At 40.0% G+C, this 57,671-nt stretch carries 59 protein-coding genes (1 of these 59 only partly in view); 16 read left to right on the forward strand and 43 right to left on the reverse strand.

Annotated features, from left to right (window positions below; translation table 11 throughout):
• Nucleotides 1-60: 60 nt before the first annotated feature.
• From J2S05_RS06105 to J2S05_RS06175, 15 genes are all read right to left on the reverse strand, one after another.
• Nucleotides 61-867 (reverse strand): cell division protein FtsQ/DivIB, encoded by an 807-nt coding sequence (locus J2S05_RS06105; protein WP_306980855.1) that lies wholly within the window; start codon nt 865-867, stop codon nt 61-63.
• Nucleotides 868-923: 56 nt separating this feature from the next.
• The gene (gene murB / locus J2S05_RS06110) at nt 924-1,829 is read right to left on the reverse strand and encodes a UDP-N-acetylmuramate dehydrogenase (RefSeq protein ID WP_306980857.1); all 906 of its coding nucleotides are present in this window, start codon (nt 1,827-1,829) and stop codon (nt 924-926) included.
• Between the two features lie 297 nt (nt 1,830-2,126).
• On the reverse strand, nt 2,127-3,227 hold the full coding sequence (spoVE, locus tag J2S05_RS06115; RefSeq protein WP_306980859.1) for a stage V sporulation protein E: 1,101 nt from the start codon (nt 3,225-3,227) through the stop codon (nt 2,127-2,129).
• Between the two features lie 384 nt (nt 3,228-3,611).
• The gene (gene murD / locus J2S05_RS06120) at nt 3,612-4,961 is read right to left on the reverse strand and encodes a UDP-N-acetylmuramoyl-L-alanine--D-glutamate ligase (RefSeq protein ID WP_306980861.1); all 1,350 of its coding nucleotides are present in this window, start codon (nt 4,959-4,961) and stop codon (nt 3,612-3,614) included.
• 1 nt (nt 4,962) lies between these two features.
• Nucleotides 4,963-5,937 carry a phospho-N-acetylmuramoyl-pentapeptide-transferase gene (mraY, locus tag J2S05_RS06125; protein ID WP_306980863.1) on the reverse strand — a complete coding sequence of 325 codons (975 nt, stop codon included), beginning with the start codon at nt 5,935-5,937 and terminating at the stop codon, nt 4,963-4,965.
• The gene (locus tag J2S05_RS06130) at nt 5,934-7,322 is read right to left on the reverse strand and encodes a UDP-N-acetylmuramoyl-tripeptide--D-alanyl-D-alanine ligase (RefSeq protein ID WP_306980864.1); all 1,389 of its coding nucleotides are present in this window, start codon (nt 7,320-7,322) and stop codon (nt 5,934-5,936) included. The genes mraY and J2S05_RS06130 overlap by 4 nt, the downstream gene beginning before the upstream one ends.
• Nucleotides 7,319-8,782 (reverse strand): UDP-N-acetylmuramoyl-L-alanyl-D-glutamate--2,6-diaminopimelate ligase, encoded by a 1,464-nt coding sequence (locus tag J2S05_RS06135; RefSeq protein ID WP_306981117.1) that lies wholly within the window; start codon nt 8,780-8,782, stop codon nt 7,319-7,321. The genes J2S05_RS06130 and J2S05_RS06135 overlap by 4 nt, the downstream gene beginning before the upstream one ends.
• A 94-nt stretch (nt 8,783-8,876) precedes the next feature.
• Nucleotides 8,877-10,814 carry a stage V sporulation protein D gene (locus J2S05_RS06140; RefSeq protein ID WP_306980866.1) on the reverse strand — a complete coding sequence of 646 codons (1,938 nt, stop codon included), beginning with the start codon at nt 10,812-10,814 and terminating at the stop codon, nt 8,877-8,879.
• Between the two features lie 79 nt (nt 10,815-10,893).
• Nucleotides 10,894-13,101 (reverse strand): penicillin-binding protein, encoded by a 2,208-nt coding sequence (locus J2S05_RS06145; RefSeq protein WP_306980868.1) that lies wholly within the window; start codon nt 13,099-13,101, stop codon nt 10,894-10,896.
• A gap of 70 nt (nt 13,102-13,171) precedes the next feature.
• A complete protein-coding gene (ftsL, locus tag J2S05_RS06150) occupies nt 13,172-13,525 on the reverse strand; it encodes a cell division protein FtsL (protein ID WP_306980870.1) in 354 nt (117 codons plus the stop codon).
• A 12-nt stretch (nt 13,526-13,537) separates the two neighbouring features.
• A complete protein-coding gene (rsmH, locus tag J2S05_RS06155; RefSeq protein ID WP_306980872.1) occupies nt 13,538-14,473 on the reverse strand; it encodes a 16S rRNA (cytosine(1402)-N(4))-methyltransferase RsmH in 936 nt (311 codons plus the stop codon).
• A gap of 30 nt (nt 14,474-14,503) precedes the next feature.
• Complete coding sequence (gene mraZ / locus J2S05_RS06160) at nt 14,504-14,935, reverse strand: division/cell wall cluster transcriptional repressor MraZ (protein ID WP_306980874.1); 432 nt, start codon at nt 14,933-14,935, stop codon at nt 14,504-14,506.
• Between the two features lie 152 nt (nt 14,936-15,087).
• Nucleotides 15,088-16,716: a bacillithiol biosynthesis cysteine-adding enzyme BshC gene (gene bshC / locus J2S05_RS06165; RefSeq protein WP_306980876.1), complete on the reverse strand. Its 1,629-nt coding sequence runs from the start codon at nt 16,714-16,716 to the stop codon at nt 15,088-15,090.
• A 114-nt stretch (nt 16,717-16,830) separates the two neighbouring features.
• Complete coding sequence (locus J2S05_RS06170; RefSeq protein ID WP_306980878.1) at nt 16,831-17,220, reverse strand: DUF3397 domain-containing protein; 390 nt, start codon at nt 17,218-17,220, stop codon at nt 16,831-16,833.
• A gap of 31 nt (nt 17,221-17,251) precedes the next feature.
• Entirely contained in the window at nt 17,252-18,154 is a 903-nt protein-coding gene (locus J2S05_RS06175) for a 2-dehydropantoate 2-reductase (protein WP_306980880.1), read from the reverse strand.
• A 171-nt stretch (nt 18,155-18,325) separates the two neighbouring features.
• On the opposite strand from J2S05_RS06175, the gene J2S05_RS06180 reads away from it, so the two are divergent.
• The gene (locus J2S05_RS06180) at nt 18,326-18,838 is read left to right on the forward strand and encodes an N-acetyltransferase (protein WP_306980882.1); all 513 of its coding nucleotides are present in this window, start codon (nt 18,326-18,328) and stop codon (nt 18,836-18,838) included.
• A 50-nt stretch (nt 18,839-18,888) separates the two neighbouring features.
• Here the strand turns inward: J2S05_RS06180 and J2S05_RS06185 are convergent, their stop codons facing one another.
• The 3 genes from J2S05_RS06185 to J2S05_RS06195 all read right to left on the reverse strand — a co-directional run bounded on the left by J2S05_RS06185 (nt 18,889) and on the right by J2S05_RS06195 (nt 20,374).
• Nucleotides 18,889-19,479: an RsfA family transcriptional regulator gene (locus tag J2S05_RS06185; RefSeq protein WP_306980883.1), complete on the reverse strand. Its 591-nt coding sequence runs from the start codon at nt 19,477-19,479 to the stop codon at nt 18,889-18,891.
• Nucleotides 19,480-19,644: 165 nt separating this feature from the next.
• Nucleotides 19,645-19,815, reverse strand: coding sequence for a 50S ribosomal protein L32 (rpmF, locus tag J2S05_RS06190; protein WP_306980885.1), 171 nt, complete (start codon nt 19,813-19,815; stop codon nt 19,645-19,647).
• Nucleotides 19,816-19,858: 43 nt separating this feature from the next.
• Nucleotides 19,859-20,374 carry a YceD family protein gene (locus J2S05_RS06195; RefSeq protein ID WP_306980889.1) on the reverse strand — a complete coding sequence of 172 codons (516 nt, stop codon included), beginning with the start codon at nt 20,372-20,374 and terminating at the stop codon, nt 19,859-19,861.
• A gap of 157 nt (nt 20,375-20,531) precedes the next feature.
• Here J2S05_RS06195 and J2S05_RS06200 point away from each other — a divergent pair, with 157 nt between their 5' ends.
• Nucleotides 20,532-21,764, forward strand: a complete 1,233-nt coding sequence (locus J2S05_RS06200; RefSeq protein ID WP_306980890.1) for a nucleotidyltransferase — start codon at nt 20,532-20,534, stop codon at nt 21,762-21,764.
• 48 nt (nt 21,765-21,812) lie between these two features.
• Here J2S05_RS06200 and J2S05_RS06205 read toward each other — a convergent pair whose 3' ends face one another.
• Nucleotides 21,813-22,868: a SepM family pheromone-processing serine protease gene (locus J2S05_RS06205; RefSeq protein WP_306980891.1), complete on the reverse strand. Its 1,056-nt coding sequence runs from the start codon at nt 22,866-22,868 to the stop codon at nt 21,813-21,815.
• A gap of 108 nt (nt 22,869-22,976) precedes the next feature.
• Here J2S05_RS06205 and ylbJ point away from each other — a divergent pair, with 108 nt between their 5' ends.
• Nucleotides 22,977-24,200: a sporulation integral membrane protein YlbJ gene (ylbJ, locus tag J2S05_RS06210; protein WP_306980893.1), complete on the forward strand. Its 1,224-nt coding sequence runs from the start codon at nt 22,977-22,979 to the stop codon at nt 24,198-24,200.
• Here the strand turns inward: ylbJ and coaD are convergent.
• Nucleotides 24,197-24,670, reverse strand: coding sequence for a pantetheine-phosphate adenylyltransferase (gene coaD / locus J2S05_RS06215; RefSeq protein ID WP_306980894.1), 474 nt, complete (start codon nt 24,668-24,670; stop codon nt 24,197-24,199). The genes ylbJ and coaD overlap by 4 nt on opposite strands.
• 21 nt (nt 24,671-24,691) lie before the next feature.
• Nucleotides 24,692-25,252: a 16S rRNA (guanine(966)-N(2))-methyltransferase RsmD gene (gene rsmD / locus J2S05_RS06220; protein WP_306981119.1), complete on the reverse strand. Its 561-nt coding sequence runs from the start codon at nt 25,250-25,252 to the stop codon at nt 24,692-24,694.
• Nucleotides 25,253-25,581: 329 nt separating this feature from the next.
• Here rsmD and J2S05_RS06225 point away from each other — a divergent pair, with 329 nt between their 5' ends.
• Entirely contained in the window at nt 25,582-25,974 is a 393-nt protein-coding gene (locus J2S05_RS06225) for a DUF7147 family protein (protein ID WP_306980895.1), read from the forward strand.
• Nucleotides 25,975-26,400: 426 nt separating this feature from the next.
• On the opposite strand, the gene J2S05_RS06230 is transcribed toward J2S05_RS06225, so the two are convergent.
• Together J2S05_RS06230 and J2S05_RS06235 are read right to left on the reverse strand one after the other, a co-directional pair.
• The gene (locus J2S05_RS06230; RefSeq protein WP_306980896.1) at nt 26,401-27,633 is read right to left on the reverse strand and encodes an MFS transporter; all 1,233 of its coding nucleotides are present in this window, start codon (nt 27,631-27,633) and stop codon (nt 26,401-26,403) included.
• 158 nt (nt 27,634-27,791) lie between these two features.
• A complete protein-coding gene (locus J2S05_RS06235; protein WP_306980898.1) occupies nt 27,792-28,070 on the reverse strand; it encodes a YlbG family protein in 279 nt (92 codons plus the stop codon).
• Nucleotides 28,071-28,197: 127 nt separating this feature from the next.
• Between J2S05_RS06235 and J2S05_RS06240 the strand changes: the two genes are divergently transcribed.
• Nucleotides 28,198-28,494 (forward strand): hypothetical protein, encoded by a 297-nt coding sequence (locus J2S05_RS06240; protein ID WP_306980900.1) that lies wholly within the window; start codon nt 28,198-28,200, stop codon nt 28,492-28,494.
• Nucleotides 28,495-28,528: 34 nt separating this feature from the next.
• On the opposite strand, the gene J2S05_RS06245 is transcribed toward J2S05_RS06240, so the two are convergent.
• Entirely contained in the window at nt 28,529-28,969 is a 441-nt protein-coding gene (locus J2S05_RS06245) for a YlbF/YmcA family competence regulator (protein ID WP_306980901.1), read from the reverse strand.
• 158 nt (nt 28,970-29,127) lie between these two features.
• Here J2S05_RS06245 and J2S05_RS06250 point away from each other — a divergent pair, with 158 nt between their 5' ends.
• A complete protein-coding gene (locus J2S05_RS06250; RefSeq protein ID WP_306980902.1) occupies nt 29,128-29,892 on the forward strand; it encodes an ATP-grasp domain-containing protein in 765 nt (254 codons plus the stop codon).
• A gap of 26 nt (nt 29,893-29,918) precedes the next feature.
• On the opposite strand, the gene J2S05_RS06255 is transcribed toward J2S05_RS06250, so the two are convergent.
• Both J2S05_RS06255 and J2S05_RS06260 read right to left on the reverse strand, forming a co-directional pair.
• Nucleotides 29,919-30,182 (reverse strand): YlbE-like family protein, encoded by a 264-nt coding sequence (locus J2S05_RS06255; protein ID WP_306980904.1) that lies wholly within the window; start codon nt 30,180-30,182, stop codon nt 29,919-29,921.
• A 21-nt stretch (nt 30,183-30,203) separates the two neighbouring features.
• A complete protein-coding gene (locus J2S05_RS06260) occupies nt 30,204-30,644 on the reverse strand; it encodes a YlbD family protein (protein ID WP_306980905.1) in 441 nt (146 codons plus the stop codon).
• 132 nt (nt 30,645-30,776) lie between these two features.
• Here J2S05_RS06260 and J2S05_RS06265 point away from each other — a divergent pair, with 132 nt between their 5' ends.
• The gene (locus tag J2S05_RS06265; RefSeq protein WP_306980907.1) at nt 30,777-31,277 is read left to right on the forward strand and encodes a PaaI family thioesterase; all 501 of its coding nucleotides are present in this window, start codon (nt 30,777-30,779) and stop codon (nt 31,275-31,277) included.
• A 3-nt stretch (nt 31,278-31,280) separates the two neighbouring features.
• On the opposite strand, the gene J2S05_RS06270 is transcribed toward J2S05_RS06265, so the two are convergent.
• Nucleotides 31,281-32,336 carry a CAP domain-containing protein gene (locus J2S05_RS06270; protein WP_306980910.1) on the reverse strand — a complete coding sequence of 352 codons (1,056 nt, stop codon included), beginning with the start codon at nt 32,334-32,336 and terminating at the stop codon, nt 31,281-31,283.
• Nucleotides 32,337-32,562: 226 nt separating this feature from the next.
• On the opposite strand from J2S05_RS06270, the gene J2S05_RS06275 reads away from it, so the two are divergent.
• Nucleotides 32,563-32,916 carry a YugN family protein gene (locus J2S05_RS06275; protein WP_306980912.1) on the forward strand — a complete coding sequence of 118 codons (354 nt, stop codon included), beginning with the start codon at nt 32,563-32,565 and terminating at the stop codon, nt 32,914-32,916.
• Nucleotides 32,917-33,409: 493 nt separating this feature from the next.
• Here J2S05_RS06275 and J2S05_RS06280 read toward each other — a convergent pair whose 3' ends face one another.
• The 5 genes from J2S05_RS06280 to coxB form a co-directional block, all read right to left on the reverse strand.
• Complete coding sequence (locus tag J2S05_RS06280; protein WP_370873606.1) at nt 33,410-33,952, reverse strand: DUF420 domain-containing protein; 543 nt, start codon at nt 33,950-33,952, stop codon at nt 33,410-33,412.
• Nucleotides 33,953-34,113: 161 nt separating this feature from the next.
• Entirely contained in the window at nt 34,114-34,458 is a 345-nt protein-coding gene (locus tag J2S05_RS06285) for a cytochrome C oxidase subunit IV family protein (protein ID WP_306980917.1), read from the reverse strand.
• Nucleotides 34,459-34,462: 4 nt separating this feature from the next.
• Complete coding sequence (locus tag J2S05_RS06290; RefSeq protein ID WP_306980918.1) at nt 34,463-35,083, reverse strand: cytochrome (ubi)quinol oxidase subunit III; 621 nt, start codon at nt 35,081-35,083, stop codon at nt 34,463-34,465.
• A 1-nt stretch (nt 35,084) separates the two neighbouring features.
• A complete protein-coding gene (gene ctaD / locus J2S05_RS06295) occupies nt 35,085-36,917 on the reverse strand; it encodes a cytochrome c oxidase subunit I (protein WP_370873614.1) in 1,833 nt (610 codons plus the stop codon).
• A gap of 57 nt (nt 36,918-36,974) precedes the next feature.
• On the reverse strand, nt 36,975-38,021 hold the full coding sequence (gene coxB / locus J2S05_RS06300; RefSeq protein ID WP_306980923.1) for a cytochrome c oxidase subunit II: 1,047 nt from the start codon (nt 38,019-38,021) through the stop codon (nt 36,975-36,977).
• 404 nt (nt 38,022-38,425) lie between these two features.
• Here coxB and J2S05_RS06305 point away from each other — a divergent pair, with 404 nt between their 5' ends.
• Complete coding sequence (locus J2S05_RS06305) at nt 38,426-39,331, forward strand: COX15/CtaA family protein (protein ID WP_306980926.1); 906 nt, start codon at nt 38,426-38,428, stop codon at nt 39,329-39,331.
• 42 nt (nt 39,332-39,373) lie between these two features.
• On the opposite strand, the gene pyc is transcribed toward J2S05_RS06305, so the two are convergent.
• Together pyc and J2S05_RS06315 are read right to left on the reverse strand one after the other, a co-directional pair.
• Nucleotides 39,374-42,820 carry a pyruvate carboxylase gene (gene pyc / locus J2S05_RS06310; RefSeq protein ID WP_306980928.1) on the reverse strand — a complete coding sequence of 1,149 codons (3,447 nt, stop codon included), beginning with the start codon at nt 42,818-42,820 and terminating at the stop codon, nt 39,374-39,376.
• A gap of 195 nt (nt 42,821-43,015) precedes the next feature.
• Nucleotides 43,016-43,297, reverse strand: coding sequence for a YlaN family protein (locus J2S05_RS06315; protein WP_306980930.1), 282 nt, complete (start codon nt 43,295-43,297; stop codon nt 43,016-43,018).
• Nucleotides 43,298-43,497: 200 nt separating this feature from the next.
• Here J2S05_RS06315 and J2S05_RS06320 point away from each other — a divergent pair, with 200 nt between their 5' ends.
• Nucleotides 43,498-44,010 carry a peptidyl-prolyl cis-trans isomerase gene (locus tag J2S05_RS06320; RefSeq protein ID WP_306980932.1) on the forward strand — a complete coding sequence of 171 codons (513 nt, stop codon included), beginning with the start codon at nt 43,498-43,500 and terminating at the stop codon, nt 44,008-44,010.
• Nucleotides 44,011-44,014: 4 nt separating this feature from the next.
• On the opposite strand, the gene J2S05_RS06325 is transcribed toward J2S05_RS06320, so the two are convergent.
• The gene (locus J2S05_RS06325) at nt 44,015-45,349 is read right to left on the reverse strand and encodes a PhoH family protein (RefSeq protein WP_306980933.1); all 1,335 of its coding nucleotides are present in this window, start codon (nt 45,347-45,349) and stop codon (nt 44,015-44,017) included.
• Between the two features lie 319 nt (nt 45,350-45,668).
• On the opposite strand from J2S05_RS06325, the gene J2S05_RS06330 reads away from it, so the two are divergent.
• Nucleotides 45,669-45,839, forward strand: coding sequence for a YlaI family protein (locus J2S05_RS06330; RefSeq protein WP_306980935.1), 171 nt, complete (start codon nt 45,669-45,671; stop codon nt 45,837-45,839).
• A 46-nt stretch (nt 45,840-45,885) separates the two neighbouring features.
• Here J2S05_RS06330 and J2S05_RS06335 read toward each other — a convergent pair whose 3' ends face one another.
• Both J2S05_RS06335 and typA read right to left on the reverse strand, forming a co-directional pair.
• Nucleotides 45,886-46,224, reverse strand: coding sequence for a YlaH-like family protein (locus J2S05_RS06335; protein ID WP_306980937.1), 339 nt, complete (start codon nt 46,222-46,224; stop codon nt 45,886-45,888).
• Between the two features lie 18 nt (nt 46,225-46,242).
• A complete protein-coding gene (typA, locus tag J2S05_RS06340) occupies nt 46,243-48,081 on the reverse strand; it encodes a translational GTPase TypA (RefSeq protein ID WP_306980938.1) in 1,839 nt (612 codons plus the stop codon).
• Nucleotides 48,082-48,354: 273 nt separating this feature from the next.
• On the opposite strand from typA, the gene J2S05_RS06345 reads away from it, so the two are divergent.
• Nucleotides 48,355-48,552, forward strand: coding sequence for a YlaF family protein (locus tag J2S05_RS06345; RefSeq protein ID WP_306980939.1), 198 nt, complete (start codon nt 48,355-48,357; stop codon nt 48,550-48,552).
• A gap of 42 nt (nt 48,553-48,594) precedes the next feature.
• Here J2S05_RS06345 and J2S05_RS06350 read toward each other — a convergent pair whose 3' ends face one another.
• The 3 genes from J2S05_RS06350 to J2S05_RS06360 all read right to left on the reverse strand — a co-directional run bounded on the left by J2S05_RS06350 (nt 48,595) and on the right by J2S05_RS06360 (nt 50,652).
• Nucleotides 48,595-49,494, reverse strand: a complete 900-nt coding sequence (locus tag J2S05_RS06350) for an NAD(P)-dependent oxidoreductase (protein ID WP_306980941.1) — start codon at nt 49,492-49,494, stop codon at nt 48,595-48,597.
• Nucleotides 49,494-50,291, reverse strand: coding sequence for an inositol monophosphatase family protein (locus tag J2S05_RS06355; RefSeq protein WP_306980943.1), 798 nt, complete (start codon nt 50,289-50,291; stop codon nt 49,494-49,496). The genes J2S05_RS06350 and J2S05_RS06355 overlap by 1 nt, the downstream gene beginning before the upstream one ends.
• A 172-nt stretch (nt 50,292-50,463) precedes the next feature.
• Nucleotides 50,464-50,652 (reverse strand): hypothetical protein, encoded by a 189-nt coding sequence (locus J2S05_RS06360; RefSeq protein ID WP_306980945.1) that lies wholly within the window; start codon nt 50,650-50,652, stop codon nt 50,464-50,466.
• Nucleotides 50,653-50,842: 190 nt separating this feature from the next.
• Between J2S05_RS06360 and J2S05_RS06365 the strand changes: the two genes are divergently transcribed.
• A complete protein-coding gene (locus J2S05_RS06365; protein WP_306980947.1) occupies nt 50,843-51,484 on the forward strand; it encodes a YktB family protein in 642 nt (213 codons plus the stop codon).
• A gap of 81 nt (nt 51,485-51,565) precedes the next feature.
• Here the strand turns inward: J2S05_RS06365 and J2S05_RS06370 are convergent, their stop codons facing one another.
• Entirely contained in the window at nt 51,566-51,826 is a 261-nt protein-coding gene (locus tag J2S05_RS06370) for a UPF0223 family protein (protein ID WP_306980948.1), read from the reverse strand.
• Between the two features lie 126 nt (nt 51,827-51,952).
• Between J2S05_RS06370 and J2S05_RS06375 the strand changes: the two genes are divergently transcribed.
• Nucleotides 51,953-53,434 carry an aminotransferase class I/II-fold pyridoxal phosphate-dependent enzyme gene (locus J2S05_RS06375; protein ID WP_306980950.1) on the forward strand — a complete coding sequence of 494 codons (1,482 nt, stop codon included), beginning with the start codon at nt 51,953-51,955 and terminating at the stop codon, nt 53,432-53,434.
• 148 nt (nt 53,435-53,582) lie between these two features.
• Here J2S05_RS06375 and J2S05_RS06380 read toward each other — a convergent pair whose 3' ends face one another.
• The gene (locus tag J2S05_RS06380; protein WP_306980952.1) at nt 53,583-54,425 is read right to left on the reverse strand and encodes a polysaccharide deacetylase family protein; all 843 of its coding nucleotides are present in this window, start codon (nt 54,423-54,425) and stop codon (nt 53,583-53,585) included.
• A 299-nt stretch (nt 54,426-54,724) separates the two neighbouring features.
• Between J2S05_RS06380 and J2S05_RS06385 the strand changes: the two genes are divergently transcribed.
• Entirely contained in the window at nt 54,725-56,347 is a 1,623-nt protein-coding gene (locus tag J2S05_RS06385; protein WP_306980954.1) for a BCCT family transporter, read from the forward strand.
• Nucleotides 56,348-56,505: 158 nt separating this feature from the next.
• The gene (locus tag J2S05_RS06390) at nt 56,506-56,919 is read left to right on the forward strand and encodes a thioredoxin domain-containing protein (RefSeq protein WP_306980956.1); all 414 of its coding nucleotides are present in this window, start codon (nt 56,506-56,508) and stop codon (nt 56,917-56,919) included.
• Between the two features lie 96 nt (nt 56,920-57,015).
• On the opposite strand, the gene lpdA is transcribed toward J2S05_RS06390, so the two are convergent.
• Nucleotides 57,016-57,671, reverse strand: the final stretch of a protein-coding gene (gene lpdA / locus J2S05_RS06395) for a dihydrolipoyl dehydrogenase (protein ID WP_306980958.1). Its footprint extends 751 nt past the window's final position; 656 of the gene's 1,407 nt are visible here — the last part of the coding sequence; its start codon lies beyond the right edge, outside the window; its stop codon occupies nt 57,016-57,018.

A 57,671-nucleotide genomic window follows, 5' to 3' on the forward strand; every position in this document is an offset into this window, starting at 1 on the left:
GTCCCCCTACATACAAGCACTCTTCAATGAGAGACTGTCCTAAGTCATAGGCTATCTCCCCTACTCATTGGGATCTGCTTCTTCCTCTTGATCTTGAAGTTCTTCTTCGACTTCTTCCTGATAATTCAAATCCTCAAAATAAGGACTCATTTTCATATGTAGAATGCCTTGCTTAGATCTATCTACTTCTTTTGCCACTGAAGGGTACGGTGACATCCATTCTGAAAAATTGTTAATGGATGTTTGAACAATGAGGCCATCATTCATATACAGTCGTAAAGCTAATGGGTCTTCCTCAGTCGGAATAAACAAGATTTCTGAAATTCGTTCTTTAATCTGATCAGACGTTTCACCAAGTTCTTCCGCTAACCTTTCAAGTTTAACCATTTCCGTATCCGCCACAATGACTGGCGCATCAGATGGAACATCACCGTCAGGTAGGACATCAAGAAGTGACCCACTCTCCAGCATAGGAAAATAACCATCTTCCTGTTTAACATAACCAACCCTTGGATATTCGGTAATCGAAATTTCAACCGTATTTGGTAACTTGCGAGAGATATCAGCTGACGCCACTTCTTTTAACTCTTCAATCTGCGTAATGCTATCCTCACTATGTAAATTCCAAATGCTATTCCCTTCAGCTAAATCACTTGCCTGAACAATTTCCTCAGTTTCTGCGACCACATTACCTGTTACTTGGATCTCTTTAATGTTACTTAGAGGGGATTGAAAATAGATCATCAAAACCAAAAGTATAAAGAATATACCCAAAAAGAACAGAAGTCTACGATTCGCCCGCTGTTTACGTTGCTCTTTTAAAGAAGGGATACGGTCATTCATTGTAATTACTTTTTTATCACTCATGAGTACTCCCCTCTATAGATAACAGACTGTCTGTTTTTGGGTATTTAAATTGAGAGTTATTGCCTTCCAAGCAATTCGACTTCTGTTTCCATTTTGATCTGTCTTTTTTCATAAATAGTCGTTTGTACATGACTTATTAATTCGAGTACATCTTGTGCTTTGGCGGTGTCCACATTCACAATAAAATTGGCATGAATGTCTGAAATTTGCGCTCCACCGATTTGGTGACCTTTTAAGCCAGCTTCTTCAATTAAATTACCCGCATAGTTAGGGAGCGGATTGCGAAACACACTACCACACGTAGGAAACGAGTATGGCTGAGACCTTTTTCGATAATCTTTATTCTCTTGCATTTTCGAAACAATCTCGGTCCGATCACCTTTTTTCAGTTTGAAGACCGCTTCTACACAAATAGCTCGTTCACTTTGGAGTTTGGTTGTACGATAAGAAAATTCCATCTCCTCGTTAGAAAGCCATTCTAGTCGACCATCTTCAAAAAGAATAAGAGCTTTTACAAAAATAGCAGAAATATCAGATCCATGAGCTCCTGCATTCATAAATACAGCTCCACCCACCGAGCCAGGAATGCCACCCGCAAATTCTAATCCTGATAATCCTTGTCTACTAATGACCGTTGCTAATTTCACTAAAGGATAACCTGCTCCAACCGTCACAAGTTCTTCGTCTACTTCGAGAGAATCCATTCCTCTACCAAGCTTAATCGTAACACCTTCTAAGCCCAAATCTGAGACTAGAATATTTGACCCTCTACCAATGGTTCTCCATGGTAACTGCTGCTCGCGAATGATCTCGAGCGTTTTGATTAGACCTTGCTTACTACTTGGTTCTACCAAAATATCTGCTGGTCCACCGATCTTCCATGTTGTGTGTTTGGATAAACGCTCATCTATTTTCACAGTTCCTACTTGTTCCATTTCAAGACGTTCTTTTAAATCCTTCATAATGTCCCTCACTTTTCATCCGTGTTGTTCAATTACATACCTATGCACATGACTAGATATTTGTGAGTAGCAACCGCAATGTTCAAAATGTGCAGTTCCTCTTTTTATCGGTTATGTACAAGCTAAGTTTTAGCTTGAGCCAGCATAATCTAGCATAAATGGCTTCCTATCTATTTTAGCATGAACCTAGCATGCTTGACACACGAATCCTGTGTGATTTCTTGTGATAAATTGGGCTTTTTTGCTGAATAAGCACATGTTTCAAAAAAAGAGTGGCTAAATAGCCACTCTGCCTTGTTACCATCTTGAATGTCTACTTATGTTTAAGAGTAAACCAATCGAGACGAGCATCAATGTTAAAGAGGACCCTCCGTAACTTAATAACGGCAATGTAATTCCAGTTACCGGCATTAATCCAGATACAACCCCTACATTAATCATGACTTGAATAGCAATCATCGTGACAACACCCGCTGCAAGTAAACTCCCAAACAAATCAGGGGCAGCCAACGCTGCACGAATGCCTCTCCATAAAAGAACACCAAAAAGAGCTAAAACAAGACAGCCACCAATAAATCCAAGCTCTTCACTTAAGATAGCAAAGATAAAATCTGTCTGGGGCTCAGGTAAATAGAAATATTTCTGACGACTTTCTCCAAACCCCATTCCCATTAGTCCACCTGGACCAATTGCATAAAGGGATTGGATAATCTGAAAGCCACTCCCTAGTGGATCACTCCAAGGATCAAGAAAGGAGGTGATCCGTTTGATCCGATAGGGTGCAGAAGCAATCAACCCAACAAAACCAGCTAAACCAACCACACCAAGCCACGCAAAATGACTAATTCTAGCTCCTGCTACAAAAATCATCACAACACATGTTCCAACCATTACCGCACCAGTACCCAAATCAGGTTGAAGCATAATGAGTCCAAAACCTGTCATCACTAAAGCTAAGTTTGGCAATAATCCTTTTTTAAAGGTAACAATTTTCTTTTGATTTTCTGATAAGTATTTTGCTAAAAAAATGACCATTCCCATTTTCATAAATTCTGATGGCTGAATCGAAAAGGCCCCTACTCCCAGCCAACTCCTAGCACCTCCACGAACAAGACCTACGCCTGGAACAAGTACAAGGATTAAGAGTATAAAACAAACCAATAGTATTAGCTTTGCATAAGAACGCCACGTCCAATATTCCACCCTCATAATAAAAAGCATGAGGGCTACACCAACGCCAGCAAAAAACATCTGTCTTTTTAAGAAGAAAAAAGCATCATCAAATCGATAGGCTGCCCACGCAGCACTAGCACTATAAACCATAATGACACCAATACAAAGCAGAGTCAGCGTGGTAAGAAGTAAAATAGCATCTGGAGCTGATTTTGATTTGTGCATAAGGACACCTCAATTACTTACTCAAGTCTCTTCCCTATACACTTATGCTTGACCATCTAAAAACATGTCCATCAAAGCTAAACTGCATTTATGAAAAAAAGAATATGTAGCTTTGACATATCTAAAATTAGAATTTCAAAAGACGAATAGTATAAAACATGCTGAGTTGCACCGCTACAGGAGAATCCTTCGCTTTCCGGGGGCACGGCCTCAGCCTCCTCCGTGGAAAACCACCACTCCAGAGTCTTCAGACACGTGCTGGTCCCCCAGGAGTCTACGGATTCTCCTTCCGCTATTTTTCATAAAAATAAACGACAAGCTTTCCAATTTTAGGAATGCTCGTCGTTATTGTTAGTCTACCTATCTTTGTCCCAGCTCTATTTCTTACAAATTATTTATAGCTTGAATAAATGCCTGTCCTCGCTCTTCAAATGTTTTGAATTGATCCCAGCTTGCGCAAGCTGGTGAGAGCAAGATTACATCGCCTTCTTCTGACTCGTTATACGCTATCCTCACAGCTTCGTCCAGTTGGTTCACAACTTGAACGGATTGGATATTAATGGAACGAGCTGTCTGAGCAATCTTTTCCTTCGTTTCGCCGTAGGTGACTACGGACTTTACACCACTTAACGAAGGAATTAACGAATCAAACGAATTGCCTCGATCCAACCCACCAGCTAGAAGAATAACGGGCTTATCAAAAGCTTCTAGTGCTTTAGAGGTTGCTAGGATGTTTGTTGCTTTGGAATCGTTATAAAACAATCGTTCATCATGCTTTTTAACAAACTGTAAGCGATGCTCTACGCCACCAAATGTTCTTAATACATGTTGGATTTGTGTAAGTGAAGCACCAGCAAGAATTGCTGCACCAGCAGCTGCAAGTATATTTTCAATATTGTGTTTGCCTGGCAGCATGATGTCGCTCACAGCAATGATAGCTGTTTTTTTATAACGAATATATCCTTCCACTACGTCTAGACCATCTTCCACAAGATCAACGGTTGAAAACCCAATCTTTGTTGCTTCGCTAGATTGTGCAATTTGTGTAACTACATCATCAGAGGCGTTGTATACAAGATAATCAGAAGCCTGCTGCTTGGACTGTATTCGTGCTTTTGCAGCAATGTAGTCTTCTTTTGTCCCATGATAATCTAGGTGCGCATCAAAAATATTTAACAGAACAGATATTTTTGGACGGAACGTATCTGTGCCCATTAATTGAAAGCTTGATAATTCCATGACAATCACATCATCATCTGTCGCTTGTTCAGCAACTTCACAAGCCACAATGCCAATATTTCCAGCAACAAGCGGTGTTCTTCCACTATGGTGAAGCATTTCTGTAATCAGAGTAGTTGTTGTTGTTTTCCCATTCGAGCCTGTAATGGCAATAATATCAGCCTCACTTATTTGATAAGCAAGCTCGATTTCTGTTTGTATAGGAATATTCTTTTTATCCGCTTCGATAAGCAGAGTGTTTGAATAGGGAATACCTGGGTTCTTAACAATCAAATCAACCTGTGAGTCAAGCAACGAAAGTGGATGCTCCCCACAGACGACATTCATACCTTGCCCGATTAATTCCTGAGCTGCAGGATTTTCTTCAAGAGGCTTGCCATCATTTACAGTGACTACGGCACCTAGCTTAGATAAAAGTCTAGCTGCTGCATACCCGCTTTTGGCCAATCCAAGTACTAATACATGTTTACCTTGAAAGTTTTCTGCTGCCTTCATCTTATAACCACACTCCTGTATAGATAGCGGCAACAGCAAACACCATGCCTACAAGCCAAAATGTTACAACGACTCGCCACTCAGACCAACCTGATAATTCATAATGGTGATGCAAAGGACTCATCTTAAATACACGTTTACCCGTTGTTTTAAATGAAATGACTTGAATAATTACGGATAAAGTCTCTATTACGAAGACCCCACCTACTAGAATTAGCATTAATTCCATTTTACTTAAGATAGCTATGCCTGTAATGGCTCCGCCTAGCGCTAGTGACCCTGTATCTCCCATAAACACTTTTGCAGGATGTGCATTAAATACAAGAAACCCAAGTACAGACCCGACTACTGCGGCACTAAAAAGTGAAACATCAAAGTATCCAGCATTCCATGCAAGAACAGCAAATGCTCCAAAAGCAATCGCCCCGGTACCTGCAAGAAGACCATCTAATCCATCGGTTAAGTTAACGGCATTTGATGCCCCTACTAGCATGATTATGATTAACGGAAGATATAAATAGCCAATATCAATGGATAAAGAAGTGGCCGGAATGGCAATTTCTGTTGAGAAGCCAATTTGAATTAATCCCAAATAGAAAATAACAGCAATGATTAACTGGCCAATAAGTTTTTGTTTGGAGGTCAGGCCTAGATTATGCTTTTTGACCACCTTTATGTAGTCATCAACAAAGCCTACTAAACCGTAGCCTAAAGTGACAATTAATAGCAGGATAATCTCAGGTGAAAGTGTGTTCGTGCTTATCGTCACACCAAGAATCGTTGCAAGAATCGCCAATACAAAAATAATACCACCCATTGTTGGTGTACCACTTTTTTTCTGATGGGATTGTGGTCCTTCTTCCCTAATGCTCTGCCCAAATTTTAACCTTTTTAAAAATGGGATGAATAGCGGTGAAAACATGACCGCCACTCCAAATGAAATAATCAGCGTTAGAAGCAGAAGTTGTTCATTCATTTGTTCATCTCCCCCTTCTCGCTTACTAATAAGTCGTTTATTATTTTTTCTAGCTTGAGTCCTCTGGATGCTTTTAGAAGCACAACTGTCTCTTCAGATAAAAGAGGTGCTAACAGGTCTGTCGCTTCCTCTACTGTAGCTGCATGCAGCAAACTGATGTTTGAGGTTTTATCTGACTGAGCAACTGATTCTGAGATCCATTTTCCTTTTTGCCCAACAGTGAGCAAGTGTGTAATAGGTGTAGTAATGTGAGGAGCCATTTGTTCATGTAATGCCTTTTCTTGCTCGCCTAACTCGTACATATCACCTAATACGGCTACATACTTCGAAAAACCTGTGATGTCTTTTAGTGCCTCTAATGAAGCCACCATTGACGTTGGACTTGCATTATACGCGTCATTAATCATTAATTCTCCACGAGAACCTTTTGAGCGTTCTAGCCTCATACTGCTAATCTTCACTTGCTTCAATCCAGCCTGAATTTGGTCATACGATAGACCAAGTCCTGCAGCAAGACTTGCTGCAAGTGCTGCATTTTTTACATTGTGTCTTCCAAGAAGTGGGATGACTAGCTGTCCCACACCATGAAGGGTAAAGTGGAATCCTTCTGCATTTGCATGAACTTCACTAATCTGTCTATCACTTGACTGGGAGAATCCAACCGAACAGACAGTATCTTCAGTAAGAGTCGCTAATAATGGTTCATCTCCATCAATATATAAGGTGCCAGCTTCTACCAAGCCATCTCTAATTTCTGCTTTAGCCTTGGCAATACCCTCTCTCGATCCTAACTGCTCCATATGTGATTCGCCGATATTGGTAATCACCGCAGCATTCGGAAGAGATAACATGCTAAGTAAATGGATTTCTCCATAACCACTCATACCCATCTCCAAAATCAAGTATTGACAATCTTTAGGCATGCCAAGAATCGTTAAAGGCAAACCGATATGATTATTAAAATTCCCCTGTGTTTTATATGTTGGACCTGCAAAAGTTAGAATCGAGGATAACATATCTTTCACAGTTGTTTTTCCATTACTACCCGTAACGGCAATAACAGAGGGATTCACTTCGGCTCGATACTGTTTCGCTAACTCTTGTAAAGTCGTTAATGTATCCTGCACAAAATAGAGCTGAAAACTATCTGGCAAATCTTTTGGCACAGGAACATCCCCTTGCCAAATAGCTGCTTTCGCTCCAGCTTCTATCGCTTGTGCAAGAAATTGATGCCCATCAAACCGTTCCCCAACAATCGGGATATAAAGCGCACCCGATTGTAAAGAACGTGTATCAATGGAAACACTCATGTAGTTGATTGATTCAACTTGCTCGACACGTGTTTTTGTTGCAACTCTTTTTACTAATTCATGCGATACACTCATGTCATCCTACCTTTAATCGCCTCAGCTGCCACTTCTTTATCATCAAAGTGATGTTTTACACCGGCGATATCCTGATACGTTTCGTGCCCTTTACCAGCAATAAGAACAACGTCCCCTTCTTCTGCTGCTTCAATGGCTCGATAAATAGCTACTTTTCGATCCAATACCGTTTCATAATTGTCAGCAAGAAGATCTTTTGTCATGTCTTTTAAAATAAGTTCAGGATCCTCAGATCTAGGATTATCCGATGTAAAAATCGCTCGATCCGCTTGTTTGACCGCAATATTTGCCATCACTGGTCGTTTGCTCGCATCTCGATCTCCACCACAACCTACTACAACAGTCACATGTCCATTTGTTAATTCAGTAACCGTATCAAGTACATTCTGCAAGCTGTCAGCTGTGTGTGCATAGTCAACAATAACAGAATACGGCTGACCGCATTGCACAGGTTCAAAACGTCCGGCGATGCCTTTGACATGTTCAAGACTCGCTTTAATTTGCTTCAGTTCTATCCCTGAAGCCAGAGCTGCTGCCACTGCTGCTAAGGCATTGTATACACTAAACAAACCAATGAGGCTAAATGTAACGGTCACTTCCTCACCAAATGCTTCTAATATAAAGGTTGTGCCCTCTGGCGTTGACTTTATATCTCGAGCTCTTATATCAGCAGGCTTACGAATTCCATAAGTGATAATATCTGCGGTCGTTAATTGCGCAAGTCTTGGACCTGAAAGATCATCAATATTTATGACAGCTGTTTTTCCTTCATAGGTATTACCAAGTTGAGAAAATAACAAACTCTTTGCGAATAAATATTTATCCATTGTTTCATGATAATCCAGATGGTCTGGCGTCAGATTTGTGAACACAGCAATATCAAAGTCACAGCCTCGTACACGACCATGATGTAGAGCATGCGAAGAAACTTCCATAACAGCAGTTTGTACATTCGCTTCATTCATGCTCTTAAATGTTTGCTGCAATATTAATGATTCTGGTGTAGTATTTGCCGTATCAAAGGTCTGATCTCCAATTTTTGTATACATCGTACCAATCATACCTGTTTTATGTTTTGCATCTCTTAAGATTTGATCAAGTATATGTGTCGTAGATGTTTTTCCGTTGGTTCCAGTTACACCTATTAAGTTAAGTTTTTTTGTTGGCTCCTCATAGAAATAACTTGCTAACCGTGCCATTGCACGCTTGGCATCATCCACTATTATGAGTGGCACTGATACGTCAAGAGACCGCTCAGCAATAATTGCGGCGGCTCCTGACTCAATAGCTTTCTCGGCAAAATCATGACCGTCTACTGTATATCCTTTAATACAGATAAAGAGCGACCCTTCAGCCACATTTCGAGAATCCATATCAATTTGTTTGATTTTTATTTGGTCCTGCTCTGGTGTTAGCTCGCTTTGCGTGCGCAGCGGCCGGAGCAGTTCATTTAATGTCATCATATTCTTTACCCTCTCATTCACTGCGATAAGCTGTTCTCTTTTATACAAGGCAAGAAATTATACCCTCTAAGAAAAACATGCAAACTTCATTTTAGTCGTTTGAATCCGATTTGTCACCCATGTATATGCGAATTGTTGAACCAGCTGCTACTTTACTACCCGGATCAGGCGATTGTGATTGAACAACTTCCCCTTCTCCCGCAGCATCGAGCCTAAGTTCCATATACCCTTCATGGATTTCGCGACGCGTACGACCAATCAAATCAGGGACCTCCATAATCGGTTCGTCCGACCAAGTTACTTCTTTTTCAATTTGCTCGGATCTTTTTTCGACACCCATAGCTGCAAGACTATCACCAATTATATTCCCTACAATAGGGGCTGCAACAATGCCACCAAATTGAAGCGTATCTTTAGGGTTATCCACCGCCACATACACAACAATTTCAGGATCATCAGCAGGAGCAAAACCGATAAAGGAGACAATATGATTATTCTCAAGGTATTTCCCATCTTTAGCTTTTTGAGCTGTACCTGTTTTGCCTCCAACACGATAACCATCGACAAACGCACCCTTACCTGTTCCTAATGCAACAACCGATTCAAGTGCATCCCGAACTTTTTTGGAGGTATCCTCTGAAATGACTTGTCGTTTCATATAAGGTGATTGCTGTTTGACCACACTTCCAGTTATAGGATCTACCCATTCCTTTGCAATATAAGGCTTATAGAGATAACCTCCATTAACAGCCGCTGACACTGCGGTAACTTGTTGCAAAGGGGTGACAGCTACACCTTGACCAAAAGCTGTTGTTGCTTGTTCTAATGGACCCACTCGATCCCTATTAAATAGAATGCCGGTTCCTTCACCCTGCAAATCAATACCGGTCTTTGATCCGAAGCCAAAGTCGTCAATATAATCGAAAAGTCGATCTTTACCTAGCCGTTCCCCAAGCGTCACAAACCCTGGGTTACAAGAATTCTGAACGACTTCAAGGAATGTTTGTTGTCCATGTCCACCTTTTTTCCAACAGCGAAGTTTATGTCCTGACACTTCAATATAGCCTGGATCATAAAACTGGTCATGCTCCAAATCTACTTCGCCTTCTTCAAGAGCCGCTGCGAGCGTAATAATCTTAAAGGTTGAGCCTGGCTCATATTGCATCCAAACCGGTTTATTTTGATTATAAATATCAGCCGACACATCTTGAAAGTTCTCTGGATTGTAATCAGGACGACTGCTCATTCCAAGGATCTCACCTGTTTTAGGGTTCATCGCTATAGCCCAGGCTCCATCAGGTTGATATGTTGCCTCGGCTATATCAAGTTCCCTTTCTATAATCGTTTGCACACGATTATCAACCGTTAATCTCATATCCAACCCATTTACAGGAGCTTCGTATTCATCCGCAAGATTAGGCATACGACTATTTTTAGCTGTGGAGAAAAACGAAACATGTCCCTGTTCTCCTTTTAGCTCCTCATCGTAAAATAATTCAAGCCCAGTTAGACCTTGATTATCAATACCTGCAAAGCCTAAAACGTGGGATAAATAGCTTCCATGAGGATAGTGACGCTTACTGTCTTCCGCAATAAACACCCCAGGTAGTTTAAGCTTTCTAATTTCACTCGCTTTTTCTTTACTAATCTTTTGACCCTCAGGACGCAGCCACACACGCGATTCTGATTTAGTTAACTGATCTAATGTGGAACTTTTGTCCATTTCTAATATGGCCGCCAGCTTTTCAGCGCTTTCCTCAGGGTTTTCGATTTGTCTAGGAACAATTAATACTGATGGAGCACTTACATTTGTCGCCAGTACGACATCGTTTCGATCACGAATTTCTCCTCTTTTCGGTTCAAAAGGAATTTCACGACTCCACGAATCCATGGCCAACTGTGTTAACTGCTCACCCTCTATGAATTGCACGTATCCAAGTCGTCCTGCAATGATCGTAAACACGGCTAGTCCAATTATTAAGATCGCAATGAGTCGCTTTCTCACTGTTGTTTGAGATACTCTTCTCATGATAACTCCCCCCGCTTCTGACAAGCTTAAGCTTGTAAAAGCTTATGAAACGAAGGGGTGGAAAAGAACCTTCTCTTTCTTAGTTGGATATATCTCTATCCGTTTCGACATCCAAGTTAAGGTCATCCTGATTGGCCTCTTCAGGGTTATCTTCTTCCGGTGATAGATCTTCTTCACTTGAAAATTCAGTTTGAATGGTATCACCTTCCTGAACCACTTCGCCCGCTCCTGGAGATTGATGAATCAAGAATCCATTACCTTCTTGTTCTAAATTCACACCAAACACTGCAGCAACTTTTAGAACATCACGTGCTGACCACCCTGTCATATCTGGTAATTGAGCGGAACCTCCGCCCATATACAGCACTACTTTCTCACCTTCTAAGAGTCCTACACCGGCCTCCGGTTGCTGTGATTCAACTTGGTTTCCTTCTCCTAGCGTCAGTACTTCCATGCCATAATTCTCTAACTCTGTAACAGCTTCATCTCTCGTTTGTCCATTCAAATCTTCCATCTTATATCCTGATTCTGTTTCTTCTTTAACTTCTTCAATGGTAGGAGCGATATTTAAGTAATCAAGGCTTCTTTGCATGATCGTATTAAAAATTAAGGCAACCGGTTCACTACCTACCTCAAGTTCATCCAATTGTGGGCGCTCGACTGCTACATAAACCATAACTTTTGGATCGTCTTCAGGGGCCATCCCCATAAAGGAGAATAGATTGTTTCCATGACCAGTCATGTATCCAGGACCATCTTCATTTAAAACTTGGGCCGTCCCTGTTTTACCAGCAATATCAAATCCTGCAATCTGATAAGCGTTTCCTGTTCCTTCTTCCTCACTCACGACTTGCCCTAGTAACTTTCTCACTTCAGCTGCCGTTTCTTCTGATATGGGTTGCCCTACTTCAGTCGGTTCGTTTTGCTCGATTAATTCTCCAGTATCATGTTCTGTAATGCGATCAATAACATAGGGTTTCATCATAACGCCATCATTTGCAATCGCTGTAGCTGCTTGAATGATTTGAATAGGTGTCACTGCAGACCCTTGTCCAAACGATGTTGTCGCCGCATCAGATCGCCCATTTTGCGCAATTTGACTGTCCGTTTCATTTGGTAGATCAATCCCTGTCTTATCAAAGAACCCGAATTTATCCCAGTAATCATATAACTTATCTGGACCTAGCTTCTCTAGACCAAGTATCATCATGGCAACGTTGGATGAACGAAGAAATCCTTCACGGAACGAGATGGTTCCCCACCCACCCCTTCTGTGGTCACTAATTGTAGACTCAGAGTCTACTTTATAACTTCCAGATTGATACGTATCTTCAGCATTCCAAACCCCTTCTTCGATAGCTGCTGCCACAGTAAACATCTTCATCGTTGAACCTGGTTCGAATCGATCTGATATTGCATAATTCGTATAGTTTTCAACAGACTCATATTCATTTGGATTAAAGCTTGGACGATTACTCATCGCAAGAATTGCCCCTGTTTTTGGATCAGCGACTATAGCTGTCATTTTTTTAGGCGAGTATTCATCTGCTACTTGAGACATGACCTGTTCTAATGCTACCTGAACATTAGAATCTAATGTCAGATAAACATCATCACCGTCTACTGCAGGTGTAATGTTGTTATTTGGATTTGGCAAAGGTACCCCTTCGTGATCACTATCATATTGAACGGACCCATCCTCTGGACTTAACAATTCATCTAAGCTTCGTTCAAGCCCCATTCTTGCCACGGCCATATCTCGTTCGGTGTACCCGATCACATGAGAGGCATACATTTGTTTCGGATAGTATCTTCTTGGTTGCTTCGTAAAATGAATGCCATCCAATTCTTTCTCTTTAATTTCGGTCATTTTTTCATAGGACAAATTTCTGGCTCCAGATCCTAATTCAACCTGGAATTTATCTTGTTCTAACATACTTTGAAGCTCAGAAGGTTCAAGATTAATAAGTGGGGCTAATTCCTCTGCCGTTTCTGCTGGGTCCCTCACATAACTATTCTGATCATTAGAGAGGACGGCATAGACACTATAAGATTGCAATTGTTCGGCAACCGCATCTCCACTTCGGTCATAAATAGTGCCTCGTTTTCCTTCTATTACATGACTTTTCTGCCATCTCTGTTCAGCAATAGCTGATAGATCTTGTCCCTTTACTTCTTTAGCAGCTTGAATGTAAGCTATTCGGCCGCCCAAAACCGCAAAGATCACAAGAAAGCATACTAAGAGCATTAGTGCACGTTTATTTGTTACAGCTCTCTTAATTTCCATACCCACACAACTCCTTACATTCCTAGTTTACTAGAGTGTAATCGATAAAAAAACTAGTTCAACGTCTGAACTAGTTCTTGTTTACAACCTCTACGTTTTCCGCATTAAGTTCAAACCCATTCTCTTTTGCGATACTAAACAGCCGATCGGGATCACTAGCTTCTACTACTTGTAAATTCAATCCTTCATTCACTTGAGTTTGAGTAGTGATACTCGATTGCATTTGATGATTTTCTTTATTCAGACTGTATATTGATACATAATTATGTACAACCAACCCTGATAAAACAAGCATAACCATTGCAATACAAAGTGCAATCATTTTTTCTCCAAGTGTAATTCTTGCACGTGATGTTCGGATTACCTTTTGTGTTTGTGGTGCGGATTGAGGCTGATGATTCGGTTGAACTTGACGTGCCAGCATCGTGTGACCCCCTTATGTTTTCTTTTCAGCTACTCTCAGTTTCGCCGAACGTGAACGATTATTTTCTTCGAGTTCAATTTCACTCGCTATTACTGGTTTTCGTGTGACGATCTCCATCTTCGGTTCAAATCCTTCAGGTATAACAGGTAGACCTTTTGGAAGATCAGGCATTTTTGACCACTCTTTAAACATCTGCTTACACAATCGATCTTCTAATGAATGGAAAGTTATGACACAAAGTCTCCCACCTACATGCAAAAGATCGTATGAATCTTGCAGCGCTTCTTCAAATGCACCTAATTCATCATTCACTGCAATTCTAATCGCCTGAAACGTTCGCTTGGCCGGGTGGCCGCCCTTACGTCTTGCAGGAGCAGGAATGGCGTCTTTTATTACTTCAACGAGTTGTCCAGTTGTTTCTAATGGCTGGGTCTCTCTAAACGCTTCGATCTTTCGGGCTATATGCTTAGCAAATTTTTCCTCTCCATAGCGAGAAATAATTGAATAAAGCTTAGCAAATGGCCACTCATTCACAACATGATAAGCAGAAAGCTCTGCCTGCTGATTCATTCTCATATCCAAAGGAGCATCTTGATGATAACTAAATCCTCTTTCTGCTTCATCAAGCTGAGGAGATGAGACACCTAAGTCAAATAGAATACCATCAACCTTTGTAATATTTAACTTATTAAGCTCCTCACGCATGTCGCGGAAATTAGCTTGAATCAGTGTATAATTTTTCTCGTACGAACGTAACGTTTCATGCGCAGCTTCGATCGCTGTTACATCTTGATCAAATGCATACAGATGTCCTCCATCTGTTAACTGCTCGACAATTCGTTTGCTGTGTCCGGCTCCCCCAAGTGTGCAATCTACATAAATTCCACCCGGTTTGATTTTCAAGCCATGAACAGACTCTTCTTTTAACACTGTAAAATGATTAAACAAAGGGTTCACCTACTCTTTTCTACAAGAGGCCTAAAGATCAAAGTCCATTAGATTTTCAGAAATCTCAGCTAAAGACTCCTCGGATTCACCCACATAGTGTTCCCACATAGATTGGCTCCATACTTCCACTCGATTGGATACACCGATTACTACACATTCTTTCTCGATCTGTGCATACTGACGGAGAGGTGAAGCTAGATTCACTCTTCCTTGCTTATCCAACTCACATTCTGAAGCTCCTGAGAAGAAGAAGCGCGTAAAAGCGCGGGCATCTTTTTTTGTGAAAGGGAGGGTTTTGAGCTGTTCTTCAAGCTTTGTCCATTCTTCGTGGGGGTAAACAAATAAGCACTTATCCAGTCCACGGGTTACAACAAATGATTGGCCTAATCCTTCACGAAATTTCGCTGGGATGATCATGCGGCCTTTTTCATCTACATTATGTCGATACTCCCCCATGAACATATGCTGGTCCTCTCCCCCCACTTACTAACAATAACTTACCACAAGCCCCCACTTTTCACCACTATCTTTTCGTAAGTTTCTCCACAAACTAAAAAAAATCCTGCACAAGGCAGAATTTTTCTTCATTTTTTTTAGTTTTTATTAAAAATATGTTAGAGATAGATCAGCTTATGAACACCGTTAATCGCCATCGGCTGCTGCAAAATCTGTTTTAACCCACTTTGTCCCACAATGTTTATTAAAATAATGGGATGCAAAATTCGTTCTTGAGGAGAGCCAAGTGGCTTAAGCCAGTACAGCACTTCATCAAAATGATCAATGGCTGTTTTGTGTGTTTCATAAATATGACGATGCATCTTATTCTCTAGAAACTGAATTTGATTCATAATAAGAGCAATATTCTTTTCACTCATTGCCTGTAAAGTAGGATCCATCGTCTCAGCCAGTTCACGTAATGGCTGATGAATCTGATGTACATGATCTTTCACTTGAGTCGTCACTTCTTCAATTGGATACTGATGCTGCTTTTGGAGCCAATGTTGCTTCAGCTGTTCTCCTTCCCCTTCTAAAAAAGAACGGAAAGATAGCTCCTCTTGCTCTACCCACTTCTTCACAGACCTCGGGACGATCGTAACTTGTAGTCTCGGAATCAGTGGCGGCATACACCAACCAAACTGATTAAATGCAGGTTTTAATGTGGCCCAATAAGCAAGTTCTCCCGGCCCAGGTATAAAGGCAAGGACAGGCAGCAACCACTCTTGCATTAAAGGTCGAGTCACTACATTATTGCTAAAGCGCTCAGGATGAGATTCAACAAGTTTGATAAGCTCGCCCTTAGAAAAAGATACTTCCTCATTTTTAGAAGAGAAAGTGCCTTCCTCGTAATCCAACCTTACCCTTTTATTATCGACATTTAGAAATAAATGCGCATTTTCTTCTTCCGTTATGATTGGAGCATCATAACCTATGTCCGTTAATTTAGAGAGTCCCTCTTGCTGAGCACCCTGAAGCTCTTCCATATGATTAATCAATTGCTTGAAATAATTTACCTCAAGTCTTCGAAGATCAGGGTGGTTGGCATCAACAAAAACCAATCCTTCCTCTACAAAGAATTCATTCATTAGATGAATAAAAAAGTCTGTATACGTTTTACAGCTACTCGCTTTATTTCGAATTCTTGTTATCAAATCACAGGTGAAATCTGTCTCAGGCAGCTCTTCAAATACACCGTCTAACCATTGGAAAAGCTCTTCCTCAGGAAGTTGTTTGAGTGAAGCCGAACACTGTGTATCCTCATCCTGAATAGGGTGCTTACGCCATTTACCTTCTTTTGCTCGATAAACATACCGTATTTCTTCAAAATCATGATCTTCCCCAGCCACCCAAAATATGGGCACAACTGGAACAGAAAGCTCGCTTTCCTGTTGCTTAGCTGTTAGTAAGATCGTTAATGCTTTATAAATGGTAAACAAAGGACCAGTTAAAAGCCCCGCCTGCTGTCCACCAACAATGGCTAGTGCATCCTTATGACTTAGTTTACGAATATTAGCCTTCGTTGCCTCCGAACGGTCCAGCTCTTCATGTGTTTGCAGAAGATGGGCAATCAGTTTTTCTCTTGATTCTTCATCAAATTCTCGCTCTGAAAGCTCATTCGCTCTACGTTTCAACCAATCAGCTGACTCGTATGTATAATCAAACAGTTCAGTTAGCTCTGTTCGTTGATTTATATAATCACGATAAAATCCGGCAGGAGGGTTTAGATGTATTTCTTTAAGCTCCATAAATGACGAATCCCTTCCTTAGTTAGAATCAAAGTTGTAGGTACCCTTTTGTTTTCGTTTAGTAAGACTTTCTTATCATAGCAAATGTAAAGTCTGATACCAAACAGAACGTACTCATACAAAATAAAAGATACTCCTCAATAACCCATAACCACTAAGCAGGATATAAATGGCTACAAATAACAGGAAGTTCAGTCTCCAAATGCCTTTAAATAATTTCGAGGCATAAAAGTCGTCCATCACCTTCCAATAGATAATAGTGAATGCAAAGGCAACAGCGAAAAATAATGCAAAAATAAGCCAGATGGATGTATCAGACCATAGTTGAGCCATAATATAATAAACAGCAACCATAAATAGGATGGATGAAACATCGCTGGCTACTTTGATTGCCGTAGGTTTATGTTTTGAAAGTTTTACAGTTGTAATATAAATAAGATACCATCCCAATACAGGAACGGTTATTACCGTTGCAATAAAACCAGCCAGTGTACCTGTTAACATGATCAATTCACCTCTACCATTCTCTACACACTCAAAAATTATGTTCTCGTTCTCTTATCGCCTGATCTAGAAACTGAATAAAAGGAATAGAAACGTTGCGACTTTGTGCCAAGCGTACTAAATAACCTAGGATACTATCTCTCTCTGTCCGCCTTTTATTTCTTAGATCCACAAGCATCGAGGATTGATTTTGACTGGTTTGCTTACAGACCTGCAAAACCTTTTCCCATTGAATGATATAGTCAGGATTACGAGGGTGTAATTGAATCGCTTCTTCAAAAACATTCCGCATCATTTGTTTTAATTCAACTGAAGCGAGAATATCTCCATTTTTCACACCTGTTAATGCTGTAAGTGGATTAATACACACATTAACCAATAACTTCGACCATAACACTTCCTGCCAGCTGTTTTCTTCTTTTACAACAAAATCTTCCTGATTCATTTGAGTCATCATTTCAGTGAGGAAAGATGACGACTTATGATAATTAGCCCATCTTAGTTCACCAACACCGGTATGCCTCACAACCGTAGCGCTTTCTCGAAGAGCACCATGACTCAATGTACCTATGCCTATAGATGGGTTTTCAAGTTGACTAGCCTCTTCGACATGGGTCATACCATTTTGTAAGAACAGGAGGACTTGATGTTGCTTAAGCTTTGGGGCTATTTGTTTCATAACAGTATGTAAATCATACGATTTTACAGCGAACACCAACATATCCGCTTCCTCTATAGGCGCCTGATCGAGCTGAATACTATGTATAGACATATTCTTTGTTATTCCTTCAGCATGGAGTGTCACCCCATCTGCATTAAGAGCATCAGCTTGCTTAGATGTTCTCGTACACAAGCAGACATCTACACCGGCTTGATGAATATAGGCCGCCATCAGCAAACCGATCGATCCACCACCAATTATCATAGATTTCATTTGATCCCGTCCTATCACATAGTTGATTAAATTGTACCATATACTTCAAGAAAAATAGATCTTTTTTAGTGGAATTTTTCGAATAAGAAGAAAAGGTAAATAATGCGCTTTCCAAGGTTCTATGTTAGAATAATGTAAACGCATTCTTTATACTATTTAGGAGGATTTATTATGACAAAACTAGTCGTTGAACGCTTATTAGTCAACTATAAAACGTTAGATGAGTTTAAGAATTTCCGTGAGTTCGGGGCAGCAGAGCTGTCTATGAAAGATGATTTAAGTGCAAATATTATTGAAAATGATAGTGAGTCTCCATTCTATGGAATATACTTCGGTAAAAAGCTTGTAGCTCGTATGAGTCTTTATCGGATTAATAAACAATTCGATCAATATTTTGATCCGCCTCAAGATTACTTAGAGCTTTGGAAGCTTGAAGTACTTGAACCTTATCGAAATAAAGGATATGGTCAAGCCCTAGTCGAATTCGCCAAAAGCTTTGGCCTTCCTGTAAAAACGAATGCTAGACAAGGATCTAGTGAATTTTGGGCAAAATCAAGCTTTGAATCTTTAACCTACGATCCTGGTCGCGACCGTGGTGAAAGTCCTTTTGTCTGGTTCCCAGAAGGTGTAATTGAACAGGAATCACAACCATCTACTACACCTGTCACAGAACAAACCGAATAAACACATCAAAGCCCTGTCATCTTAATGACAGGGCTTTGCTTTATACAACATTAAATCGTACGTTCAATAGGGTGGTCTCTTGTAAACTTTCTGGCTCGATCCATAATCGTCAAAAGAGCCTTATAATCTTGAGTAATGATTTCTTTATCACGACTAAGTTGATCCACTTTCAACTTAAGTTGTTGGTTTTCCTGTTTTACCTCTTCTAACTCACTCAACTCCCTAGATTGATGTTGAGATTGATAGTCCGTTAAAAAAGTAATGACATCTTCAAGTGTCAGTTCTTGCTTTTGGTATTGAGTTTTAGCCGTGTCCGCCACTTGCGTTACTGGTTTTTCAGAAGATGCAGCTTTCTTTCGAGATTGATTCAAAGGTGCTTGAGGAACTACCTCTAGACCTTCTGTTTGCTGTGTGATTTTTTTACTTTTTTGTTTTTTAGCAAGCGAAACCGCTGATTCATATTTCTTTCGTATGGTGGAATTCCAACGAAATCCACAGGCAGCACTTGACCGAGACAACTTTCTCCCTACTTCTTCAAAAGCAGCTAGTTGTGTGCTTGATTCTCTAATATGACGTAAAACAACCTCTGCTAGCAATAAGTCCTCATCGTCTGACCACGCATCCTGGCGAGTGGCTACCATAACTGATCTCTCCTTTTATATCATTTGCTTTTTAATGTCTATGCGAATAGATGAATAGATAGAATAGGTTCTAGTATTCAGTTATATCCTTTTTTTAGTCACTCTATTCCAATAAAAACGAAAAAAAGCAAGGAGTCTAAGACTCCTTGCTTTTTGTAACAAAAATTATTTTGTTACGTTTTCACCCTTGTAAGATCCACACTCTTTACAAATACGGTGGCTAAGTTTCATTTCGCCACAGTCTGCACATTTCACCATACCAGGGACAGCTAGTTTCAAATGCGTACGACGCTTTCTTTTAGCGGTTTTAGACGTTCTTCTAAATGGTACTGCCAATATTCCCACCTCCTTAAAAAAATCAATACAATCACCCAGATGGTTATGACTTATCAAAAAACTTTGCTAAGTCAGCCAAACGGGGGTCAATCCGATCCTTCTGAGAATCTTCCGTCACAAGCTCCCAATCTTTACCCGATGGTGGAGCAAGTGGCTCCGTTCCCTCTTCGGCATATACCTGAAAAGGAACCTCAAGTATAATCCGTTCTTCAAAGATTGGGGTTAGATCAATCAAATCGCCTTCAACAATATGAACTTCATCTCTGTCAGATACATCTGGCATAACAGAACCATCCGGCAGAAAATGTTCTTCAAAGCTAATGTCAATTGGCCATTTCACATCTGCAAGTGTTCTTGAACAAGGAAGAGTTAATTCTCCTTCAAGCCGAACCGAAAACGTAATCAGCTTATTAGGGTATGTTACCTCACCTGTCACACGAAAATCAGACATGTCACGTATCTCATTGCTTTGCTTCGTTAATTCATCGAATCGCACCGACTCGTTAATAGTAAAGGTCTTATGCTTAGCTACTTTAAGCTCTTGTAGCGTCCATTTCATGATTAACCACCTCTAAGGCACAAAAGTAATTATAGATCTGACACCATAGAATGTCAACCTTTTTTCTTTACAGTTTAATGCGTATACTAAGAATAATCCCAATAAGAGATTATCCCTATTCTAGCATGCCAATTGAGCAGAGTAAAGGAGATGAAAAATGCCGCCTATTGGAGCAAAACAACGAGCAGTAGGTCTAGTTGTTGAATACAATCCATTTCATAATGGACACCTATATCACCTTAATCAAGCGAAACACGAGACAGGCGCAGATATTGTGGTCGCAGTTATGAGTAGTTCCTTTCTGCAAAGGGGTGAACCCGCTCTACTTTCTAAATGGGCACGAACAAAAATGGCACTCGCAAATGGCGTAGACCTTGTTCTTGAGCTCCCTTATGCTTTTGCAACACAAAAAGCAGAGTTATTCGCTTCTGGCGCAGTTGCTATACTCTCCGAAGCAAAGGTTGACTGTCTTCATTTTGGCAGTGAGTCTGGTTCGATTAAGGACTTTCATCATTTGCTTTCCTTTATGAGAGAGAATCGCGAGCCATGGGATGAGTTGGTTAAATCACATATGCAACAGGGACAAAGCTACCCCAAAGCTTGTGCGCTTGCTTTCAAAAGCCTTGATGCCAACACAGCACTTTCCTTAGATCAACCGAATAATATACTCGGATATCATTATGTGAAAGCTATTGCAGACCAAGGAAGCGCTATTGTTCCTTACACAACAAAACGATTATCAGCTGATTACCACGATACGACCTTGCCGTCTTCTTCGATTGCAAGTGCGACGAGTATCCGTCAATCTCTAGCCAATGAGCCAGATGGCAGCCATCTGATCAAACATGTAATGCCAGAATCAGCGCTGCAAGAATTAATGACGTATCAAACTGATTTTAATCAACTCCACACGTGGGAATTGTATTATCCGTTTTTACAATACCGCGTGCTTAGTTCGTCAACGAGTGAGCTTGCTTCTATTTATGAATGTGAAGAAGGGCTCGAATTTAGGATTCAAGAAACGATCTCAAGGTCCTCTACCTTTATTGAATGGATGACGGCGATGAAAACAAAACGGTATACATGGACAAGGCTGCAAAGACTCTCCACTCATTTGTTAACCAATACAACCAAAGTAGAAATGAATTCATTGCACCAATCCAGCCTTCCGTATATTCGACCACTTGGCATGACTGAGGCAGGACAACAATACTTGAAGTACCTAAAAAAGCATTCATCAGTGACTATCCTTAGTCGGTTTGCTGCGACTGATCATCCATTAGCGAAAACAGAACTAAAGGCCTCTCGAAGCTATATCGCACCACTACCGACTAGCCAGAGAATGGCACAAATAGATAAAGACTTTTCCACCATACCTATTCGTATGTAAGTCATTGTAAAAGGCCCTCACTTGAAGATGAGGGCCTTTTACGTGATACTATGACTCTTGGTCAGAAAGTTCTTCAAGAAACAGTAGTGCATCTTCAAGAGATTCTACAGGGATGACTTGCATCTCGGTTCCAATATCCTCTGCTGCCGCTTTCGCTTCCTCATAGTTGGTTTCACCTTGCCCACCGCCTACATTCGGCGCAAAGAAGTAGACTGCCCCTGCTTTGTCTGCAGCTACAACTTTTTGGGATGCCCCTCCAATCGGTCCAACTATTCCTTCGTCATTAATTGTACCGGTACCTGCAATTAAATACCCATGTGTAATATCCTCAGGAACAAGTTGATTATAAATCTCAAGCGAATACATTAATCCAGCTGACGGCCCACCAATTTCCGTTTCATCGATTGTCACATTCGGGGAGTATGTCACATCTCTGTCTGTAATCGGAGACAAGATGCCGAGCCCAACACGACCATCCTCTACATTGTATTCCTCAGGGAACTCTGAAAAACCAAGCTCAACTTCTATAGTCTCTCCGTCTCTAACTATGAGTAATTCTACTTGATCATCCTCTGCATATCCTGATAAAAGGTCAAGCAAGTCTTCAGCCGTATGTACAGGTTCCCCATTAATGGCAGTAACTAAATCACCGACCTCAAGCTTTTCTACAGCAGGCATACCTTCCATCAGCGTTGTAATTAATACGCCGTGATACTCATACGTTACGTCAGCATCAGCATGTTCATAGGCTGCAATTTTAGCCATTTCTTGTGAATTAGACATCAACAGCGATTGCCTTTCATGATAGTCGGAGTCAGTCTCATCAGCCCCACGAACCTGTTCTTCTGGGATAATGTGCCTGTAAGAGCTAAAAAAAGACCATGCATAATACATCGGGGTGGCTTTAGCCAATTCGATTGTTGTCAGCATAAAGCCCCCCTCTTCTATTCCATTCGTGCCTTCTACAGAAATCACATCCTCGAGTTCTTGAGCGATTCCAGGTTGCGAATAATAGTAGGGAAGTTGAATAAAATTCAACAAAAATATCGCAATAAAAATAAGTAAATAACGCATTTTGAAAAATGGTTTGCGTGGTTCGCTCATGTCGATATCCTCCTTTTAATCTTCATTTCCATTCGTAATCTTAAGGTCTATTCCCAATGTCTACACGTATATTAATCTTGAAGACACGCATAGACAAGCTAAGGGGGAATGAGAGTGTCTTTATTAAAAACATGGTTCCTTGCTGGAGCATCTACCTTAATGGCTTTGTCTTTGCTTTTGTTCCCAAAAGAAGCTCTAGAGGCCTCTTTAAACGGGATGGCCATGTGGTGGGATGTCGTTTTCCCTGCTCTGTTGCCATTTTTCATTCTGTCAGAGTTATTAATTGGTTTTGGTGTTGTTGCATTTATCGGCACCATTCTTGAACCATTTATGCGTCCAATTTTCCGGGTGCCAGGTGCCGGTGGTTTTGTTTGGGCCATGGGTTTGGCCTCTGGGAACCCAGCTGGAGCAAAACTCGCTGCCAGATTACGACAACAACAAAAAGTCACTCGTGTTGAAGGAGAACGACTTGCAGCCTTCACCAATTCATCCAATCCGTTATTTATCTTTGGCGCTATAGCCGTCGGTTTTTTTCATAACCCTGCCCTTGGTTTACTACTCGCAAGTGCTCATTACATTGGTAATATTTTTGTCGGGATTTTTATGCGATTTCATGGACGTAAAGAAGAACAAGAACAGGACACATCTAATGATCCAAGACCAAAACTTTCTTTCGTTGAAGCGGCAAAAAAAATGCATCAAGAGCGACTACAGGATGGACGACCTATTGGGCAACTGTTAGGTGACTCTGTACAGTCCTCTGTGCGCACGTTATTACTTGTTGGTGGTTTTATTATCTTATTCTCCGTCTTAAACAAGATGCTAACACTTGTAGGGTTTACAGCCATCGCAGCAACAGGTGTTTCATTCGTGTTTTCAATCTTTCAACTGTCTACTACCTTGAGCGAAGCGTTTATATCCGGGTTATTTGAAATTACTTCTGGAGCGAAGTTATCTTCAGTTAGTGATGCCTTACTTTTAGAAAAAGCCATCATTACAAGTTTTTTTATCGCATTTGGTGGGTTGTCCATTCAAGCACAAGTAGCCAGTATCTTATCTGAAACCGACTTACGATTTAAACCCTTTTTTATAGGTCGTATACTGCATGGCTTCTTCAGTGCCTTCTTAACATGGCTATTATGGATCCCTCTCTATCAAAACAACGGAGTCCTACAAACATTAACTTATAGCGCACATTCAACATCTGAGCCTAATCTACATTGGATGGTTACGCTATGGAATCAGTGGCTCGCCATCTCACCCTTCTTAACTCTAGCGACTTTATGTCTTGTGATCCTTCTCCAAACACGTGCTCATTTACAACGAATCTAACGTTTAGCTATGAGCGCTAGTTCAACATTTTTCGGTACCAGTTCATCAAGTGCACGATTGTATTTTGCGGCTTCCTTAACAATTGTTGAACTAATAAAAGCAAGCTCACCACTTGTTGCCATAAACAATGTTTCAATCTCCGGAGCGAACTTCCGATTTACTGCGGCGACATTCATTTCATACTCAAAATCCTTTGGCCCACGTAACCCTCGGATCATAGCTTGTCCTTTATGGTCAGAGACATATTCAACCGTTAATCCTTCATGAGCATCTACCGTCACAGAAGGTAGGTGCTCTGTTGCTTCTCTAATTAAATCTAGTCTTTCCTGAACAGTGAACATGGTTTGTTTTTTGCTATTATGTACTAATAAAACACGTACTTCACTAAAAACCTTTGAAGCTCTATCAATGATATCTATATGCCCGAGCGTAATTGGATCAAATGAACCAGGGAAAATAGCAAGTGTCATGTATGGTTCGCTCCTATTCGTTTACTCCGCTTTATTATGAGACCAGATCGCAATAACTGTATCTCCATATCGTTCCACTCTTTCGGAAATTAAGGTTCCAACTTGATCAGGTAAAGTCACTGAAGACGCATGCTCGATGACAATCACCCCATTCTGCTCTAATAAGTGATTCTGTTCAATTGTTTCTAGGTGATGCAAAAGCTTTTGTTTAGCATATGGAGGATCGAGAAAAATACACTCAAAAGAAAGCTCGCGTTTAATAATTGCTTTGAGAGCCCGTTCAGCCTCAGTACGGTATACCTCTGCTTGTTCTTTTAACGCGCAGGATTGCAGGTTAGAATGAATGGTTTGGATTGCTTTTTTATCTTGATCAACAAAAATAACCGATTCTAAGCCCCGGCTTAAGCTTTCAATACCAAGAGCTCCACTTCCTGCATACAAATCCAGACCAATGCCCCCGTTAAAATAAGGACCAATAATATTAAAAATGGATTCCTTCACTTTGTCTGTTGTTGGTCTTGTCCCTTTACCTGAAACTGCTTTTAACCCTAATCCCTTTTGCTTACCAGATATTACACGCAAAACCATCACCATGCCTTTAATTATCATTTGAACCATCTATTTTATCCTATTATATCATGAAAAAGGAATTCGAACCTTTCATGTATAGATATATCCTTGTACGCCTATACTACGAAATAACAGCATGTTTTCATGTTGTGACAACCACGGAGAAGACTTACTTTCCCCATAAGTTCTTCCTCCGGTTTCTCCTCTCCCATAGCCTAACGCATAGATGATATGTATAGGCACCCGTAGTCAGTAGACTACGGGATTTTTTGTGTTCTCGACTACTTATTCATTCCATGCTATAGTAACTCCAGATTACATACATATGTGGGGTGAAGATCATGATTCAACGCTTCATTGAACTAGGTGAAGGGTATGGCGACTTCTATGAATTACTGGAACTAGCCACTTCCAATAAGAATAGGATCTACCGCTTCATCCAAATTGAAACAACCATTAACAAGCAGAAACGAGTATCCTTAGCTGTTGTGCTTCATCCAGCTGCACAAGGTGGGTTTATGCCGATTTATTTTTGCAGGGAAGGAATATCAATTAAATCAGGTCAATCGAGTAAGCGAATCACTCAATTTTCTGAACTGGCTACTCAGCTACAGCAAGATATTCGCCAACTAGAGGTTCGTCCATCAGTCGATTTCCCAGATCCTGAATTATATAAGCAATATTTAATCGGGATCTTGCGCGTCAACCATTGCCTCCCACCTTTAAATTGGTAGTCAAACGAGATTGAGACATAACTACCCACTGAAAAAGTCAACCAGAAATAAGCTCATAGGCACCACTCCAGGAGAAACCTTCGCACCCACAAGAACGGCCTCAGCCCTTGAAGTGGAAGGGCACCCCTTCAATGTCTTCGGACTCGTTCTGTTCCGTTGGAGTCTTCGGTTTCTCCTTCCGCTACTGTACTGATCAATTGTTAAAAAGGCTGTTATATCTTCTAAATGAGCGGGCTTACGCGGTTCATTTAATGCCTTCCCTCGGTAATCGTGACCCCATTTTCGGGAGCGATAGCATAGAACCCTTTTTGCGTCCTCCTAGATAAAAGGGCCGATCAATGACGTGTCAGATGACATCATTGATCGGCCCTTATTCTGATTAGTAGACTTCTGTCCGAGCTTTCATGTTGTACTCAACTGTTGCTTTTAATTCGGCTCATGTTGATTTTGTTTGCGGAATGTCTGCTCAGCAGGTTGCATCACTTTATATCTCACCAATAACACATTACAAATAAGAATTAGGGATGTGATAAGTAGCAATCCACGAACTCCATATAAGCTTACGACCCAACCGCCTAGTATCGGTCCAATCATTGAACCTAGATACATGGCACTATTCGAAAATCCATAGGTTCGGCTTTCCATGCCTGTTGGCGCATGCATTCTAATTAATGTATTAGCTGCTGGCAATAGCCCGCCTAAACAAAGTCCTACAAAAAATCTCAGCACGATTAACTGCCAAATGTCTGTCACAAATACCTGTGGGATCGTAAATATAGCGACTCCGAGTAACGAATAGACAAGGGTATTATGTGCTCCCTTCCTATCACTCACTCTTCCTAGCCAAGCTGAGGTCATAAAATTCGCAAAGCCTGTGACAGAGACAACGATGCCTGCGTATAACGAAACATTTGCTGCAGGAGATAGCTCTTCTACGTATAAAGATAAAAGAGGGTTCACACCCATGATCGCAAATTGAATCATAAGAATGACCGCATAAATCGAGAATACCGGTTTTCTAGCCGTAATTTCTTTAAACTCTTGGATTGTACTTGTCTTGGTTTTTACTTCTTTTGCCGGTGTAAAATCTTCTTTAACGAACAACATCACACCAATCGCTGCCACCAAAATAAATGCACCTGTCACAAAAAAGATCATTCGGTAGCCAAAGGCTTGTGACATAAGCCCACCAATTAATGGTCCGCCGATAGCTCCTGCAACTGTTCCCGATTGCAGAATACCAAGAGCTTGACCTGTATGTTGCTTAGGTGTATTTGTACTCACTAAACCAATCGCTGCTGGAATAAAACCCGAGATGACACCGTTTAATAAACGTAAAAACAGTAACGATATCGGCCCTGTTGCTAGTCCAGTTAAACTAATGACAATAGCCATACCAAATCCCGAGCGTAAAATCATCATTTTTCGTCCGTGCTTATCGGCTAACCTACCCCAAAAAGGGGAAAATATAAATGCTGTCAAAAAGTTGGCCCCAAAGATAATCCCTGCCCACAAACTGATTTCTGCAGGATCTTCCATCCCCAGCTCTTTTAAGTATAACGGCAAAAAAGGCATTATCATTGACATTGCGCTCATCACTAAAAATGTGCACCCCGATAGGATCCACACATTTCTTTTCCAAGTTGTCAATCCGATCACTTCCTCGTTACCTCTATTATATATTTCGCGGGGCGAAGTAATCAAGTGATGAGTTCCTGCTTTTCGATAGATTATAAGGGATTTTTCTGAAAGGTTCGCCTCTTCACGACGATTTCCTCAAATTTAGACATAAAAAAAACCAAGTGATCAACACTTGGTTAGATACCCATCTTATAGTCATACTCTTTTGCTTTATCTGGTTTTGCATTTTGATAATCTGTTTTAATAAAAGGTCTCATAGAAGGCTTCACTTCTCGAACAAAATGAAATCCCTTCAGTTTTTCCATGGTCTCGTCTATGTTTTCCTGATTACAATAAAATACGACGTACTTCATTTTTTTGGAGACATAGTGAACATTGCCGAAACGCCGAAGCTGCCTCGCAAATTTCAGTGATGTCAGCCACACTACAATTCCTTGACGTTGCCCATTCATCATTTTCTATTCCCCTATCCGCTATCGTTCAATTTTATTTTATCATGAGCTATTTTGCCTAAGCAACTATGATTCGTGTTCCTACTCATGTACCCTATAGATAGCATACCCATATAAGGAGTGATCCGTCTTGCTAGATCTGTTCTACTCCAACTTAAAAACAAGCTTGTTACAAACGTACGAAATACAAATGAAAGCAATTAGTGGTTTTTATTTTCTTTATGTACATTCAGTTGATGATTATGTGGAAGTTCAACACGCCATTCGTTCTGTCGCATCAATCCTGACAAAAAAGCGGATGCTCTCATTTGAATGTGAATATGTTCGCTCAACAAATCAAATTCACGTATTCCGTTTTCGTTTCCTTGTTCCTTCTGAAAAAATGTTCTGTTGTGGAAATGGCTGTATCGACTGTACTCGCTTATAAAAAAGAAAACGGCACATGGCCGTTTCCCTATACTTTATCCACAGCTACATCCTCCGCCAGATCCACATCCACCACTACATGACATATTATCAAAGAAAGGATTTCCAGTTGGAACCTTAATTGTTTCTGAAACCGCGTGAGCCAATATGCCACTAATTTCATTCAATAAAGATTCTAACTCCTTCTCCGCCTGTTTAAATGATTTAACTAAGTCATGTTTGTCCATGCTTCGTTTAAGCTGACGAATTTCTTTTGAAACCCGATCATAATCAGGGTGGTATTTTCCAAAGCGCTGAACTTCTTCATGCATATCTTTCATTTTATTAAAATCAGCAATCAGTGTTTGCGCCTCAGTATTAGCTTGTAGCTGTTCTTTAGCATGTATATAGTCAGCAAAGGTTTCTGATTCAATAATCACATCACCTAAACCTTGAGTTCGTTCTAATAGCTCCATTTCACTTATGGTAGCGAGCATCACAGCACCCCCTACTTAGGAGTATAGCATGTCTTAAGTTGTGTTCATACCTATATATGGATTTTTATTGAACCTTTTTAGTATCCATTGACTTTGCCTTTAAGTGGCTCTATAATTCATTGACTTTACCTGTACGATGAGAGGATTTGATTAGTAAAATGAACCTTGTTACATTTAATCCATTTCGAACAATTGGGCTTAAAGGTCTGCATTATATTAAGCCTGAGAATATGTATAAAGAGAAACAGCTTATTTCAGATGCAGACGTTTGTTTGTTCCCGGAAAATTGGCAAGTGAACTCACTTGTTTACGGAATGAAGAAACGAATATTCCCTAGCATTCAGTCCATTCAATTAGGTTTTAACAAAATTGAAATGACTCGTGCGCTTTGGAGTGTCGTTCCAGAACTTGTCCCAAAAACCGTCATCCTCGGGCGCAACTCAGATACGTATCAAAAAGTACTACAAGACTTTCCTTTCCCTTTTGTTGCGAAAGAAATCCGAAGTTCAATGGGGCGTGGCGTGTTTTTGATTGAAAATGAACAGCAATTTCGTGAATACAGTGATCAAAATCCAACTTACTATATTCAGGAATACCTTCCGATAGAGAGGGACTTACGAGTGTGTATCGTTGGCGATAAGGCTATCGCTAGCTATTGGAGAGAAAATGAGAATACATTTAAAAATAACGTAGCACAAGGTGGACGTATTATTTTTGATGACGTGCCAGCCGAAGCGGTTCAAGCGGCTTTATCTACGGCTCAATTACTTGGAATTGACCATGCCGGTTTTGACCTTATTGTCGTTGAAGACAAGATGTATATTCTTGAATTTAATACTCTGTTCGGTAATCAAGGCTTCCAAGAGCTACAAGTATCTGTAGAAGAGGAAATTGCTTCGTATCTAGGTATCTCTATGTCCTAAGTATACATAAGCATAGGAAACCATCACTAACTGAAGGTTTCCTGTGTTTGCGTGACCGTATCTTGACCCATCTTCAACATTTCCATCATCATCATCGCTAAACCTAAGTTAGACTGCATTCTCTCCACTCGCTGAGGGAATGTTCTGCCATAGAAATAATTCGCTTCTTTCTCAAGCGTTTGTAAAACAGACGGGTCTCTACTCAACTTTCGATACCAACTAGGATTTTGACGTACAAAGTTTCTAAATTCTTCATTTTCATTTAATAACTGAATGACGTCTGGACGCATCCATCTGCACATCCCCTCGAATTAATCGCGACGAAAAGAAAACGGTTGGTCTGGGTTTGATCTCGTTTGTTCATCTTCTGGTCGCTGAAACGTTTGAATAAGAGTCTGTACATTTCCTAATACTGAGCTAAATTGAGCTAAATGGTTTTGCAGATCTTGAACATTCATTTTTTTGACCATATTCATCATCTGACCCATAAATTCGGTCGCTTGAGCGGTTCCTTTTTGTTCCTGCTTTTCCTCAGTGCTTTGCGTATGATCTTGAACTGGCTCCTGTTCATTAGGTTCAGCATTCATGAATTGAGACCACTGGCTATGATTAGGACCCAAAACAGACCATTCTTCATAAACAGCTTGCAGTGTTTTCGACCCTTGGCGAACCTCATTCATAATACCCGGATGATGACGAACAAAATCTTTGAATTCATGTACACTTGGATGAAGCTCTTGTGAGGACACCATATCTACCTCACCATCCTTTCTTGTATAGTACTATGTTACAAAAAAGCCTAGTCCAACGTTCTCGTTTTTTCTAAATTCATCTCATTTTTTTGTTACAATAAGTAAGTTACATATGACACAGGGGGTTTTTTAGTGGAAGACACATCGAAACATGCCATACAGAAGCAATTTGATCAATACATACAAACCGCATCCGAAACAGAAATGAATGTTCTCTCAACCGTTTTATCTAATCTCCAACAAAAAAAGGACACCACAGGGTCCTTTTTATCCGCACTTATTAAAATGAAGAAATCAACAACACAAAATAATGAACTAGAAGTGAGTTTACCCGTACACCCAATCATTTATAATTCGTTAGATATGGTCCATGGAGGCATCACAGCGACCTTAGCTGATTCAGCTATGGGAACACTTGTACATGACCTGCTGCCCGAGCATCAAACAGCAGTGACTTCTAACCTGTCCGTCCAGTATATCCGACCAGGTAAGGGCGAATCCCTACACTGTAAAGCCACCGTTACACATCAAGGACGTCAGTTATATGTAACGGAAGCTCGAATTGTTAATAATCTCAATAAATTGGTCGCGACAGCTCATGCCACTTTTATGGTCGTTCCTAAAAACAAATAATCATTAATTAGGAGGGGTTAGGAAATTCTGTGTAAAGCTTTTTTCATAGACTCCTACCCCTAATTCAGTAAATTCCTCATGAAGTAAGTTCACTCGATGCCCTTCACTGTTTAACCATCCCTCAACTGCAGCTGCACCATCCACATAACCTAATGCAATATTTTCTCCCGCTGTTTTAAATGGCACTTGCCCAGTAATAAAGCGAGCATCCAATTTACCGTAAGTAGGAGAAACATGATCAAAATAATCATTGATTTCCATATCAAGGCTATGTTTGTAGGCAATATCACGAACCTCTTCATTCCATTTGTAGGGCTCAAGTCCATGCTTATCACGAATAAGATTGGTCAAGTGAAAGATTTGTTTTTCTTCCCCTGCTTCAATCGCTTTCCATTTCTCTGCTGATAAAGGTTCTATTTCAGGTAATGTTCCACGATATGTTATAGAATATGGCTTCTGTTTAAGTAACAAATCAGTGGTTAACATTCTAACAGTAGAAAGCTCCCCTGTATGAATATCAAAATAAAGCTGTAACCAGTTATCCCCATATGGAACGAGTGGACGCGCACGCAAATCATCTTCAGTTAATCTAAATTCAAACGTACCCATATCATTATCAACTTCAATCGTGGACTCAAAATCTAGCTCTGATGAAAGTCGTTCATATGTAACGCCCTCATTAAAAACTGAATCTTTTAATTCATCTCCAGAATAATAGAAGGTTACAACCTCGCCATCTTCCAGACCTACTTGTAAATAGGAATGATTGTTTATCGGGTAAATCCACCACTCATAACCGTAACTTGATGGATCCTTCCTTTCAGGTTCTCCATATGTCTGGATAACCTCATCCTCAGACTTATCTATTATTTGGCCAAGGTGCACCCCTGTACGGCTTGCTAATACCTCTTTTGAGGGATTCTGCCTCTCAGCTACTGAACCTTGTTTAAAAGGCGTATCAGCAAACCAGTGCTCCATCTCATCTTGTTGAGTCACTTCAACAATCATAATGATAAGTATAAGTAGTAAACCAGCTAATAAACCAAGCCGTTTACCCATCTTCAATCACTCCTTTGTCATAACCCTAACAAAAAAGTTCGCAGTTCATCTCTACATCCCTGTCTCTACTTATGTAATCATCTGTCTTTATACGTAGAATTAGAGGGGCGACCCGCCATTATCCTGTTTGGTTTTAAAAATACGTTTTCATTTTATATTGCAAGCTGATGCATTTCATACTATCATAATTAGAGAGAACATGCAGAACAAAAGGGGTGTAATTAGTATGAAATTTGATGAAACCGGTTTCGAAGGTCAAGAAGTAAAGTTTTCTCATATGCGTCATGCTGCTGAAGCAAGTGGGTTTGTACTCGCTGAACAGTGGGATTATGAGCGTGCAACGTTTGATTATAAGATTGTAAATCAAGGTGATACATACTACCTACGCGTTCCAACCTATTCCATCAAGGGAGATATCCCTAAGAATGACACGATTTGCCGAGTGATGACACCTATGCTAGGGAAGCACTATTATCCTCATGGTGTGGAGTACGCAGGTGAAAGCTTTCCAGAGTCTGTAATCACTAAGTCACAATCTAAGCTTGACCTACTTAAACATACGTTGGAACAAGAAGCTTAGTTTCAACAAATGTTTAAATGAATAATTAAGGCCGAACAATGAAGTCATTGTTCGGCCTTTTTATATAAATAAAATTAATCCTTGGCGCTGTTAAACCAACGTAGCGTCAGCAAAAAAAGGTTCAGAGGTTACCCAAATTTGGGATCTAAGCTATCCGCTCCCGAAAATGTGGGCACGCTTACCAAAGAAGAGTTGAACAAAAAAGTAGCGGAAGGAGAAACCGAAGACTCCAACGGAACAGAACGAGGCTGAAGACATTGAAGGGGTGCCCTTCCACTTCAAGGGCTGAGGCCGTTCTTGTGGGTGCGTAAGTTTCTCCTGGAGCGGTGCTATGAGCCTATCTCCCACTCTCAAAGGAAATTCCTTTGTTGTTAGTCATTACATCTAACAAGTCTTGTTGTATCCCCTCTTCTTTTTGCTTGCTATGATCTAAATTTTTCACATAAAAAAAGTAGCAACAGACCATGATTTGCCTGTGCTACTTTTTTTGTTTTTAATAATATGGCGAAATCATAAGATAAACTAGTACGCCAGTAAAACTAACATACAACCATAAAGGCATCGTCCATCTCGCAATTTTTTTGTGACGCTCATTTTCCATATTCCATGCTCGAGTCACTGTTGTTAAGGCCAACGGTACGATCACTGCGGCAAGAACAATATGAGTAATTAGAATAAAGTAATATACAGGTCGTAAGAACCCTTCTCCTCCATATGGAGTGGAAGACGACAGAAAGTGATGCGCTACGTATGTGACTAAAAATAATGTCGTTGTAGTAAAAGCAGCATAGATAAACCGTCTGTGCAATGTCACCTTTCGTTTAAGTATGGCAATAAGAGCTGCTAGCAAAAATAGAAAGGTAAAACTATTAAAAATAGCATTTAAAAGTGGCAAGATCCTGACGTCAAATGCATCAAAGTTCTCATAGCCAGGCATACCCGATAAAACCGCAACCAATCCATTAACTATGATAGTAACAATGATGATCAATGGTTTATAATTTCTTTTTTTGTGTGGAACCAGTGCTTCAGACACACTCATCTCTCCTTTTCATTCAATGCTTGTCCATTATGCATTATACACCTTCATTCGTGTTCCAAACACCTTAATGCGTCACAATCTGATGAACTTTCAATTAAACGTAAAAAGACCAAAGAGTAAACGTGCTCTACCCTCTGGTCTTAAACGTATAAACTTTAATACTTTGTTACACCTATTAATAGCATCAGGGCAACAATAGTGGGAAGTGTAATGAAGATCCCAGTAATCATAAATACATTAACCCATGCATGGTCCTTATCCTTCATATGCATAAAGAATAATAACTGAAGGGCAAACTGCACAACCGCCAATATAAGAATAAATGGAATGGCTAATGTGCGTGGAACAAAGTCTGTTGCGACTGCCGCAAAAGCAAGAAATGTTAAGAAAATCATCAATGCAAACGCAACGATTTGTTTTCTAATCTCTGCTTTGTGCGAGCGTTTTTCCTCATTAGTCATTGCACTTTTTTCAAAGCTTTCACTTAGATGGTCAGCCATACGATCAACCTCCTGCTCCCATTAGATAAACCACTGTAAAGATAAATACCCAAACGACGTCAATAAAATGCCAGTATAAGCTAGCGACATAGAATTTCGGTGCATTTGTCAAAGTGATCCCAGAACGCGCGTAGCGAATCAACAGTAATATAATCCAGCATAATCCAAAGGTAACGTGTGCCCCGTGTAGCCCTACTAGAGAGTAAAACGCACTTGAAAACGCACTCGTTGTAAAACCAAATTCATATTCTGTCACGTATTGATAAAATTCATAGATCTCCATTCCGAGAAAACTTAGACCTAATACAACGGTTATCGTTAGCCATGTCATCATCGATCGGAAATTATTCTTTTTCATCGCAGACATTGCTAGCACACTCGTTAAACTACTTGTTAAAAGTAACATCGTCATAATAAACACTAACTCAAGATGGAAGATATCTGTCGAACTCGGTCCATCAGCAGTACCGTTACGCAGTCCTAGATACGTTCCAAAAAACGTTGCGAATAAAATTGTTTCTCCACCTAGAAAAAACCAGAAACCAAGGAATTTGTTCTTCCCTTCAAGAGTGGCTCTCTCAGGATGTGAGGGGAGTCCATTAGACATATCAATAGGTCCAGACATTCTACTTTTCCCCCTTTGATGGTAATTCATTCTTAATCTGTTCAATTGGAACATGATAACCATGATCCTCTTTTACAGAGCGTATCATCATACAACCGAATGTAATGGCAAAACCAAGCCCAACAATAATCCAAGGACTAATAATTGGATTCTCCATTCCTAGCATAATTAGACCAAATCCTAAGAAATACAGCCCAATCGAGATGAATAGAGGTAAAATCGAACCATTCGGCATGTGAATCTCTTGAATCGGCTCAGCCGGTTTCATCGTTCCATCTCCATGAATCTTTTCATAGAACAATGGATCAAGTGAACGGATCTGAGGTGTTTGTGCAAAGTTATACTCCGGAACCGGTGTTGGTGTTGCCCACTCCAACGTTCTCGCATCCCAAGGATCAGCCACTGTTACACGCTCTCCTTTAAAGGCAGAGTAAATAATATTTACAACTAGAAGCAACACCCCAGCTGTCATAAAGAATGTTCCGATTGTACTAACCAAGTTATATGTCTCCCAGCCTTGGTTTGGAAGATACGTGAACACACGTCTTGGCATACCCATTAGTCCAAGTAAATGCTGAATAAAGAAAGTAAGATGGAAGCCAATATAGAAGATGGCAAAGAACCATTTACCAAGTTTTTCATTCAGCTTATGACCGAACATCTTAGGATACCAATAGAATAATCCTGCAAATAGAGATAAAACAATTCCACCAACAATGATGTAATGGAAATGCGCAACAACAAAGTACGTGTCATGGTAGAGATAATCTACAGGTGCCATAGCTAACATAACCCCAGTTACTCCACCAAGTACAAATGTCGGGACAAAGGATGAAGCAAACAGCATCGCTGTATTAAATGTGATTTTCCCGCCCCACATCGTAAAGAGCCAGTTAAAGATTTTAATCCCTGTTGGCACCGCTATGGTCATGGTTGCTACAGCAAAAACAGAGTTTGCGACAGGTCCCATTCCAACTGTAAACATATGGTGAGCCCATACCATGAATCCTAAGAAAGCGATAATCATTGTTGCAAACACCATCGCGGTGTATCCAAACAAACGCTTTCTTGAAAAGGCTGGAATGACCTCTGAAATGATACCAAAAGCTGGTAAGACAAGAATATAAACCTCTGGATGTCCAAAAATCCAGAAAATGTGTTGCCAAATGACGACGTTCCCGCCACCAGCAGTATTAAAGAACTGTGCGTCAAAGATTCGCTCAAGCATGAGAAGAGCAAGTCCTGCCGCAAGTGGTGTGAAAGCAAATAAAATTAAGGTAGATGAGATAAATGAAGTCCATACAAACAAAGGAAGTCTCATCATGCTCATACCTGGTGCTCTCATATTCACAATGGTTACTAGAAAGTTAATCGCTGAAATTAGCGTACCAATCCCTGAAACTTGTAAACCTAGGACATAGAAATCAATCCCTAATCGATCTTCGAGTGATAATGGTACATAAGCCGTCCAACCTGCATCCGGACCGCCCCCAAAGAACCAACTTGTGCTTAATAATAGTCCACCAGATAGAAAGATCCAGAATCCTAATGCATTAACAAAAGGAAAGGCTACATCCCTAGCTCCAATTTGAAGTGGAATAAAATAGTTCATAAAGGCAAATAATAATGGTGTTGCGGCAAGGAATAACATGATCGTTCCATGCATCGTAATAAATTCGTTAAATGCTTGGCCACTCAGAAAGTTATTTTCTGGAAACATCAATTGAATGCGCATGAAAACGGCCATTAGACCTGCCTTACAGAAAAATAACGTACCGGCAATTAAATACATAATGCCAAGTTTTTTATGGTCAACGGTGGTTAACCAATCCATGATGACACTTTTATCTTGTTTTACTGCTGCCAATGTCTCAAACCTCCTTTTCCGTTGTTACTCTGGGTCGTCTTCTTCACGTACATCTAAGCTGCGCAAATATGCGATCAGTGCATCCATTTCATCTGCAGAAAGATCTTCTTCTGGAAATGGAATCATATTGTTATCTTGCTTAAACTCATCTGGGTTACGAATCCATGCTTCTAGCTGCTCATCTGTATTTTCAAGATAGCCTGCAATCGTTTTACGATCAGCAAAGTTCGTTAACGTTGGTCCAGAAGCTGATCCTGCTCCACCAACTGCATGGCAGCTAATACAGCTTTCTTGGAAAACTTCATACCCTTGTTGTACAGATGAATCTTCTGGCTGTTCGACATCCGCTTTGGCAACCATGTCTTCCACCCATTGATCATAATCCTCACGCTCAAGTGCGATTAGTTTAAAATCCATCAAGGCATGAGAAGGTCCACATAGCTCAGCACATTTCCCCATATAGGTACCTGGTTCAGTAGCCTCTAACCAAAGTGTGTTCTCAATTCCAGGAACGGTATCAATCTTCCCGCCTAGTGCTGGTACCCAAAATGAATGAATGACATCTTGTGCATTCAAAGTGAAATAAACCCGCTCGCCTGTAGGAATATAGACTTCTTGTCCAGCTGTGAAGCCTTCTTCATAATCAAACTGCCACCAGTATTGATGACCAGTTACGTCTATGTATACTGCATCCTCTACATCTTCAGGTGCCTGACTCTCCGCAAATTCAAACGTTCCCATGATAGTCGGAACAAACAGTACCAATAAAAGGAGAATCGGTATTACTGTCCATGTGATCTCAAGTACGGTACTTCCATGTACTTGTTTTGGGTATTCATCGTCTCCCTCTTTTCGGCGGAATTTAGCCAAGATATAGAAGAAGATAGCAAACACAACTAATGTAACAAACGCCATTATGTATAATGACAGAACCATGTTGTTAAAAATCCATTGTGCTTGAGGCCCCTTTGGATCAAGTGCTGTTAGGTTCTCATTCCCAAAACAGCCTGACATTAGTAAAAGCATCACTAGAAGACTTAATCGTCCACTCCAAGTCTTTACTTGTTTCATCAACATTCCCTCACTTTCTCTAAATATAAGTGCCTTCTTGTCTCTCTGATTAAATCACTGTTTCTACTAGTACAATGAAAAGAATAAAGACCACTCTGATAAGGCTTACAATACTCTATAAGCTTCTCCGTACAGGGCTTCCCGTTATTAGATTCGCCTCCGATACGCCTGTTCACCTCCTGATAAACTTATAGACCGCCAATTATAACCAGTATACGTTTACATTATAGCTTATTATGAGACTAGTTTCATCATAAACCTTTCTTTCACACGATATTCACATTTTAAAAGCGTCATAAAATGTTCCCCGCTGGAAAATTGACTTTTCACTCCAGCATACCTATGATCAGAAGTGAGCAACATCTTATTGAATATGAATCCAATTTAATTAGAAGGTGAAGAACGTGCATAAGCGATTTAAGTTTTTTGGAGTGATAACTGCTCTTTTTGTATTATTAGTATTAATTCAAGGTGCACTCGTTTCTAAAACAGGATCAGGAGAAGGATGCGGGGACACATGGCCACTGTGCTTTGGTGAAGTAGTGCCTCTTAATCCGACAATGGAAACCATTATTGAATATAGTCACCGGATTGTTTCTGGCTTAGCTGGATTACTAGTCATTATTTTAGCTTTTTGGGCTTGGAAGCAACTCAAACATATCCGTGAAGCAAGATTTTTGGCCTTTCTATCTGTCTTTATGATTATTCTACAAGGTCTAATGGGAGCAGGAGCGGTTGTTTTTGGACAACAACCACTTGTCATGGCGCTTCACTTTGGATTTTCTGCATTGTCCTTATCGTCGGTTGTTCTCTTAATTATTTTAAGTTTTGAGGATTCTAGTAAAATCAGTCGTCCGACCGCTCCAAAAAACAGTAAGGGATTGCGTAGATACGTTTTAGGCGTTCTCCTATATTGCTACGCTGTTATTTATACTGGTGCATTTGTAAAACACACCGATTCAACATTGGCGTGTGCAGGGTTCCCGACATGTAATGGAAAGTGGATTCCAGATGCATTTTGGACTGTTGCACCTCAATATTTCCATCGTATTTTTGGTACGATCATGTTGATATCATTAATTATTTTAGTGGTATGGATATTCCGTAAATTCCCTTTGAATCGAACTCTTAAGTGGTTAAGCGTTCTTTCGATGTTAATGGTGATTGGACAGTTCACAAGTGGAATTACGATTGTCCTTAGCTTGAACCAATACCTTGAAGTTGGGATGACACATGCTATTCTAGTTTCATTATTATTTACATGCCTAGCGTATATGACAATGATTCTACTCAGAAAACCAACAAAATAACCTAAAAAAGAGGCTCAAGCGGAATGCTTGAGCCTCTTTTTATCATGTAAATTCAATAAGTAAATCACCAGTTGCAATGGGTTCATTATCAGAGACAAATACCTCTTTAATTTCTCCATCAAATGCGGCTTGTACTGTTGTTTCCATTTTCATGGCTTCTGTAATTAATAGATGGTCACCTTTTTTCACTTTATCTCCTTTAGAAATAAGTGTTTTTATGACCGTACCAGGCATCGTAGCCCCAATTTGTTTCTCGTTGGCTTTGTCTACCTTAGGTCTAGAGACCACAGTCGTTTGAACCGATTGATCTTGAATAAGCACTTCACGAGGTTGTCCATTTAATTCAAAATAGACAATTCGTTTTGCATCGTCTCTAGGTTCAGAAACAGAAATGAGTTTTACAATTAATGTTTTTCCTTGTTCAATCTCTACTTCAATTTCTTCACCTGGTCTCAAGCCGTAGAAGAAAGTTGGCGTATCAAGTACTGATACATCTCCAAAATTATCACGGAATTGCTCGAATTCAGTAAAGACTTTCGGGTACATCACATAAGACAACACATCATGGCTCGTTACCTGTCTACCAAGTTGTTTAAACAATTTATTTTGAACCTCTTCAAAATCAATAGGATCTAGAAGTGCTCCTGGTCTACCTTCAACTGGTTTGCGAGATTTTAAGATGATCTGCTGAAGCTCTTTCGGGAATCCTTGGTAAGGCTGACCCAATTGTCCTTGGAAAAACTCAATCACTGAATCTGGAAAATCCATGTTATGACCTTTGGCGTAAACTTCATCCCTTGTTAAGTCATTCTGAACCATATAAAGCGCCATATCTCCAACTACCTTAGAAGAAGGTGTAACTTTGACCACATCTCCAAACATATCATTGACGATCCGATACATTTTCTTCACTTCGTTCCAACGGTCTCCAAGGTCAACAGCTTTTGCCTGTTGTTGCAAGTTACTGTATTGCCCACCTGGCATCTCGTGTTGGTACACTTCAGTATGAGGTGCGTTCATCCCACTTTCAAAGCCTTGATAGTATTTACGTGTCGCTTCCCAGAACTCATCTAGTTGCTCTAACGCTGAGATTTTGATGTCTGGTTGCCTCTCTGAGCCGCCTAACGCATAAAATAGTGTGTTAGCACTTGGCTGTGACGTTAAGCCCGCCATTGAGCTAACAGCTACATCTAAAATGTCGACTCCAGCTTCTACAGCTTTCGCGTACATAAAGATTCCATTTCCACTCGTATCATGGGTATGAAGATGTACAGGAATATCTACCGTTTCTTTTAAGGACGAAATCAGTTTGTATGCAGCTTCTGGCTTAAGTAGACCAGCCATATCCTTGATAGCAAGAATATGCGCACCAGCTGATTCAAGCTCTTTTGCAAGCTCTAAATAATAATTCAGATCGTATTTGGTCCGCGATGGATCCATGATATCCCCTGTATAACACATAGCAGCTTCCGCAATTTTGCCTGTTTTTCGAACCGATTCTATAGCTGGGATCATTCCTTCCACCCAGTTCAAGCTATCAAAAATACGGAATACATCAATACCTGCTGCTGCAGATTTTGCAACGAACTCATCTACTGCGTTATCAGGGTAATTTGTATACCCAACAGCATTTGATGCGCGTAATAGCATTTGGAATAGAACATTAGGTGCTTGCTTACGTAATGTCAGCAGTCTCTCCCACGGATCCTCATGAAGGAATCTCATCGCCACATCAAAGGTTGCTCCACCCCACATCTCATACGAGAATAATCCAGGTAAAAGTCGTGCTGTAGGCTCAGCAATCTTTTTAAGATCATTCGTACGCACTCGTGTTGCAAGTAATGATTGGTGAGCGTCTCTAAAGGTTGTATCCGTTAGTAAAACATTTTTCTGGTCTTTCACCCATTGTGCTAGTCCTTCTGGTCCTTTTTCATCAAGGATTTGTTTTGTCCCATTTGGAAAAGGCTCTACAGCATTTATTGATGGTACAACAGGTTTGTCAAATGCCGGTTTTTTCTTCTTTTCAATTCCAGGGTATCCATTAACAATCGTTTCACCAAGGAATGTAAGCATTTTTGTTCCACGGTCTTTACGTTTAGGGAACAAGAACAGTTCAGGCGTAGTATCGATAAACGAAGTGTTGTATGAACCATTTAAAAAGGCTTCATGACGAACAACGTTTTCTAAAAACGCAATATTGGTCTTAATCCCACGAATACGAAATTCTCTCAGATTACGTAACATTTTTGATGCAGCACCATCGTACGTTAATGCCCATGTAGACACTTTAACTAACAAAGAATCATAATGTGGTGAGATAACGGACCCTTGGAATCCATTCCCTGCATCTAAACGAACACCAAATCCACCACCAGTACGGTAAGCGTTAATACGACCAGTATCCGGCAAGAATCCATTAGCAGGGTCTTCTGTTGTAACCCTAGATTGGATAGCAAAACCACTGCACTGGATATCTTCCTGAGCAGGAATCCCCATTTTCTTATCATGAAGTCTCTCTCCATCAGCAATCAATAGTTGTGATTGAACGATATCAATACCCGTCACCATCTCCGTAATGGTGTGCTCAACCTGAACACGTGGATTTACTTCAATAAAATAGAAGTCTCCATCTTCAGTCGCAAGAAATTCCACAGTACCTGCATTGACATACCCAATCGCTTCTGCTAATTGGACCGCAGCAGCACAAATTTTCTCTCGTACACCTTCACCAAGCGAAACACTTGGAGCAACTTCAACTACTTTTTGATGACGTCGTTGTACGGAACAATCACGCTCGTATAAATGCACGATATTCCCATGCTTATCAGCAAGGATTTGTACTTCTATGTGCTTAGGATTCTCCACAAATTTCTCAACGTACACTTCATCATTACCAAACGCAGATTTGGCTTCTGACTTCGCTCGGTCATAAGACTCATGTAAATCTTCTGCGGCACGGACAATACGCATTCCACGTCCTCCACCACCAAGTGAGGCTTTAATAATGAAGGGATATCCGTTTTCTTTTGCAAACGCTTCTACATCTTCAACGCCATTAACAGGACCGTCACTACCAGGTATAACTGGAAGGTTTGCTTTAAGTGCTTGTTCCTTCGCCTGTACTTTATCTCCAAACATGCGTAAGTGCTCAAGCTCTGGTCCAATAAAAATGAGCCCTTCTTCCTGGCATCGTTTGGCAAATTGTAGATTCTCAGACAAGAAGCCGTATCCAGGGTGAATGGCATCTACACTATGTAACTTCGCTGTCTCTATAATTCCTTCTATGTCCAGATAAGCCTCGATTGGTTTCTTTCCTTCACCAACCAGATAGGCTTCATCGGCTTTATATCTATGATAAGCCCCTAAGTCTTCTTTAGAATAAATGGCCACTGTACGAATATGTAATTCTGAGCACGCCCGGAAAATACGGATGGCAATTTCACCGCGATTTGCTACTAGTACCTTCTTAATTGATTGTAATCCGTTCATCTTGTCCTCCTCTTTACTCTCTCAACTCAAAAATCTCATATTTTATCTACTTTTATGAAAGCTTGTTAATTAGTATAGGAGTAAAAGGAGGTAAAAAGCAATTGAAATGTTCTGTCAGTTTAAAAAGTTTTTTTATCCAATTACTCTAGACAAATAAAAAAAGCTATGCTGCAATAGCATAGCCACTTCTCGATATTACCTCTGTACTGTTAAGTCGTGCAGATCTGCAAGTCTACGCTCTAATTCACTAAGAATTTGTTTTCCTTGTTCTTCTTCAACCAATCCAAGTCGAACGGCAAAATCAATTTCACGTGAAAGCCCAAACATACGAGTATCCAGTACTTCTTCGTAGAGGGGGCATTGAGGCATCGTTAGATTCTCCAACTGAACTTCAATAAGCTTTCGTATCTTTTCTGCGTCAGACTGCAGAAGTGTATATGCTTTCTCAGCCTGGCTGGTCATCACCTTAATCGACATTTTGTCCCCTCCTCACCATGATGTATCATCTCTTCTTTTATAGTATCTGCTAAAGCGTTAAAATGCAATCTTTTTAGTGAATCTTGTAAAATCAGCTTTCACATTTTCGTAACAAGCTATAAGAAAATAACACTCGAACTGACAAAAGTACCTTATACGTTTTATAATAAGACTAGCATGTATATCTAGGAGGAATTTGTTTGAGTGAATTTGTATTTTTTATTGAGGGCGACATTAACCGTCCCTTAACAATTGATCCAACAGTATGGATTTTTGATGAGAGAAAAATCGATCTTACCTCGTATTTTGATAATCTGGACTCAATGGACGATGAATTGACAGCGTATCAAAAATCTATTTCCGCTCAGTGGGATCGGGAGAGAACAGAAGGATCTGAGCCTCCAAACCCCAACCACAATGGAAATTTGATTCGTTATGATAAGCAAAAATTAATAAATGGCTCTTTTGGTATGCCATTAAAACCTTTTCTGACGAACGCTGGTCCAATCGATACGGCAAAATCAATTGCCATTGAAACTGAAAACGGTTCAATTCACACCTGTACCCTTGAGGATGGATTTAAATTAATTGTCGGGTTTTCACAAGATGGCCAGCCATTAAGGGATAGCGGTCCTGTCCACATTTATTATGGTGATGGATCTAATGAAAAAGAACCGATTACGCATGTTAAACGAATAACCATCAAATCATAATCATCTATAAAAGATCCGCAGCAAGTTGAGCAAGCCCAGACCTCTCTCCTTTCACGAGTTTCACATGACCGTGAACAGATTGGTTTTTAAATTTCTCAACAACGTAAGTCAGTCCATTTGTGTATTCATCAAGATAGGGGTGATCAATTTGCTGCGGGTCACCCATTAAAACAATTTTACTTTTCTCTCCTACCCTCGTTAAGATAGTTTTCACTTCATGCTTAGTTAAATTCTGCGCTTCATCAATTATGATGTATTGTTCAGGAATACTTCTCCCTCTAATATAGGTCAATGCCTCCACTTGTATCGACCCCATACCAGCTAATATCTGATCAATCTCACCCGGTTTTTTTGTATTAAAGAGGAATTCAAGGTTATCATATATTGGTTGCATCCATGGTCTGAGTTTTTCATCCTTTTCACCAGGCAAATACCCGATATCTTTACCAAGTGGTACAACAGGCCGCGCAACAAGTAATTTATTGTACGTATGCAAATCCTCAGTCTGCATCAATCCTGCCGCTAAAGATAAAAGGGTTTTACCCGTACCTGCTTTACCGATCATCGTTACTAATGGGATATCCTCTCTAAGTAAAAGCTCAAACACCATCCTCTGTTGCACATTACGTGAACGAATGCCCCAGACTTGGTCCATGTCACTAAAAAATGGACGGATGTCATACCCATTAGGTTCAATCTTACCCAACGCGGAGCTTGATCCACCTAATGAATCTTTTAATATGACAAATTGATGCGGATATAAGGTTGCTTGCATTGCGAGGTCTCCTCGATTAATACCTCCCTCTTCATAAAATTTTTTAATGATGTCTTTATCTACATAAGCTTCAATATATCCATCATAACCCTCGTCAAATTCAACGACACGGTCATTAAGAAAATCTTCTACATCTAACCCAAACGCATCTCCTTTTACCCGTACAAGGGCATCTTTACTAACTAAAATGACCTTTGCTCCATCCGTTTTTTCTTTTTCTTCTAGTGACAAATTAAGCGCAACCGCAATTATCCGATTGTCATTTGTCATCTCTGCAAAAGATTCTTTTAGGTATTGAAAGGATCTATGATTTAATTCAACGCGAAGCGAACCACCTGAATCGAGCGGGACTCCTTCATGAAGTTTTCCTTTTGCTCGTAATTGATCTATTAATTTTGAGAAATGGCGTGCATTTCGACCAATCTCATCCATGTTTCGTTTTTTAGAATCCACTTCTTCAAGAACAACTGCAGGAATAACAACTTCATGTTTTTGGAATGCAAAAATCGAATAAGGGTCTTGTAGTAAAACATTTGTATCCAACACATAGATTTTTCTCAACATGTATGCCCCCTGACCTATTTTCGACGAGACCTGTAACTATGCCAGCACGTATGTTGTTCAGCCAGCCACTACTAATGTGTATGAGCCTGATTCCATTGTTAGACGAGATTGTTCATACAACCTTATATCAGCGTCGATTTTTTATTGTTGCTATGTTTCCCCTCTCAATCATATTTTATCAAAAACGAATAATAGAAATATGAATTTTCTGTAAATGAATTCACTTCTTTTCTCTTTTTTATTTATCAGGATTCTTGTAAAAGGTTTATTTTTCCCGCGGTTAAGCGTACACTATATCTAGTGTTAGGAGCGTGAATATATGAGAGTAAAATGTGTACTATGTGACAAAATAGATCAATTAGACGACCTTAAGCCGTTAGCAAAAAAACTTCGTAATCGACCTCTTCATACGTATATGTGCGAATCCTGCGAAACACGCATCACACAAAATACGATAGCTCGAAAAGAAACACATTCATCTACCGAATAAAATAGGCATAAAAAAAGAGACAGCATCAAATGCTGTCTCTTTTTTCTTATGATTGCGCCTGACTTTGCTCGTCCTGCTTTCTATGAAGATGGAGACGGTAGCGATACCCACCTAGAAAAATCGCTGATATCGCTAAAACCGCCATGATTGGAGCGCCAAAAGCAAACTCCATTGTCCAAAGAAAGAAGCACCCTACGACCAACATCGCGTAGATAATTACCGATTTGAGCAGGGGTAACTTCTGAGCAAAACCAAGCTTAAAAACAAGAATACCAAGTATCACGGTTGCTATACATGTCCAAAAACCCAGCCAAGGATTTTCCGCTGTCGCTTGCATAAGCCACGAATACTGACTTAAATCTGATTGGCTGACATCATTATTCATATATCTCCCGCCTTTTTACTAGGATTGGCTACCAGTTTTTTTACGTTTCTCTGATCTTTCACGCTCGTTTTTGTTAAGAATCTTTTTACGTAAACGAATAGAGTCAGGTGTTAATTCACAATACTCATCTTCATTTAGGTACTCAATTGATTCTTCCAGCGTTAAGATACGAGGACGCTTCATCGTTACCGTTTGGTCTTTATTAGCTGAACGTACGTTTGTCTGTTGTTTCATCTTTGTAATATTAACTGTTAGGTCATTATCACGTGTATGCTCTCCAACAATCATACCTTCATATATTTCAGTACCCGGCTCAACAAAAATCGTTCCGCGGTCTTCAACCTGCATAATACCATATTGGCTTGTTTTACCAGATTCGATTGACACAAGAACTCCTTGACGACGTCCGCCAACTTGCCCACCGAATAAAGGCTTGTAGCTATCAAATGAGTGGTTGATAATTCCATAACCACGTGTTTGTGTTAGGAATTCTGTAGAATAACCAATTAATCCACGAGCTGGTACCATAAACTCAAGACGAACCTGTCCGCCTCCGCTATTTACCATGTTGACCATTTCACCTTTACGCTCACCAAGAGATTCCATAACAGCCCCAGTGTACTCTTCAGGCACATCAATTTGCACACGTTCAACTGGCTCATGAGCTTTACCATCAATTTCACGAATAATAACTTCTGGCTTAGATACTTGCAGCTCAAAACCTTCACGACGCATATTCTCAATTAAGATAGAAAGGTGAAGCTCACCACGTCCAGATACAATCCAAACCTCTGGAGAGTCTGTGTTCTCAACTCGTAAGCTTACATCTGTTTCAAGCTGAGCTTTCAAACGCTCTTCTACCTTACGACTTGTAATATATTTACCTTCTCGGCCAGCAAATGGGCTATTGTTCACAAGGAAGGTCATTTGAAGTGTTGGCTCATCAATACGTAGAATTGGAAGTGCTTCTTGATGTTCAACAGGTGTAACTGTCTCACCAACGTTGATTTCTTCCATTCCTGAAATCGCAATTAGATCTCCAGCTTTTGCTACATCGATCTCAACACGCTTAAGACCAAGGAAACCAAACATTTTTGTTACACGGTATTGTTTAACAGATCCATCAAGCTTCATTAATGCTACTTGTTGTCCTACTTGAATGGTTCCGCGGAATACACGACCAATTCCAATACGACCAAGGTAGTCATTGTAATCAAGCATTGTTACTTGGAACTGTAATGGTTCACTGCTGTTATCAATTGGAGCTGGAATTGCTTCAATAATATTATTAAGCAAGCAAGTCATGTCATCATCTTGTTTCTCATGATTAAGACTTGACGTTCCGTTGATTGCTGAAGCATAAACAACTGGGAAATCAAGCTGATCTTCATCTGCTCCAAGATCGATAAACAAGTCAACCACTTCATCTACTACCTCTGTAGGACGAGCAAAGTCACGGTCAATTTTATTTACAACAACAATTGGAGTTAGCTTCTGCTCAAGGGCCTTCTTAAGTACGAAACGAGTTTGTGGCATACAGCCTTCATATGCATCAACAACAAGAAGAACACCATCAACCATTTTCATGATTCGCTCAACTTCTCCACCAAAATCAGCATGTCCTGGTGTATCCATAATGTTGATACGAGTGTCTCCATAATTAATAGCAGTGTTCTTTGCAAGGATGGTAATACCACGTTCTTTTTCAATGGCATTTGAATCCATTGCACGCTCTGCGACTTGTTCATTATCGCGGAATGTACCTGACTGTTTAAGTAACTCATCTACAAGAGTAGTTTTTCCGTGGTCAACGTGGGCAATGATTGCAATGTTACGTATATCTAAACGACGATCCATAAATTAATTCTCTCCTTAGCTATGTTCAAAAAGCAAATGCTTTCTGTTTCAGTTTTTATCTTTTGACAAGTATCTCCTATTCACAACTGTATAAGTATAACATAGTTAGCGATAGAATAAACAAAAGCTTTACGGTATTTTAAAACTGTTTTCAATTTTTTTTGTGATTTTCTTAAAATTGTTTGACGTATTGTCACATAGAATACCTTTTCTTTTACTTAATTAGCGGTAAACTATCTATAGAAAGCTCGTGTGTTAAGGGGAGGATTAGACTTGAAAAAAGAGAATATACTGTTCTTATTACTTGCTGCTATTACTGTTGTATGTATTATGAGCATTGGTATAGCTGTCGCTGAAAGAAGTATCTTTATCGCCCTTCTGGCTATTGTTGGTGTGATTCTGGCTATGGGCCTTGGGTTTACATTAAAGAAGCGCGTTCGTGAAAATAATCAATCTGAATCAATTAAATAGGCTCAAAACAAAACCAAGGATGAAGAAATCCTTGGTTTTGTTTTATTTTTTAGGTACATGTCGTTTTAGTACAACTCCTGTTTTTTCCTCTAAAGGTCGAACAATTGCACTGACATCTTGATGACCATACTTCTGTTTTGCAGCACTAACTTTCTCAGCACCGAGCTTAACCATCTCTAACGGCATATCAATTTCTTCAGCCAAATCTAGTGCTAATCCAATATCCTTGTGAAGCAAATTGATGGAGAACCTAGCATCGAACTCCCTATCAAGAATAGCATCCACTGCCCAGTCCATGCTTTTTGAAAATCCTGCACTCTTTTGGATTAAATCATAAGCAATAGCCGGATCAACGCCTGCTTTTTCAGCCATCACATAACATTCTGCAAGAGCCGCTTGGTGAACACCAATTAACATATTATTTAGAAGCTTAATAACAGTTCCACTGCCTAGCGGGCCAACATTCACAATATAAGCACCATAACTTTTCATGACTGGCTCAGCAGCTAAAAAAGTTTGCTCATCGCCACCACACATAATGGTTAGTGTACCGGCACTTGCTCCCATCGGTCCCCCACTAACTGGTGCATCCATAAACCCTGCTCCTTTTTCTTGAAGCAATGCATGTACTCTTTCATTGGTTTGACGATCAACGGTGGAATGATCAATGATGACTTTGCCAGAAGAAGCCCCGGCAATTAGTCCGTGTTCCCCTTCATATACCTCTTCAATCGTTTTAGGAACAGGTAAGCAGGTCATGACAATATCACACGTTTCCATTAAATCCTTTGGTGTCGCTGCTTCTTTTGCCCCGTATTGGACTGCTTCATCAATCGGCGCCCTGCTGCGACTCACCACATAGGTTTCATAACCAGCTTCAATTAAGTGCTTAGTCATAGGAAGGCCCATCGTGCCCAACCCTATAAATCCTACTTTTTTCATTAATTCTCCTCCCCTACATAAGCAGATACAATTTCTCTTTGTAGCGCAGGTTTTGCTGCTATAACTGTACCACCTTCAAGAAGTGAGAGCTTTTTTCCTGTAAAAGAAGATGTTCGACAACCTACTTCTTCTAGAAGAACGGACGCGCCTGCGTAATCCCATGGTGAGAGATTCACACTGACATAAGCATCCAATCGATCAGCAGCTACATAAGCCATCTCAATCGCGGCTGACCCATAAGAACGTATACTTCTAGAATCTCTGACTAAGGCCGTTAATGGATTCGCATGTGAATGATGCGTTTCAGTAAGCCAACGTGCATTTAAACCAATAATCGATTCGTCTAAAGGGCGTTCTTTCCCAGCAACTAATTCTACTTCGTTTACAAACGCTCCTTGTCCTTGCACAGCATAAAATAGTTCATCTGCCATCACATCGTATACGATTCCTACTTTTCCTATGCCATCCTCATAAATGCCAATCGAAATCGCAAACTTAATTTTCTGATGAACAAAATTCATCGTTCCATCAATGGGGTCAATAATCCATACGATGCCATCTGTATGATTAATCTTTTCAACTGTTCCTTCTTCACCTAAAAATAAGTGATCAGGATAAGCTTCTTTGATTTTCTTATAGAAAAAAGCCTCTGTATTCTTATCCACTTCCGTAACCAAATCATCTGGTCCTGATTTTGCTTCAACTTTAAAAGGATTCGCTAATGCACGTTTAATTTCATCTGCCGCTTCATAAGTCCAATCTCGAGCTACTCTTCCAAGTTCATTCCAATCAGCCATTATGATGTCCCCCTAAAGTTAGGTCGAATTGTTCCGTTTTTTCCTGATAACACCCTCATTATGCCATAAATCTATGAAAATGAACACTGACGCACATGGCTGCTTTATGCAAAAAAGCACAATCATATAAAATGATTGCGCTTTCATTATTATTTTTGTAAACACAGGTTCATTATTCTTTCATTTGAATCCATTCTTCTCTTAATTGAGCTAAGCACAGCTTACTTTCTTCAATCGCAAAAGCATCTTGGCTGATGATGGCGTCATGTAGGGTCATAAGCTGATAGTCCAATTCCATTTTTAAAACAGGTAGCCGTAGGGCCTCATCTTTTTCTTTAACAGAATGGATTACTTTTTCCATCTCACTCACTCCTTTTCAGAATTAAAAATAAAATAATTAAAAATTCTGATTTATATAGTTAGTATACGTACTCTGTAACAAAAATGCAATATTATTTTATTGATTTCCCACCTAAGCATTATTCGGCAGAATCTGCGCTAAGTATGGTACGATAGATGCATAATGACATGGTTTAAGGAGTGAATGAAGTATGTTTAATGGGTTTACCCAAAAGGATTTTGATGTGTTTAAAATAGATGGGTTGGAAGCACGTATGAAAGGTATTCAAACTCATATACAACCAAAGTTTCAAGCTCTTGCTGACGAAGTAGCGCCAAGCCTTAGTGCACTTGCTGGAGATGAATTTTTCACTCACATTGCTCAGCATGCGAGGAGAAAAGTGAATCCTCCTAATGACACGTGGGTAGCATTCGCTGCGAATAAGCGCGGATACAAAATGATGCCTCATTTTCAAGTGGGTTTGTATGAATCTCACCTTTTCGTTTGGTTTGCCGTGATCTATGAGGCTCAAGTCAAACCAACTCTTGCTAATCAACTTCTAACTGACGTGTCCAAGTGGAAACGGACAATTCCAGAAGAGTTCTCTTGGTCACTTGATCATATGAAACCAAGCAGTTTTGACCATCGTGATTTGAGTGAAGAGGACCTTAGCTCGATGTTTACTCGCTTACGTGATGTAAAAAAGGCCGAACTGTTATGCGGCATTACGATTGATCGCAACGATCCTATCTTACATGATGGAAACAAGCTTCTTAGTAAAATTGAACATACATTTAAAACGGTTATGCCACTTTATCAGGAAGCACAGCAAGCAAGTATTCCTTCTTCGTAGGCCAAATAGGATTTATTCATACAGAAAAACGAAGGGGATATTATCTCCCCTTCGTTTTTTGTCTGTTCTCATTTAATATGCTTATAATCTAACACGATCCGACTCGGCCGCTTTAGCCTTTTGAACAGCACGGTAGCAAGATACACCTGCTTCCTCATCAAATTCTTTACAGACTTGTTTCTCTTCACTTTTAGACGGCACAATCTCTTTAAATCTCCGGTAGCGATTCATAAGGTCCACACGATCAATTCCTTTTTGGTGAGCCGCTTCGACTCCTTGAAAAAAATGAATAACATCAACCACTTCTTCAGTGGACCAATCTAATGATATTGGCATGTTCATTTACTTTACCCCTTCCTGATCTTCCTAGTTACAAAAATCGTTGGATTTGATATACTCAACTTTGTTTTCACTTTCATACAGGTCAAGATATGACCTGATCTATCTTTCACTAAAGAGGTGTGCTATTTGCCCAGATCACAACATGTAACACCCTTATTCACAGGTGTTAAAGAACATGCACAGAAACAACCTGTTCAGTTTCATATCCCCGGTCATAAACAAGGATCCGGTATGGAACCTGAGTTTAGGCATTTCATTGGAGAAAATGCCTTATCCATAGATATGATTAATATAGCCCCTCTTGATGATCTTCACCATCCATCAGGCATTATCAAAGAAGCTCAAAATCTCGCTGCCGAAGCCTTTGGAGCAGATTATACCTTCTTTTCGGTACAAGGTACAAGCGGAGCGATTATGACGATGATTATGTCTGTATGCAAACCAGGTGAAAAACTGATTGTACCACGTAATGTTCATAAATCGATTATGTCAGCGATCATTTTTTCAGGAGCATTACCCATTTTTATTCACCCTGAAATTGATGCTAGACACGGAATCTCTCATGGCGTAACGGTTTCATCTGTTGAAAAAGCATTAGAGACACATCCAGATGCAAAGGGCCTTCTTGTCATTAATCCAACTTATTTTGGAGTAGCTGGTGATTTGGAACAAATCGTGCAGCTCGCTCACTCTTATCATATTCCTGTTTTAGTAGATGAAGCTCATGGCGTTCATATTCATTTCCATGAGGAGTTGCCACTTTCAGCTATGCAAGCAGGAGCAGATATGGCTGCGACAAGCGTACACAAGTTGGGCGGGTCAATGACTCAAAGCTCGATTCTGAATGTACGTGAAGGTCTGGTATCTGCTAAACGTGTTCAGGCTATTATTAGTATGTTGACTACCACATCTACTTCGTACTTATTATTATCTTCATTAGATGCGGCTAGAAAACAGTTAGCCATTAATGGACAGTCTTTACTCAGCAAAACCATTCATTTGGCGGAAGAGACACGTCAACGCATTAATGAAATTGAAGGGTTAGAATGTTTAGGGGATACCCTGCTCTCTTCTGAATCAGCGTACGCATATGATCCAACCAAATTAATTATCTCATTAAAAGGATTAAGTATTTCTGGACATGATGCAGAGGTTTGGTTACGTGAGCATTATAACTTAGAAGTAGAGCTATCCGACCTCTACAATATTTTGTGTATCGTATCCTTTGGTGATACGGAAGAAACATTAGACATTCTTGTCCAGTCTTTACGTGAGATGGCTGAACAATGTATAGGACAAACAGATTCCTCAGACAGTGTTTTCCCAATCCTTGTCCCTGATGTTCCTACTCTTGCTTTATCACCTAGAGATGCCTTTTATTCAGACGTCGAAAGCGTGCCTTTTGAAGAATCAGCAGGGCGTATTATCGCAGAGTTTATTATGGTCTACCCTCCAGGCATTCCAATCCTTATTCCAGGTGAGATCATTACTACTGATAATCTATCCTATGTTCAAAAGAATCTAGAAGCTGGCCTTCCAGTACAAGGACCTGAAGACGAAACTTTACAGAATCTTTTAGTGATTAAAGAACAACATGCAATTAAGTAATAAGGCTAGGACAGAGATCTCTTAATCAAAAGGGCCGAACAATGACGTCTTATGACAATCATTGTTCGGCCCTTTTATAGAGAGAAGTGGTAAGCACATATTTAAATATTTAAGAACGTAAAGCACACCTAATTGTTCGCATCCACTTTTATTTAATTAATTCAGGGTCAACAAACTCGTAGTCCTGATCTCGTAATCCATCGATAATGTCCTGAAGGGCTTCGTTTGTCCATTCACGGTCATGCATAAGTAGATTCGCTCCATTTTGAAGGAACTCTGTATTTACCATAATATCCGCAAGTGCTTCCGCATCTTGATACTCAGGTTCCCAATCGTATCCATAGGTCCAGTTCATTAAGATCATCCCCTCTTCTTCTACGAGCTCTCTAGAATAATCCGTATTAGAACCAAATGGTGCTCGGAAGAATCGTGGTCGTTCTCCAATAATATCTTCTACTATATCACTTACTTCAATAATCTCTTCGTATTGTTCTTCTTCAGAAATGGATTTCAAATCTTGATGGGTCATTGTATGGTTACCAATGGGAAAGCCCATGTTATGTATTTCTTTCAGCATTTCTTTTTCTTCATCTGTATCTAAAAAGTGCCCATTCACAAAAAAGATCGCCGGCACATCATTCTCTTTTAACGTTTCGGCCATTTCGACTGCATGTTGATCTGGTGCATCATCAAATGTTGCGAGCACTACTTGAGGATTCGCATCATCAATTGGATCAACTGTCCAAACGACATCGTTAATCTCATATTCTGGTTCAACCTCTACTTCTACTTCCTCTTCGTCTGCATCATCTGCTGGCTCAGAAGATTCCTCCTCTTCTTCCGTTTCTATCTCCGTTTCGTCTTCAGGTTGTTCTTCCTGTTGATCAGGTACTTCCGTTTCCTCTTCTGGCCCTCCTGCTTCTTGTGCACCATTCGTGCAAGCCGATAAAAGAACGACACTTAGTGAACTATACAATATTGCTTTCTTCATATACTTCTCTCCCTATACTACAATTTGTGATTAAGCTTAACAAAAACTTCAATTATCCGACAAGCATCTTCTTTTCTGTTTTGATCTTTTTTATGTATTTATGATTGATTTTCCTTTGTAAAGTAAATAATACGAATCAAGAACATTTTTATTATTAAAGAGAAATGTTTAACATTGTCGAATTAGAGGTACATATAACTTGAATTACTCTGGTTCATGCATTTATTTTCATTTGTGATTCGTAGCTAATTATGATAGCGTAGTGAACGTTGCACAACTTTCAAAGGGGAGATAAGAATTTGAAAAAAACGACATCGGTTTTTATGATTTCCATTATTATTGCGATTGCTTTTATTTCATGGGGAGTTTTACTTCCAAATAATCTTGAGACAGTCACTTCAACTGTACAAGGATTTTTAACAGGTCAGCTAGGTTGGTTTTACTTGCTAGCTGCTACATTTTTTGTAGCGTTCTCCATATATCTAATTTTCAGCCCATATGGAAAAATAAAGCTAGGTAAACCTGATGAGAAACCTCAATATAGTTTTTTAACGTGGTTTGCTTTCTTATTTACAGCTGGTATGGGAATTGGCCTAGTATTTTGGGGAGCGGCTGAACCAATTAGTCACCTTAACACTCCATTCCGAGCAGATCCAGGCACGAATCAGGCTGCAGCAGAGGCTATACAGTATTCCATTTTCCATTGGGGAATACACCCATGGGCAATCTATTCTGTCGTTGCATTATGTCTTGCTTATTTTCAATTTAGAAAAGATGAACCTGCTATGTTTAGTTCTACTTTAAGACCGTTGTTGGGGAACCGTGTAGATGGCGGTTTCGGTACAACGATTAATGTATTTGTCGTCATTGCAACAATTTTTGGTGTTGCTACTTCACTAGGTTTTGGAGCAGCTCAAATTTCTGGTGGCTTAGGGTTTTTATTCCCGTCAATATTAAACATACATCCAACGGTTCTTAACCTGATAGTCATTGTTATTGTTACCATTTTATTCAGTATTTCCGCTCTAACTGGTATTGATAAAGGAATTCGATATTTAAGTAATATGAATGTTTATCTTGCTATAGCACTTATGCTTTTCGTTCTACTTACTGGATCAACAGCCTATATGATGGGTGTTTTCACTCAAGGAGTCGGTAATTATCTTCAGAACTTTATTAACATGAGTTTTTCTTTAGATATTTATAATTCTGAAAACACATGGATTCAAGATTGGACATTATTTTATTGGGCTTGGTGGATTTCTTGGTCACCTTTTGTTGGTTCATTTATTGCTCGTGTTTCAAGAGGACGCACGATTCGAGAGTTTATCATTGGTGTCATAGCGGTACCCGCTCTATTTGGAGCATTATGGTTTAGTGTCTTTGGGGGCGCTGGAATTCAACTTGAGAGAATAGGTAGTGGGATTGGAGATTTAATTGCTTCTTCTGGTGAAGAGGTAGCTCTTTTTGCATTATTAGAGCAATTCCCATTAACTATGTTTGTATCAATTGTCGCTCTAGTATTAATCGGTTCGTTCTTTGTTACATCAGCGGACTCCGCTACAGTTGTTTTAGGTATGCAAACAACAGGCGGAATGTTGAATCCACCAAACGTTGTTAAGTTAGTATGGGGACTGATCATCTCTGGTACTGCAGCTGTTCTACTCACTTCAGAGCAAGGACTAACCGCTCTTCAGACAACAGCAATCATAGGAGCCTTCCCATTTACCTTCATTATGATTATGATGGTTGTAGCCTTGATGAAATCGCTTGGTGATGAAAAGCCTCTCCTTGCACAAGATAAGGAACGACTTCGTCAAGAACGTGCAAGACTTAAAAGCGAACAAAACAGTTTGAAAGAAGATAAAGAGAAGTTTAGAAAAGCTAAAATTGACAGCCTTAAGAAAAAAGATAAAGAATAAATAAAGAAAAGCCGAGAAATCACATGATTCTCGGCTTTTCTTTTACTGTCTATTTCTATTTCATTACAATTATGTTACCTGGACTATTGAAGGGACAAAACATGTTAAACTGAGAGTATGATTCTGAGCGTATGGATCGTGAAGGGAAGTGAGAGAAGTTGAATAAGTGGCTAATCATAATGAGTGCCTGTGCACTGTTACTATTGACAAGCTGTATTGCTGCGTCCACTTCGCCCTCCAGTCCTCTTACAAATGATGATGATGAAGCACCGATTGCTGTTCTGTTTTCAGATGCTGACAATCCTGAGCATGAACAAGAAGCCAACTATTATGATGCACTCCTAGAGCTTACTAGTGACTTTCCCGATGAGATGCCCGAATTAGTGATTGTTGATGCTTCTGATGAGGAGAAGGTTCAGTATTATGATATTAATCAATTCCCTACCATCTTGTGTCTTGATGGGGAAGAGATTTCACTTAGAATTGAAGGAACAAATAATAAAGAAGATATCCTGAAACACTTTTCAAATCTGTTTAACATGAGTTTGAAAATGGGACTAGCTATTTTTTAAAAACTTCCTTAGGGAAGTTTTTTTGATAGATCTAACGTAACTAAAGGTAAAAGCAAATAAAAAAACCTCCCGATAAATCGGGAGGTTTTCTTAGTATTACATGATATGAATTGGAGAACCTAGTGCAACTTCCGCTGCTTCCATTGTGATTTCACCAAGTGTTGGATGCGCATGAATAGTAAGTGCAATGTCTTCTGCAGTCATACCAGTTTCAATTGCAAGTCCTAGCTCAGCGATCACGTCAGATGCGTTCACACCAGCAACCTGTGCACCAATTAGTAGTCCGTCTTCTTTACGAGTGATAAGCTTCATGAAGCCTTCAGTGTCGTTAAGAGATAGAGCACGTCCATTGGCAGCATAAGGGAACTTAGATGCTTTTACATCGTAACCAGCTTCTTTTGCTTCTGCTTCAGTGTAACCAACTGTTGCAAGCTCTGGATCAGAGAAACATACAGCAGGGATACCAAGGTAGTCAATCTCAGACTTTTCACCAGAGATAACTTCTGCAGCCACTTTACCTTCATAAGAAGCTTTGTGTGCAAGAGCTGGACCTTCAACGATATCACCAATTGCAAAAATGTTCTTAACGCTTGTACGAGTTTGCTTATCGATTTTGATTAGACCTCGGTCTGTCATCTCGATACCAATTGCTTCAAGTCCAAGCTCTTCTGTGTTGGCTTTACGTCCAACTGTAACCAATAGGTAATCAGCATCAATTACTTGCTCTTCACCTTTGATTTCAGCTTTAACTT

Origin of the sequence: Alkalicoccobacillus murimartini (assembly GCF_030813245.1) — a bacterium.
In the GTDB taxonomy this organism is placed as follows: Bacteria; Bacillota; Bacilli; order Bacillales; family Bacillaceae_D; genus Alkalicoccobacillus; species Alkalicoccobacillus murimartini.

What these genes read in the sequence shown, in the direction of transcription:
- J2S05_RS06105 (WP_306980855.1), bottom strand. Translation starts at nt 867, where the DNA reads ATGAGTGATAAAAAAGTAATTACAATGAATGACCGTATCCCTTCTTTA.
- murB (WP_306980857.1), bottom strand. Translation starts at nt 1,829, where the DNA reads ATGAAGGATTTAAAAGAACGTCTTGAAATGGAACAAGTAGGAACTGTG.
- spoVE (WP_306980859.1), bottom strand. Translation starts at nt 3,227, where the DNA reads ATGCACAAATCAAAATCAGCTCCAGATGCTATTTTACTTCTTACCACG.
- murD (WP_306980861.1), bottom strand. Translation starts at nt 4,961, where the DNA reads ATGAAGGCAGCAGAAAACTTTCAAGGTAAACATGTATTAGTACTTGGA.
- mraY (WP_306980863.1), bottom strand. Translation starts at nt 5,937, where the DNA reads ATGAATGAACAACTTCTGCTTCTAACGCTGATTATTTCATTTGGAGTG.
- J2S05_RS06130 (WP_306980864.1), bottom strand. Translation starts at nt 7,322, where the DNA reads ATGAGTGTATCGCATGAATTAGTAAAAAGAGTTGCAACAAAAACACGT.
- J2S05_RS06135 (WP_306981117.1), bottom strand. Translation starts at nt 8,782, where the DNA reads ATGACATTAAATGAACTGCTCCGGCCGCTGCGCACGCAAAGCGAGCTA.
- J2S05_RS06140 (WP_306980866.1), bottom strand. Translation starts at nt 10,814, where the DNA reads ATGAGAAGAGTATCTCAAACAACAGTGAGAAAGCGACTCATTGCGATC.
- J2S05_RS06145 (WP_306980868.1), bottom strand. Translation starts at nt 13,101, where the DNA reads ATGGAAATTAAGAGAGCTGTAACAAATAAACGTGCACTAATGCTCTTA.
- ftsL (WP_306980870.1), bottom strand. Translation starts at nt 13,525, where the DNA reads ATGCTGGCACGTCAAGTTCAACCGAATCATCAGCCTCAATCCGCACCA.
- mraZ (WP_306980874.1), bottom strand. Translation starts at nt 14,935, where the DNA reads ATGTTCATGGGGGAGTATCGACATAATGTAGATGAAAAAGGCCGCATG.
- bshC (WP_306980876.1), bottom strand. Translation starts at nt 16,716, where the DNA reads ATGGAGCTTAAAGAAATACATCTAAACCCTCCTGCCGGATTTTATCGT.
- J2S05_RS06170 (WP_306980878.1), bottom strand. Translation starts at nt 17,220, where the DNA reads ATGTTAACAGGTACACTGGCTGGTTTTATTGCAACGGTAATAACCGTT.
- J2S05_RS06175 (WP_306980880.1), bottom strand. Translation starts at nt 18,154, where the DNA reads ATGAAATCTATGATAATTGGTGGTGGATCGATCGGTTTGCTGATGGCG.
- J2S05_RS06180 (WP_306980882.1), top strand. Translation starts at nt 18,326, where the DNA reads ATGACAAAACTAGTCGTTGAACGCTTATTAGTCAACTATAAAACGTTA.
- J2S05_RS06185 (WP_306980883.1), bottom strand. Translation starts at nt 19,479, where the DNA reads ATGGTAGCCACTCGCCAGGATGCGTGGTCAGACGATGAGGACTTATTG.
- J2S05_RS06195 (WP_306980889.1), bottom strand. Translation starts at nt 20,374, where the DNA reads ATGAAATGGACGCTACAAGAGCTTAAAGTAGCTAAGCATAAGACCTTT.
- J2S05_RS06200 (WP_306980890.1), top strand. Translation starts at nt 20,532, where the DNA reads ATGCCGCCTATTGGAGCAAAACAACGAGCAGTAGGTCTAGTTGTTGAA.
- J2S05_RS06205 (WP_306980891.1), bottom strand. Translation starts at nt 22,868, where the DNA reads ATGAGCGAACCACGCAAACCATTTTTCAAAATGCGTTATTTACTTATT.
- ylbJ (WP_306980893.1), top strand. Translation starts at nt 22,977, where the DNA reads ATGAGAGTGTCTTTATTAAAAACATGGTTCCTTGCTGGAGCATCTACC.
- coaD (WP_306980894.1), bottom strand. Translation starts at nt 24,670, where the DNA reads ATGACACTTGCTATTTTCCCTGGTTCATTTGATCCAATTACGCTCGGG.
- J2S05_RS06225 (WP_306980895.1), top strand. Translation starts at nt 25,582, where the DNA reads ATGATTCAACGCTTCATTGAACTAGGTGAAGGGTATGGCGACTTCTAT.
- J2S05_RS06235 (WP_306980898.1), bottom strand. Translation starts at nt 28,070, where the DNA reads ATGATGAATGGGCAACGTCAAGGAATTGTAGTGTGGCTGACATCACTG.
- J2S05_RS06245 (WP_306980901.1), bottom strand. Translation starts at nt 28,969, where the DNA reads ATGCTCGCTACCATAAGTGAAATGGAGCTATTAGAACGAACTCAAGGT.
- J2S05_RS06250 (WP_306980902.1), top strand. Translation starts at nt 29,128, where the DNA reads ATGAACCTTGTTACATTTAATCCATTTCGAACAATTGGGCTTAAAGGT.
- J2S05_RS06255 (WP_306980904.1), bottom strand. Translation starts at nt 30,182, where the DNA reads ATGCGTCCAGACGTCATTCAGTTATTAAATGAAAATGAAGAATTTAGA.
- J2S05_RS06260 (WP_306980905.1), bottom strand. Translation starts at nt 30,644, where the DNA reads ATGGTGTCCTCACAAGAGCTTCATCCAAGTGTACATGAATTCAAAGAT.
- J2S05_RS06270 (WP_306980910.1), bottom strand. Translation starts at nt 32,336, where the DNA reads ATGGGTAAACGGCTTGGTTTATTAGCTGGTTTACTACTTATACTTATC.
- J2S05_RS06275 (WP_306980912.1), top strand. Translation starts at nt 32,563, where the DNA reads ATGAAATTTGATGAAACCGGTTTCGAAGGTCAAGAAGTAAAGTTTTCT.
- J2S05_RS06285 (WP_306980917.1), bottom strand. Translation starts at nt 34,458, where the DNA reads ATGGCTGACCATCTAAGTGAAAGCTTTGAAAAAAGTGCAATGACTAAT.
- J2S05_RS06290 (WP_306980918.1), bottom strand. Translation starts at nt 35,083, where the DNA reads ATGTCTGGACCTATTGATATGTCTAATGGACTCCCCTCACATCCTGAG.
- ctaD (WP_370873614.1), bottom strand. Translation starts at nt 36,917, where the DNA reads ATGGATTGGTTAACCACCGTTGACCATAAAAAACTTGGCATTATGTAT.
- coxB (WP_306980923.1), bottom strand. Translation starts at nt 38,021, where the DNA reads ATGAAACAAGTAAAGACTTGGAGTGGACGATTAAGTCTTCTAGTGATG.
- pyc (WP_306980928.1), bottom strand. Translation starts at nt 42,820, where the DNA reads ATGAACGGATTACAATCAATTAAGAAGGTACTAGTAGCAAATCGCGGT.
- J2S05_RS06315 (WP_306980930.1), bottom strand. Translation starts at nt 43,297, where the DNA reads ATGTCGATTAAGGTGATGACCAGCCAGGCTGAGAAAGCATATACACTT.
- J2S05_RS06325 (WP_306980933.1), bottom strand. Translation starts at nt 45,349, where the DNA reads ATGTTGAGAAAAATCTATGTGTTGGATACAAATGTTTTACTACAAGAC.
- J2S05_RS06330 (WP_306980935.1), top strand. Translation starts at nt 45,669, where the DNA reads ATGAGAGTAAAATGTGTACTATGTGACAAAATAGATCAATTAGACGAC.
- J2S05_RS06335 (WP_306980937.1), bottom strand. Translation starts at nt 46,224, where the DNA reads ATGAATAATGATGTCAGCCAATCAGATTTAAGTCAGTATTCGTGGCTT.
- typA (WP_306980938.1), bottom strand. Translation starts at nt 48,081, where the DNA reads ATGGATCGTCGTTTAGATATACGTAACATTGCAATCATTGCCCACGTT.
- J2S05_RS06350 (WP_306980941.1), bottom strand. Translation starts at nt 49,494, where the DNA reads ATGAAAAAAGTAGGATTTATAGGGTTGGGCACGATGGGCCTTCCTATG.
- J2S05_RS06355 (WP_306980943.1), bottom strand. Translation starts at nt 50,291, where the DNA reads ATGGCTGATTGGAATGAACTTGGAAGAGTAGCTCGAGATTGGACTTAT.
- J2S05_RS06360 (WP_306980945.1), bottom strand. Translation starts at nt 50,652, where the DNA reads ATGGAAAAAGTAATCCATTCTGTTAAAGAAAAAGATGAGGCCCTACGG.
- J2S05_RS06365 (WP_306980947.1), top strand. Translation starts at nt 50,843, where the DNA reads ATGTTTAATGGGTTTACCCAAAAGGATTTTGATGTGTTTAAAATAGAT.
- J2S05_RS06370 (WP_306980948.1), bottom strand. Translation starts at nt 51,826, where the DNA reads ATGAACATGCCAATATCATTAGATTGGTCCACTGAAGAAGTGGTTGAT.
- J2S05_RS06380 (WP_306980952.1), bottom strand. Translation starts at nt 54,425, where the DNA reads ATGAAGAAAGCAATATTGTATAGTTCACTAAGTGTCGTTCTTTTATCG.